Raw genomic sequence first — 55,866 nt, 5'->3', positions numbered from 1 at the left:
CACGCGGCCGCCCACGCTGGCCTCGATGCGCTTGAGCGCTGCCTGCCACGCGGTATCGGCCGGCGAGGCACTGTTTTTCTGCGGGCTGGTCTGGGCCCAGGTGGCCAGGGAAAGGAGGCCGAAGGCGGCCACGAAGTCTCGTCGTTGCATTTGATTACTTATGGAGTGGTTGTCAGGAATGGGTGCAACGATACCGATGGCAGGCCCAAAGCACCATCGACAATAATCGCCCGCAGACCCAAGAAAAACTTCTGGATACTTTTTTCCATGCACTTGCCGCTCAACGCCCTGCGCGCCTTCGAGGTATCGGCCCGCCACCTGAACCTCACGCGCGCCGCCGACGAGCTCAACGTGAGCCAGACGGCCGTGAGCCAGCACATCCGCAACCTGGAGGACCGGCTGGGCAAGCCGCTGTTCCGCCGCCTGCCCCGGGGCCTGGCGCTCACCGACGAGGGCCAGGCCCTGCTGCCGGTGCTCAGCGAGGCCTTCGAGCGCATTGCCGCAGCCCTGGAACACATGAGCGATGCGCGCCCGCGCGAGGTGCTCACCGTGGGCGTGGTGGGCACCTTTGCCGTGGGCTGGCTGCTGCCGCGGCTGCGCGATTTTCAGCACGCCTGCCCGTTTGTGGACCTGCGCCTGCTGACGCACAACAACCGGGTGGACATGGCTGGCGAAGGGCTGGACTATGCGATCCGCTTTGGCGACGGCGCCTGGCACGGCACCGAAGCGCAGTGCATCCTGCACGCCCCCATGACGGCCATGTGCGCCCCGGCCCTGGCCCACCACCTGCGCCACCCGGCCGACCTGGCGCGCCAGCCGCTGCTGCGCACCTACCGCGTGGACGAGTGGGCCGCCTGGTTCGAGGCCGCGGGCGCGCCCTGCCCCGTGGTGCGCGGCGCCGTGTTCGATTCGTCGCTGACCCTGGCCGAGGCGGCCGTGCAAGGTGCCGGCGTGGCGCTGCTGCCGGTGAGCATGTTCACGCGCGAGCTGCAGCAGGGCCGCCTGGTGCGCCCGTTTGCGCTGGAGCTGCAGCATGGCGCCTACTGGCTCACGCGCCTGAAGTCCCGCACGCCCAGCCAGGCGATGGAGGCGTTTCACCAGTGGCTGATGGCCCAGGTCGGCACCGCCGCGCAGGCGGCGTAAGAACCGGTTCTTGGGCTCAGCCCAGGGCCTTGGCGATCACCTCGGCGGGGATCTCGTCCACCTGGGCGGGCTCCAGAAATTCCTTGCCATAGCGCGCATACACGCCCTCGCGCACGAACACCTGGAACAGGTCGGGGTCGATGTGGCCGTTGTCGCGCATCTTGCACATGATGCCCAGCGCCTGCGACAGGGTCATGCCGCTCTTGTAGGGCCGGTCGGCGGCCGTGAGCGCCTCGAAGATGTCGGCAATGCCCATCATGCGCGCCTGCACCGACATCTGGTCGCGCGTGAGGCCGCGCGGGTAGCCCTTGCCATCCATGCGCTCGTGGTGGCCGCCGGCGTACTCGGGCACGTTCTTCAGGTGGCGCGGCCAGGGCAGCGTCTCCAGCATCTTGATGGTGGCGACGATGTGGTAGTTGACGGTGTCGCGCTCGGCCTGGGTGAGCGTGCCGGAGCGGATGGTCAGGTTCTCCACCTCCTCGGCCGTAAGAAAGCTGGTCTGCACGCCCTGCGGGTTGCGCCACTGGCGCGCGGCCGAGATGTCGCGCACGCGCTGCTGGTCTTCGGCGCGCATGGCCTCGGCGCCCTGGTTGCAGCGGCGCATGAACTCGCGCTCTTCCTCCAGCGTGTGGATGCTGCTCTGCAGGCCCTGCAGCTCCTGCGCCTCGGCCGCGGCGTCCACCACCGGGCGCAGCGCCAGCTGGCGGCGCAGGGCGGCCAGCTCGGCGTCGCGCTTGAGCACCTCGAAGCGCGTGTCCACCAGGCCGATGCGGTCGTACAGGGTCTGCAGCTTGGTGGCCTTGTCCACCACGTGCACGGGCGTGGTGATCTTGCCGCAGTCGTGCAGCAGGCCCGCCATCTTGAGCTCGTAGCGGTCGCGCTCGGTCATGGTGAAGCCGGCCAACGGCCCTTCCTGCGTGGCGTTCACCGCTTCGGCCAGCATCATGGTCAGGGCCGGCACGCGCTGGCAGTGGCCGCCGGTGTAGGGCGACTTTTCGTCGATGGCCAGGTTGATCAGGTTCACGAACGACTCGAACAGCCGTTCGAGCTGGGTGATGAGCAGCCGGTTGGTCAGCGCAATGGCCGCCTGCGAGGCCAGTGACTCGGCCAGGCTCTGGTCGGCCACGGAAAACTCGGTCACCTCGCCCGTCTCGGGGTCGCGCGCGTTGATGAGCTGCAGCACGCCGATGAGCTCGCGGTCGTGGTTGCGCATGGGCACCGTGAGGAACGACTTGGAGCGGTAGCCCGTGCGCTGGTCGAACAGGCGCGTGCCCGAGAAGTCGAAGCCCTCTTCGCTGTAGGCATCGCCCACGTTCACCGTGCGATCGTGGATGGCCGCGTACGCCGCCACCAGCGAATCGTTGGGCGAGCCATCGGCATTGCGCAGCGGCAGTTGCGGAAAATCGATGGGCCGGCCGGTGGTGCCGCCCAGGCGGATGTCAAGCGAATCAGTGCGCACGATCTCGAAGGCCAGGGCATCGCCCTCCTCCGTCACGCTGTACAGGGTGCCGCCATCGGCCCCGGTGATGGCCTTGGCGGCCTCAAGGATGTTCTCCAGCAGCCGGTCGATGTCGCGCTCGCGCGAAAGCGCCGCACCAATGCCGTTGAGCTGCTCAAGCCGGCGAAAAAGGTGGACGGTGGATTCCTTGCTCATGAAGCGACCCTGGCTGCAACGTTGGCGACCGCCCATCGTAACCAAAAGTGACCGCTATCATCAGCCTTTCCGTCCTGTTTTACACCTCGCCTCCGTGCAGTCCGTCACGCCCCGCATCCTTACCGCCGCCCTCTACCAGTTCGTTGATCTGCCGGACTTTGCAGACCTGCGCGACCCCTTGCAGGCGTTGTGCGACACCCACAGCGTGCGCGGCATGCTGCTGCTGGCGTCCGAAGGCATCAACGGCACCATTGCCGGCCCGCCCGAAGGCGTGCACACGGTGCTGGCCTGGCTGCGCAGCGATGCGCGCTTTGCCGCGCTGCAGCACAAGGAGGCCCTGGGCGAGCGCCAGCCCTTCTACCGCATGCGCGTGCGCCTCAAGCGCGAGATCGTCACCCTGGGCGTACCCGGCCTGAACCCTGCCCGCAACGCCGGCACCTACGTCAAGCCCGAGGACTGGAACGCCCTGATCGCCGACCCCGCCGTGGTCGTGGTGGACACGCGCAACGACTACGAGGTGGGCATCGGCAGCTTCGAGCGCGCCATCAACCCCCACACCAAAAGCTTTGCGGAGTTTCCGGCCTGGGTGGCCCAGCAGTCCGCCCCCGGCGGCGTGCTCGAAGGCAAGCCGCGCGTGGCCATGTTCTGCACCGGGGGCATCCGCTGCGAGAAATCGACTGCGCTGCTCAAGTCCCAAGGCTTTGGCGAGGTCTACCACCTGCAAGGCGGCATCCTCAAGTACCTGGAGACCGTGCCCGAGGAAGACAGCCTGTGGCACGGCGACTGCTTTGTCTTCGACGAGCGCGTATCGGTAGGCCACGGCCTGGCGCCCGGCCACCACCAGCTGTGCCGCTCGTGCCGCATGCCGCTGGGCGAAGCCGAGCTGGCATCACCCCACTACGTGGCCGGCGTGAGCTGCCCCTATTGCCACGGCACGCGCACCCCCGAGCAGGAACAGGCCCTGGCCGAGCGCGAGCGGCAGATGCAACTGGCCAAGGCGCGCGGCGAAGAACACATCGGCGCCCGCCAGCCGGGCGCACCGGCACGCGCCACCACGGCCAGTGGCGGGGACGAACCCGCATGAGCACGACCGCCCTGCCCGTCCTCTACTCCTTTCGCCGCTGCCCCTATGCCATGCGCGCCCGCCTGGCCCTGGCCGTGAGCGGCCAGGCGTGCGAGCTACGCGAGGTGGTGCTGCGCAACAAGCCCCAGGGCCTGCTGCAGGCATCGCCCAAGGCGACTGTGCCCGTGCTGGTGCTGCTCGATGGCACGGTGCTGGAGCAGAGCCTGGACATCATGCGCTGGGCGCTGGGACGCAGCGATCCTGAAGGCTGGCTCACGCCGAGCCAGGGCGACGAGGCCGGCATGCTGGCACTGATCGCCGAGTGCGACGGCCCCTTCAAGCAGGCGCTGGACCGGTGCAAGTACCCGAGCCGGTATCCGGAGGCGGATGGCGCGCTGGCACGAACCCAGGCCGTGGAGTGGTTGCAAGGGCTGGAGACGCGGCTGGCCAGGCAGCCCTTTCTGTTTGGCAGCCATGCGGCGCTGGCGGATATGGCAATCGCGCCTTTTGTGCGGCAGTTTGCGGGGATTGATGCCGACTGGTGGGTGGCACAGCCCTGGCCGACCCTTCAGGCTTGGCTGACACTCTGGCAGGCTGGTGCACTGTTCGATAGCGTGATGCACAAGCTTGATGCCTGGGTAGATGGGACGGAGGGCGTGCGGTTTCCCGCAGTCATCGTTTGCATCAAGTGACTGCGAGAAGGCCCCTATGGGCAGCGTTGATGTACGAGCATCACGGTAAAGGCTCATGACGTCTTTACGGGACCCATTCATACTAATTTCATCGCATGACCCTTGCTCGATAACGACAAAAGGCCACCCGATCGAGAATTGCAATTCCGCATTGGACATCTTAGACGCCAAAAGTTATAAGGCATGCTTAAACAAAGGAGGGAGAAATGGCGACTTTTAGCGTTCACTTTGATGGAGATATAACTTACGAGCACCAAGTGAGCATTAGAGTTCTTGGAAAAACTTATCTCAAGATGCAAAGTGCTATTGATAGAGCATATATCGTTCAAAAACATGGCTCTGTTCATAAGTATGAAAAATTAACACGCGAAGAATACCAAGAGACAGAATTTATTGCTTTATACCCCCAAGAGGGCGGAATAATTCTGGATGCCGTAAGGGAGGGCGGAAGCACAATATTGGATGTGATTCAAGCAGTTACCGCGCGCATCTATGGTCAAGCCGTAGATAGTGCTGTAGAACAAAATCAAAACTTCGGCCAGCAATTGGAGGCCAGAAGGGAGATTGCGCACAGAGTTGGATCACGCAATCAGTCATTTGATACGGTCCGCGCGGGCAATGATGCAGAGTGGGGTTATGCGTACTCCAATAGATCTGTAGTTAAAGAGATTGATGGCTTGATTTCCCAGATAAATCGTTCAGACCTGACAAGCAGTACAGTTGCACTTACTATTTTTGGCACTAGAGCCAATCTCCCCATAGAGTTTGATCAAAGGTTGGCCAAACGCTTCCATTCGATAGTTTCACAGAGAGCGCTCGGGCCGGCCATGATCGTCCATATTGCGATTCGATCTTTAGACAAAGGTAGCCGAAACATAAAACCTAGTGCGAAGGTAAAAAATCTCCATACAAATAAAGAAGTAGCATTGAATTTGTTTGATGCAAGAGATTTTGAAGCGCTTCATCCTTTTCACAATATTGAATCTGGTGTTCGTATATATGCCTGCCCTATCATGGAGGCCGGCGGTTTTGATTTCCAAGGGGGTGACCTCCAATTTTTAGGAGTGGCATAGAATGGCAGATTGGTCAGACATAAGTGCTCCTTATTCGGATGCAATTACGCAGATATTTCCCATACATCGAGCAGCCGTTTTTTTAGGTGGACTCTCTGCATCTCTGTCGATTGAAAAATCAAAGGAAAGCATTGTTTCGGCATTTCTTTCTTTTAAATTAATGGATATAGCAAATATATCTACGGGATTTTTTAAAGAATTGACAGGGCTTAATCTTCTGGCTGGGCTCTCGGCCGTTTTGGTGGCAATTTTGCTTTCAAAAACATTAACTCACTTAATTTTTAATTTAATAAACAAAGCCACAGCCATTAAGCAAAGAACTCAAGATATAGATACAAATTGGGCAAAAGAATTATCCATAGAAGATAGAAAAACAGCACTCGAATTGATTGAGACTGCCACTTCAGAGGCAAGAAACAGACTTCGCACGATAGCGGGATTTAACGAGCTTGCAGCAGGATTTTTTTCAATAGTTCTAGTAGCATCAGCGTGCACTGGATTAATTGACTTTTCGATATCACTCGTAATTTTGGCAGCATCGGTAATTTCCCACGCGATGAGCTTGTATGTCTTCATAAATGACTACTATGGTTTGGCGGCAACCAAAGCCCAGTTGCTTGGGAAAAGCGTTCCATCAATAGGCATCAATCAGGCATAAGCTATTGCTCCACCTTAAAGCAACTTGCGCAGAAAATACGAGGATCAGCATGTCAAAGCGCAACTTGATTGAAGAGATCAGAGAAAAGAACGAGCGGGCTGAGTCGCGCTTTCTACACGGCCACATTGAGCTCTACTCCATCGAGAGCAGTGCCAAACAACTCACAGAATCGGACCACACCCTGCGAGCTCTACATCTCATGGGCATCGCAGCTTGCATTGAGGTAAGCGTTAGAGAGGCCATGAAGCGGTTGATCGACTCTGGTGCTCCATATCTGGATAGGGTGGAAGGCTTTAAAGAGCATATGCGCTTCGACTTTGCCTTAACGAAAGCGTTAAACACCGGCCAGATTACGTTCGGAGATTTGGTAGCGCACTCTCTTCCCGTAAGCAACATCGGGCACATTGCCTCGCACATGGAGATGCTCTATGCAAATGGCGCGAAAAAGTTCCCTTCAATACTTGCGGGGATTCGAGAATTCGTCGAGCCAGACGTGATGAGTGAACACGACGAGGCCGCCAATCCATCGCCCCGTCAGCTTATTGAAGATCCACAACGTTTATGCGAAGACATTGCTTCCATCTTCACGCTACGCCATCTTGTGGCGCATGAAGCAAGCTTCCAGATTGTCACAATCGATGTGTTCGTCGGTCTGCTCGAAAGTGCGAGGGAGTTTGTCAACGCTATGTATGAGCTTGTGGAGCAGACCATCTTTCCTGGCAGGTCTAGAAACGGCCATGGCCTTTCATTCCAGCACATGAAGGCTGCCCAAGAGGTGGTCAACTCAGCGGCAGCACTATCCGCCCTCGTTCGCGAGCGACTTGAGCGGAATCAACCGGAAAACAAGGAAGTTTTGGAAGCTTTTGACAAAGTCACCGTAGCATTCGAGCAGTATCACCACGCAGAAGAGTCGTTTATTTTCGCATTTCAGCAGCCATTTTCCGGAAATGCCATGCGTAACATGGACGCTAGTTTGTCCCAGAGCCTCTATAGCCATCGCCTCCAAAGGCTCCGCGAACTCGATGAGGCTACGAAACCATTCTGAGAGCAATTTGTGCAATACCTTGCTGTTTGAATTCCTTATGGACCTCCGCCGCCTAACCTATTTCGTAGCCGTAGCGGAAGAACGCCACCTCGGCCGCGCCGCCGAGCGCCTGCACCTCTCCCAGCCTCCACTCACCCGCCAGATCAAGGCCCTGGAGGCCGAAGTCGGCGCCCAGCTCTTCGAGCGCACTCCGCGCGGTATGGTGCTCACCCACGCGGGCGAAACCCTGCTGCGCGATGCGCGGGCCATCTTCGGCATGGTGGACCAGGCGGCGGATCGGGCGCACCGGGCGGGGCGTGGCCGGCTGGGGCGGCTGGATGTGGGGGTGTATGGCTCGGCGATTTTCGGCATCGTGCCGAACATCCTGGCGCGGTTTTCGCGCGAGAACCCCGATGTGGAGATTGCGCTGTACCACGCGCAGACGCCGCAGCAGGTGTCTGCCCTGCGGCAGGGTCGGGTGCTGATTGTGTTCGAGCGGCTATTACCGGCCGACAGCGACCTGCAGGTGGAGCGGGTTGCCAGCGAGCCGCTGTGGGTGGCCATGTCAGACAATCATCCGCTGGCGCGGCGCAAGAAGATCCCCGTGGCCCTGCTGCGCAACCATGCGCTGGCGGTGGGCTCGTCCCCCTCAGCCACGGCCACGCTGCTGCGGCTGTGCGCCGAAGAGGGCTTTGAGCCGCAGATAGCCACGCAGACCAGCGATGTGGTCATGGCCACGATGCTCACGGCCTTCAGCAGCTGTCTGACGGTGGTGCCCTACTCCATGCTGAGCGTGCAGTTCCCTGGCGTGCGCTATGTGCCGCTGGTGGCGGCGCGCGGCGATGCGACGATGGAGCTGTATTGCTTTTACCGCAAGGACGAGGCCTCACCGCTGCTGCAGCGGATGCTGGAAACCGTTCGGACCTACAGCACGGATTTGCCTTTGCCCGTCTAGCGTCGTTGGGCAGCCTTGCCGTGCGACAGCATTGTCTGCGGCTTCCCGCCTAGCTATACGGGCAAATGAAATCCGCAGGGCTGCGTTCGGCCTGTAAAAGTCCTTACCGAAAAGGTATGGAGTTGAACGAAATTGGGAATGGACGTTTCTCGTGGACGGGTGAACACTGCGATGCAGGTCACACAAGAATACGGAGACAACATTGAGTTCACGTCCATTCAAGCGCCTGCTGTTGACAGGCGCGGCAGGCGCGCTCGGCCGGGTGCTGCGGCCGGCCATGCGGGGCCACGCATCCATTCTCAGGGTCTCGGATATCGCGCCGATGCCAGCCGAGGGCAGCGACGAGGTGGTCGATTGCGACCTGGCCGACAAGGCGGGCACCGATGCGCTGGTCGCGGGGTGTGACGCCATCGTGCACCTGGGCGGCATCTCGGTAGAGCGGCCGTTCGAGGAGATCATCGAGTCGAACATCCGGGGCACCTTCCACCTGTACGAAGGCGCGCGCCGGCATGGCGTGAAGCGCGTCGTGTTTGCCAGCTCGAACCATGTTGTGGGCTTTCACCGGCAGGATGCGCATCTGGAGACCGATTGCGAGCGTCGGCCCGATGGGTACTACGGCATCTCCAAGGCGTTTGGCGAGGACCTGTCGCGCTTTTACTTCGACCGCTATGGCATCGAGACGGTGTGCCTGCGCATCGGCAGCGCCTACGCCGCCCCCAAGGACCAGCGCATGCTGTCGACCTGGCTGAGCTTTGCCGACCTGGAGGCGCTGGTTGCCCGGTCGCTGCTGGCGCCCGACGTCGGGCACCTGATCGCCTACGGCGTGTCGGCCAACCCCTCGGTGTGGTGGAGCAATGCCAAAGCGGCTGCCCGCCTGGGCTTCGAGCCGCGCGATACCTCGGCGGCGTTCAAGGACTCGGGCGCGCTGCCGGCTGCCCTGCCCGGCTCGCCGGAGGCGCGCTTTCAGGGCGGGTCGTTCGTGACCCGGGGGCCCTACGAGACCTTGCCGGAGGTGGCGCCATGACGGTCCGCTTTGGCGTGGTGGGCATCGAGCACCGCCACATCTACCACCTCATTGGCGGCCTGCTGGATGCGGGCGCCATCTGCGTGGGCTACTGCACCGCGCATGCCGACCCGCTGGTGCTGCAGGGCGTGCAGTCGCGCTTTCCGCACCTGAAGGCCGTGGAGTCGGCAGAGGCGCTGCTCGACGACGATTCCATCGAGCTGATCGTGACGGCCGATGTGCCGTCGCGCCGCGCGCTGCTGGCTGTTGAGGCCATGCGGCGCGGCAAGGATGTGCTGACCGACAAGCCGGGCGTGACCAGCTTTGCGCAACTGGCGGCCGTGCAGGCGGCAGTGCGCGATACGGGGCGGATGTTTGCGATCTGCTTTTCCGAGCGGCACATCGTGCCCTCGGTGGCCATGGCGCAGAAGCTGGTGCAGGACGGCGCGCTGGGCCAGGTGTTCCATACCCTGAGCATGGGCCCGCACCGTCTCAACGCGGCCACGCGGCCGGCCTGGTTCTTCGACAAGGCATATTACGGCGGCATTCTGGTGGACATTGCCTCGCACCAGATCGACCAGTTCCTGGTGCTTACCGGCTCGACCGATGCCACGGTGGCCCATGCCGTGCACTCGCACATCGGGCAGGCCACGCCGGCCAGTTTTCAGGACTTTGGCGAGATTGCGCTGGCATCGCGCGACAACGCGGCGCGTGGCTATATCCGCGTGGACTGGTTCACGCCCGATGGGCTGCCGACCTGGGGCGATGGGCGCCTGTTCATCGGAGGCACCGAAGGGTCCATCGAGATCCGCAAGTACGTAGACATCGAAGGGCACGCTGGCGGCGAGCACCTGTTTCTGTGCGACCGCACCGGCACGCGGCACATCGACTGCAGCCAGGAGCCGATCACCTTCTTCCGCGACCTGGTGGCCGATGTGCAGAACCGCACGGACAAGGCCGTACCGCAGGACCATGTGTTTGCCGTGAGCCGGCTCGCGCTGGAGGCCGATGCCCTGGCTACCCGAAAGGGGGCCGCCGCATGACGACAAGCACCAAGAAACTGGGCATTGCCCTGCTGGGCGTGGGCCCGGGCTCCGAGCCGCACCTGCAGAGCCTGGCCACGCTGGCCGACAGCGTGGACCTGCGCTGGGCCCTGGCCCGCAGCAACCCGGACAAGGCCAAAGCGGCAGTGCCCTCTTCCACCCGGGTGACGGGCGACCTGGATGAGATTCTGCGCGACCCGCTGGTCGAGGCGGTCATCGTGGCGACGCCGGCCTATACGCACCTGGAGATCGCCTCGGCCACGCTCGCAGCCGGCAAGCACACCCTGGTGGAAAAACCGCTGGACGTGACCCTGGCCCGGGCCGAGGAACTGGTGGGCACCGCAAAGACCCGTGGCGTGCACCTGGGCGTGGTGCTGCAGCACCGCTTTCGACCCGGTGCGCAGCGCCTGAAGCAACTGCTGGAGTCGGGCGCGCTGGGTACCGTGCAGAGTGCCGTGCTGCAGGTGCCCTGGTGGCGCTCGCAAGAGGGCTACTACGCCAAGGCCGGGCGCGGCACGCTGGCGCGAGATGGGGGCGGCGTGCTGCTCACCCAGGCCATCCACGCGATCGACCTGTTCCGCAGCCTGGTGGGGGTGCGTGCCGTGGTGGCCTCGCAGATTGCGACCACGGCCATCCACCAGATGGAGACCGAAGACTTTGCCAGCGCCCTGCTCACCCTGGGCAATGGTGCGCCGGGCGTGCTGGTCGCTACCACGGCCATGTACCCCGGCCGGGCCGAGGTGCTGGAGCTGGTGTGCCGCCATGCCACGGCCACGCTGGAGGGCGGGACGCTGCGCGTGCAGTACCACGATGGCCGCACCGAGATGGTCGAGGGCGAAGCCAAGTCGGGCAGCGGCGATTCGATCATGGACTTCTCGCCCGATGCGCACATCGCCCTGCACCGGGACTTCTTCGGCGCCGTGGCCCAGGGCCGGGCACCGACCGTGACGGGCGAGGAAGCCCTGGCCACGCACCGGCTTATCGAACAGATCGTGCGGCAAGGACAAGAAAGAGCTGCCTGAAGCAAAGCAGCTAAACCAAGCAAATCAAAGAAATTACCACAAGGAGACAAAAGCCATGAAGAAAGTGTTCAACCAGATCGCGCTCGCCCTGGCGGCGGTGTGCGCAGCAGCCACCCTCCCCGCGCACGGCGCCGACTTCCCCACCAAGCCGGTCAAGATCGTCGTGCCCTATGCGCCGGGCGGCACCACGGACGTGCTGGCCCGCTTCATCGGGCAGCGCCTGGCCGACAACCTGGGCCAGTCCGTCGTGGTGGACAACCGGCCCGGCGCCGCCGAGGCCGTGGGCGCTGGCCTGGTGGCCAAGGCGCCGGCCGACGGCTACACCCTGCTGCTGGCGACGATGACCACGCAGGCCATCAACCCCACGCTGTTTCCCAAGCTGTCGTTCGATGCGACCAAGGAGCTGACGGCCATTGGCCGCGTGGCCGACGTGCCGGCGATGATCGTGGTGAACCCTGGCGTGCCCGCCAACACCCTGCCGGAGTTCCAGCGCTACCTGAAGGCCAACCCGGACAAGAGCTACGCTTCGCCCGGCAACGGCACGCCCAACCACCTGGCGACGGAGCTGTTCAAGCGCGCGGCGGGCGTCGAGGCGCTGCACGTGCCCTACAAGGGCGGCGCGCCTGCGGTGCAGGACCTGATGGCCGGGCAGGTGCAGTTCATGCTGATCCTGGCGCCCGAGGCCATGCCGCTGGTCAAGACCGGCAAGCTGCGCAACCTGGCCATCACCACCCAGCAGCGCTCGCCCATGTTCCCTGACCTCCCGACCGCCTCGGAACAAGGCGTCAAGGACTTCGAGCTGGTGGTCTGGTACACGCTGCTGGCGCCTGCCGGCACGCCCAAGGACGTGGTGGCCAAGCTCAATGCCTCGCTGAACGCGGTGCTCAAGGAAAAGCAGACGATGGACAAACTGGCCGAGCTGAGCATCAAGCCCGCCGGCGGCACGCCCGAGGAGGCCATGGCCTATGCCCGAAGCGAGGCGGCGCGCTGGAAGAAGGTGATCGAGGACGCGGGGATCAAGGCGGAATAAGCATCACACCTTTTTCTTCTCCAAACGCGCCAGCGCCGCCTCATACGCCTGCAGCACCTCCGGCCGGGTTTCGGCGGCGACGTCGAACCGGGTGGCCAGCACACCGGCGTCGGCTTTGCTGCCTAGCAGACCGATGGCCTTGAAGATCTTTTTCATGAAGGCGGCGTCGCCGCCGATGATCTGCCGCTCAAAACGCAGCAGGTCCATGATGGGCTCCACCAGTTGCGATGACTTGGTCTTGCCGACCGCATCGAGCAGGTTTTTATAGATGCCCAGGTGGATGGCCGAAAACCTGTCCCGGTCGTTGAAGAAGGTGAGGAAGAGGTCGGTGCAAGCCGGGCTGGCCATCTCGCACAGAACATGCGTGATCGTGACGTGCTCGATCTTGAGCTTGCCGGCCTCGCACTCCTGCTTGAAAGGGTACTGTTCCATTGCGGTATGAAAGCACTCGGTCATGGGTGCGATGGTGCGTTCGCCAAAACTGCTGAGCACGTCCTTCAGCAATGCCCACTCCTCGTGGTGGTACGGCCGCATGCCATTGGCAACCATGGCATGGAAGGCGCCCTCGGCCGGGTGGGCCAGCACGCCGCGCAGGGTTTCTTCGTCGAAGTTACGGACTGCCAGGCGGGAGAATGCCTTGCCCAGCAGCGCCAGGTCGGTGATGGCGTAGACCGCAGGCCAGTCCTTGGCCTGCATCAGGTCGGCCACGCGCGAGGCCTCCACGTCCCCTGCGTCGTTGGGCACCTGGGGCGGTTCGGGTGGCAGGTCCAGCTTCAGGGCGAGCCGCTCTTCGAGTTGTGGTGCGTCGACATGAAAGCGAACGAACTTGCGGCCCGCCAGCGGCGCCAGCGTGCTGATGGGGTTGTACGCCACGTCCAGCTTCACGACCTGAGGGCATGCGGCCAGCGGTGACAGGTCGCTGATCTCGTTGAAGCTGAGGTCCAGGTCCGTCACCTGGGTGCAGGCAACCAGAGGGGAAAGGTCGCTGAGCGGGTTGCCGGAGAGGTCCAGTGAGACCAGTCCGGGATAGCTTTGCGCGTAGCCTCGCAAGAAGCCCAAGTCCGAGATACCGTTGCGTGTCAGATGCAGGGATTGGAGCTGCGGCAGATTCAGCCCCGCAGGAAGCACCGCCTTCTTGTTGTATCGCAGAGTGAGGTGGGCCAGCGCCTGAAAGCCGTTGAGAGCTTGGACATCAGAGAACTTGCAGTTCTCGATGCGCAGCGTGCGCAGGCGCGGCAGCGCGCACAGTGCGGCGAGGTTGGTGAACTTCACTTTTTCCAGCCACAGCGTTCTCAGGCTGGTGATGTGGGCGATGCGCGCCAGATCCAGGGGCTCGGCCATCTTGCTGTTGCTCAGGCGCAGCATGTCCACATCATCGCAACCTGCAATGTGGTCCAGGTCCTCGCTTTGGAAACGGTCCAGCCTCAGCTTGCTCGAGTGGTTGAGCACACGGACAGGGTAGTCATCGTCATTGGTCCATTTGGATTTTTGGGTTGCCATGGTGTGGGACTTCGAGAATTGATGCAGGTGGGCGCGTTGGCCTGGCAACATCGCCACCAGCGCACAGCGTGTGCATCATAGAAGGCAACCTGGCAGGCCTGCTGGACAGCTTGTCCAGAGTTGGCGCCCCCAAGATGCAATGCCATGGAAAGGCTCTGGGGCGGCGTGGATGCTCGCAACCCGCACAAACAAAAAGGCGCTCCGAGGAGCGCCTTTGTCATGGTTGGCTGGAAACGGTTTCCTGCCTCAGGCCATCGAGTACCCTGCCCCACCCCGACGCCCGCCCTTGAGGTGGCGCGCCAGCAACACCAGCATCACGAGGCCGAAGCCCACGAAGCAGATGAAGGACCAGTTGGCGATGGAGCCGCCCAGGAAGGTCCAGTCGATGGCCGCGCAGTCGCCCGAGCCGCGGAAGATCATGGGGATGGCGCGGCTGATGGGGTAGTTCTCGATCATGCCGTAGAAGTCGCGGCCGCAGGTGGCGACTTCGGGTGGGTACCACTGCAGCCAGCTCTGACGGGCGGCCACGAAGGCGCCGAAGCCGGCAATGAGCACGGCGATGCCGGCCAGCGACATCCACCAGCCGCGCGAGTTGCGCGCGGCGGCCAGGCCCGTGAACACGGCCACGCCGATCAGCGCATAGCGCTGCACGATGCACATGGGGCACGGCTCCAGCCCCACCACATGCTGCAGGTACATGCCGAAGGCCAGCATGGCCACACAGGCCAGGCTGATCAGCCCGAGGATGCGGCGCGGCGCCGTATCGATCCAGTTCAACAACACCATCATTCTTATCCTTGTTGCATGCGGATTGGCCTTCGACCGCCTAACGTCGTTGGGTGGCCTTGCCGTGCTACAGCACTGTCTGCAGCCACCCGCCTAGTTATCCGGCCAAAGGCCAATCCGCTGAAGCCCCGACACCCGGTCTGCCCCGGGTGCCCAGAAGGGCTACAAGGCAAGCGTCAGATGTTGGCGGCGTGGTCCAGAAAAACCTTGGCGCGGCGCGGTGTCACCACCAGCGTCTCGCCTTCCTTGAAACCCATTTCCTTGAACTGCTGCGCGGGGATCTGTGCCTCGATCAGCGTCTCGGAAGTCGAATTGTCCGCTGGTTTGTGATCGTCGGACGGAATAAGTTCCAGCCGCGCGATGGGGCCGACCACGATGGCACGGCTCAGCTGCGCCACGATGCCGGTGGGCCGGCCCGAGGCGTCGACGCCCACGCCCGGTGAGTAGCGCTGCACATCGAGGTCATGCGGGCGCACGTAGGCGAACGCCTTGGTGTTCTGCGCATCGGCGTGTTCGGGCGAAGCGATCTGCATGCCGTCGAGGTGCACCAGGCCCTCGTGGGCGCGGCCCTGGAACAGGTTCACATCGCCCAAAAAGCCGTAGACAAACGGGCTGGCCGGGTGGTCCCAGACCTGCTGGGGCGAGCCGCTCTGCTCGATGCGGCCCTGGTTGATCACCACCACGCGGTCGGCCACTTCGAGCGCTTCTTCCTGGTCGTGGGTCACGAAGATGCTGGTCACGTGCAGTTCGTCGTGCAGGCGGCGCAGCCAGCGGCGCAGTTCCTTGCGCACCTTGGCGTCCAGGGCGCCGAAGGGCTCGTCGAGCAGCAGCACCTTTGGCTCCACCGCCAGGGCGCGGGCCAGCGCAATGCGCTGGCGCTGGCCGCCCGACAGCTGCGAGGGGTAGCGCTCGGCCAGCCAATCGAGCTGCACCAGCTTGAGCAGGTCGGTCACCTTCTTCTTGATCTGGGCCTCGCTCGGGCGTTCGCTGCGCGGCTTGACACGCAGGCCGAAGGCCACGTTCTCGAACACGGTCATGTGGCGGAACAGCGCATAGTGCTGGAACACGAAGCCCACGTTGCGCTCGCGCACGTGCACGTCGGTCGTGTCCTCGCCCGAGAAGTGGATGGTGCCCACGTCGGCCGTCTCCAGGCCGGCGATGATGCGCAAGAGCGTGGTCTTGCCGCAGCCCGAGGGGCCGAGCAACGCGATCAGCTCGCCCGAGGCGATGTCCAGGCTCACGTCGCGCAGCGCATGGAAGTCGCCGAACTGCTTGCTGACGTTGCGAATTTCGATACTCATGTTTTTTCTTCCTTCAGCCAGCTGTGCCAGGCGCAGGACGTTCGGGCGGCAGCTCGGCCGCGGCCTTCATCTCCTGCTCGTTGCGCCATTCGGCAATCGACTTGATGACCAGGGTGACCAGCGCCAGCAGCGCCAGCAGCGAGGCGGCTGCGAACGCGGCGACGGATTGGTATTCGTTGTAGAGAATCTCCACATGGAGCGGGATGGTGTTGGTCTGGCCGCGGATGTGGCCCGAGACCACCGACACAGCGCCGAACTCGCCCATGGCACGCGCATTGCACAGAATCACCCCGTACAGCAGGCCCCACTTGATGTTGGGCAGCGTGACGTACCAGAACGTCTGCCAGCCGGTGGCACCGAGCACGATGGCGGCCTGCTCCTCGTCGTTGCCCTGGGCCTGCATCAGCGGGATCAGCTCGCGCGCGATGAAGGGAAAGGTCACGAACACGGTGGCCAGCACGATGCCGGGCACGGCAAAGATGATCTTGATGTCGTGCGCCTGCAGCCAGGGGCCGAACCAGCCCTGCGCGCCGAACATCAGCACGTAGACCAGGCCGGCCACCACGGGCGAGACCGAGAACGGCAGGTCCACCAGCGTGGTGAGGAAGGCCTTGCCCTTGAACTCGTACTTGGCGATGCACCAGGCGGCAGCCACGCCGAACACCAGGTTCAGCGGCACGGCGATGAGCGCCGTGATCAGCGTGAGCTTGATGGCCGACCAGGCATCGGGCTCGCGCAGGCCTTCGAGGTAGGCGCCAAAGCCCTTGCGCAGCGCCTCGGCGAACACCGCGGCCAGCGGCAGCACCAGGAACAGCAGCATGAAGAGCAGCGCCACCGTGATCAGGGTGTAGCGCACCCAGGGCGCCTCGGTCGTACCGGCGCGCGCACGGCGTACCGTGCGGGAGTTGGTGGTGGCGCTCATGCCGGTGCCCCTGCGTGGCGGCGCTGCCAAGCCTGCAGCGCGTTGATGACCAGGAGCAGGATGAACGAGATCACCAGCATGACCACCGCCACGGCGGTGGCGCCGGCGTAGTCGTACTGCTCGAGCTTGCCGATGATGATGAGGGGCGTGATTTCAGACACCATGGGCATGTTGCCGGCGATGAAGATGACCGAGCCGTACTCACCCACCGCCCGCGCGAAGGCCATGGCAAAGCCGGTGAGCAGCGCAGGGGTGATGGAGGGCAGGATGACCTTGGTGAAGGTCTGCCAGCGCGTGGCGCCCAGGCAGGTGGCGGCTTCTTCGAGTTCCTTCTCGGCGTCTTCGAGCACCGGCTGCACCGTGCGCACCACGAAGGGCAGGCCGATGAAGATCAGCGCGATCACGATGCCCGCAGGCTTGAAGGCCAGCTGGATACCGAGCGGCTCCAGGTACTGCCCGACCCAGCCGTTGCTGGCCAGCAGCGCGGTCAGGGAGATGCCGGCCACGGCCGTGGGCAGCGCGAACGGCAGGTCCACCAGCGCATCGACGATCTTCTTGCCGGGAAACTTGTAGCGCACCAGCACCCAGGCGATCAGCAGGCCGAAGAACAGGTTGACGACGGCCGCGATGAAGGAGGCGCCGAAGGTGAGCCGGTACGAGGCCACCACGCGCGGTGCGCTGATGGCCGTCCAGAACTGCTCCCAGGTCAGGGTGAAGGTCTTGAACAACAGTGCCGACAACGGGATCAGCACGATGATGCTCAGGTAGAACAGCGTGTAGCCCAGCGTCAGGCCAAAGCCGGGCAGCACCCGTTTGGACGCACGCCGGCCGGCCTGCGCAGGGGCCGCGATGGCACCCCGCGCGGCCACAGAGGTCGCAGCGGTCATGGCTTACTTGGCGCCGGGCGTGTAGAGCTTGTCGAACTGGCCGCCGTCGTTGAAGTGCACCTTCTGTGCATCGCTGAGCGAGCCGAAGTACTTGGCCACGGTGAATTGCTTCAGGGGCTTGAAGGTGTCGGCGTACTTCTTGAGCACGGTTTCCGAGCGCGGACGGATGGCGTGCTTGGCCGCAATTTCCTGGGCTTCTTCGGAGTACAGGTAATCGAGGTAGGCCTTGGCCAGCGCGCCCGTACCCTTCTTGGCGACGGTGCGCTCGACCACGGCCACGGGGTTCTCGGCCACCACGCTCACGGAGGGGTAGACGGCATCGACCTTGCCGGTGCCGAACTCACGGTCGATGGAGACCACTTCGGATTCAAACGTGATCAGCACGTCGCCCTGGTTGCGCTGCAGGAAGGTGGCGGTGGCATCGCGGCCGCCCTTGGCCAGGATGGGCACGTTCTTGTAGAGCTTGCCCACGAACTCGGCGGCCTGCGCTTCGGTGCCGCCCTTTTCGCGCACGGCACCCCAGGCGGCCAGGTAGGCATAGCGGCCGTTGCCGCCGGTCTTGGGGTTGACCACGATGACCTGCACGCCGGGCTTGATCAGGTCGTCCCAGTCCTTGATGCCCTTGGGGTTGCCGTTGCGCACCAGGAACAGCATGGTCGAGGTGGTGGGCGATGCATCGTGCGGGAATTTCTTGGCCCAGTCCTTGGCCACCACGCCGTTGTCGGCGAGGAACTGCACGTCGGTGGTCGTGTTCATGGTGACCACGTCGGCGGCCAGGCCGTCGTTCACGGCGCGCGCCTGGGCGCTGGAGCCAGCGTGCGACTGGTCGATCTTCACGTCCTTGCCGGTGGTCTTCTTGTAGTGGGCGGAGAACGCGGCGTTGTAGTCCTTGTAGAACTCACGGGCCACGTCGTACGACACGTTGAGCAGCGAGTCCTGGGCCAGCGCCATGCCGCTTGCGGTCAATGCCAGAGTGGCCAGGAGAGTCTTGAGTTTCAAAGAAGTCATGTGGCGTAGCCCGTAAGGAAAAGCGGAAGATGCCACATTGTGCGCACAGCGCCTTAAAACTCAAAAGAATACATTCTTGTTAATTAATCGGATTTTGGAATATAGAAACAGGATGTAGCAGCACGCCTGCCCGCACAGGGGCAGGGGCTGCTCAGGCGGAGGCCTGCGCCGCCTGCGCTGGCGTGGGTGCCGCACCGGGTACGGCGCCCTGCTCACCCGTAAGCGATAGCAGCAGCGCCCAGCCCAGCGGCCATTCGCCGTGGCCCGACTCCACATTGATGTGGCCGGCCTGCTGCATGCGCACGAACTCGCTGCCCCACGCGCGGGCATAGGCGCCGGCCAGGCGGATGGGGCAGTACGGGTCGTTGCTGCTGGCCACCACCACGCTGCGGTAGGGCAGCGGCGCGTAGGGCACGGGCGCAAAGTCGCTCAGGATGGCGCGGCGCTCCGGGTCTGCCGGGGCCACCAGCAGGGCACCCTGGATGCGCGCCGCCGCCTCGGGGCCGATGTGGGTGGTGGCAATGCAGCCCAGGCTGTGCGCCACGATCACCACCGGGTGCGGCGCGGCCAGCACGGTCTTTTCGAGCGTGCCGACCCAGGCATTGCGGGTGGGGGTGATCCAGTCGTCCTGCACCACGCGGCGCGCGTTGGGCAAGCGCTCGGCCCACAGGCTTTGCCAATGGCCGGGGCCGGAGTCGCGCCAGCCGGGGACGATGATGATGGAAGTGGGGTTCACGTTGGTAGCGCCCGGCATGGCCCTGGCAGTGCCCTGCCCTTGCAGCAGGAACGCGCGCCAGGGTGCCTGGCTGGCTTACTTGTTGGGCTGGGGCGTGACGCGCAGGTAGGGACGCACGGCCTTGAAGCCCTTGGGGAAGCGCTGGGCGATCTCGGCCGGGTCCTGCAGGCTCGGCACGATGATCACGTCGTCGCCATCCTTCCAGTTGGCGGGCGTGGCCACCTTGTGGCTGTCGGTGAGCTGCAGCGAGTCGACCACGCGCAGGATCTCGTCGAAGTTGCGGCCCGTGCTGGCGGGGTAGGTGAAGGTGGTGCGGATCACCTTCTTGGGGTCGATGATGAACACGCTGCGCACCGTGACCGTGGTCGATGCGTTGGGGTGGATCATGTCGTACAGGTCAGCCACCTTCTTGTCCGCATCGGCAAGGATGGGGAAGTTGACGGTGGTGTTCTGCGTCTCGTTGATGTCGCCCACCCAGCGGTTGTGCGAATCCACGGGGTCTACGCTCACGGCGATGGGCTTGACCTTGCGCTTGGCGAATTCGGTAGCCAGGGCCGCCGTCTTGCCCAGCTCGGTGGTGCAGACGGGCGTGAAATCGGCGGGGTGGGAGAACAACACCACCCACGAATCGCCTGCCCATTCATGGAAATGGATGGGGCCGGCGGTGGATTCCTGGGTGAAGTCGGGGGCGGTGTCGCCAAGTCGCAAGGTGGCCATGGAGGTTGCTCCTTCAATATCTGATGGAGGCATTCTGCGAGCCGGGCTTTAAAACCCAAACGAATATATTGTTCTGACTTAATCGCAAAAACGTCTATCAGGCCCCGAAAAACTCAGTCCTGGTCCAACAGACGGTCCAGCCGTGCGCGGTAGTTGTTGAGGAAGTCGTGCGTCACCGCATAGTGCTCGGTGTCCTCATAGGCCACTTCCGACAGGCCTGTGCCATCGAACAGCACGATCTTCGCGTGCGGGTAGGACAGCAGGATGGGAGAGTGCGTGGCGATGATGAACTGGGATTTGTCTTCGACCAGTTGGTGGATGGCCGAGAGCGCGGCGAGCTGGCGGTTGGGCGAGAGCGCGGCCTCGGGCTCGTCCAGCAGGTACAGGCCTTTGCCGCGGAATTTGTGGGCGAGCAGGGACATGAAGGCCTCGCCGTGCGAGATGCCATGCAGCGAGTTCGTGCCGTAGGCGTCGGGAACACCGTTGTCGTCCACGAAGGTGGCGACGTTGAAAAAGCTCTCGGCCCTGAGGAAGTACCCATCCTTGGGTTGGCGAAAGCTGCGCGCCAGCCGCAGCACCTCGTGCAGGGGCGACACCGACTCGGGGCCACCCACCGCGAAGTCGCGGGTGCCGCCCTGGGGGCTGTAGCCCAGGGCCACGGCAATGGCTTCCAGCAGGGTGGATTTGCCCGAGCCGTTCTCGCCCACCAGAAAGGTCACGTCAGGGTGGAACTCCAGCCGCCCCATCTCCCGGACCGCAGGGATGTTGTACGGATAGGTGTCGTAGTCCACCTCGGCATCGGGGCGGATGCAGACGCTTTGCAGATAGGGTTTGGCGGGCAGCATGGGGTGCCATGCTAACGGCCGGCACGGGTCAGAAGCGCACCGCCTCGAAGGCAGGGTGCAACTCGTCCACCCAGTGGTCCAGCTCTTCTTCGGACACCGCCAGGTGCTCCATGCAGGCCTGACCGTGCTGCCGCCAGTCGCGCGTGGGCTGCAGGTTGTCGTGGTGGTTCACCAAGTACTCGGCCAGCAGGCCCAGGGCCACCAGGTGGCGCACCGTGGGGCTGAAGCGCTCGTCGCCCAGGCAGGTGAAGTCGTGGTGCAGCCAGATGGCCTGGGCCACATCGCCCGGCAGGTGCCAGGTGCGGGCTACCAGGGCCCCCATCACGGCATGGTCGGTCTGGTGGTTGGCGTTCTCGGTCTGGGTGAAGGTGCGGTCCTTGCGCGCCAGGGCCTCGGTCACGGTGGAGCCATAGCCGCGCACCGCCTTGACCAGCACCGGCATGCCCACGTGGCAGAACAGGCCGAAGCTGTAGCCCAGGCCGGGGTCCAGGCTGTAGAGCTGGCGGCCGATGTGCTCGCAGGCAATGGCGCGGCGCTGCGAGCTTTCCCAGAAATGCTCGAGCAGCGGCGAGCGCACCATGAGCGCATTGCGCGTGATGAAGGCCGAGAGCAGCTCCACCGCCGGGTTGAGCCCGAGCACCGTGAGCGCCATGCCGATGGTCTGCACCGGCTGGGCCAGCCCATACAGCGGGCTGTTGGCCTGGCGCATCAGGGCGGCGGCCATGGCCACGTCGGATGCGACCAGTTGCTCCAGCGCACCCGAATCGAGCTCGGGCGCGGCCACGATCTGCTGCAGCCGCACCAGGGATTCGGGGCACGGCGGGATCACGATGGCGCGCACGGAGGGGTGGACGCGGGCCTTCTGGAGGTGGGTATCGATGGGGTGGGCAGTTTTCACGGTGCGCCACGGGCACCTGCGCAAGGGTGGCGCGCAGGCAACCGTTCAGTTGCAACTGGTTGCATTGTGGCCTGAAAACGCGAAGGCCGAAGTGACCTCCAAGCACAGCGGTCTTCACCACACAGCGTATTGACACGGTGCTATATGTTGGCCCCGTCCAGCCCTGCCACACCGTCGCGCGTGGCCAGGCTGTTGCGCCCCGGCATGGCCTCTCCCAGGTAGTCGAGAAAGCTGCGCACCGCCGGCGACAGCCCGCGCCGCGAGGGGAACACCGCATGCACGATGGCCGGCGGCGGCACCCATTCGGGCAGCACGCGCACCAGGCGGCGCTCGCGCATTTCCTCATGGCACATGTAGTCGGGCATCCAGCCGATGCCGATGCCGGCCAGCACCGCGAACTTCAGGGTCAGCAGATCGTCGGCCACGTAGCGCGGCGTGTGGTGCACGACCTGGTGGGCGCCGCCCGGGCCCATCAGGTTCCAGGTGGCCCGGCCATCGGGGGCCGACATGGCCACGCTGTCCATGCGCGAGAGGTCTTCCAGGGTGGTGGGCGCGCCCTGGCGTATCAGCAGCTCGGGGCTGGCCACGAGGATCTGGCTGGTCATGTCCAGGCGCTTGACCACCATGGAGCCGCTGTCCTCCAGCGTGGGGCGCACGCGCAGGGCCACGTCGATGCCCTCCTCCACCACGTTCACCACCCGGTTGCTGACCACCATGTCCACGCGCACCTCCGGATAGCGGGCCAGGAAGGGCGGCATCATCTCGGCCAGCACGGTCTGCGCCAGCGTCACCGGGCAGCTCACGCGCACGGTGCCGCGCGGCACGGTCTGCACCTGGGCCACCGTGTCGGCCGCCGCCTGGGCGGACTCGCGCATGGCCTGGCAGTGGCGCAGGTAGGCCTCTCCCACCTCGGTCAGCGACAGCTTGCGCGTCGTGCGCTGCAAGAGGCGCACACCCAACTGCGCCTCCAGGTCCGACACGCGGCGCGACAACCTCGATTTGGGAATACCCAGGGCGCGGCCGGCGGCGGCAAAGCCACCGCGCTCGACCACCTCGGCGAAATACAGCATGTCGTTGAGGTCTTGCATAAAGTACATCGTTCTACTGATAGGACAATCTATCGCAAGTTCAATACCTTATCAACAAACGAGTGCGTCTCCACAATTCATCCCATGGCCACACGCTGTGGCTGCCATCCACAGGAGATCACTCATGCAACTGCTTCACATCGACTCGGCCATCACCGGCGAACAATCCGTTTCCCGCGAACTCACCAAGCGCATCGTCGCCGCCTGGAAGGTCGGCCACCCCAACGCCACGGTGCAGCACCTGGACCTGGCCGCGCAGGCCCCGGCCCACCTGAGCGCCGACGCCCTGGGCTTTCGCACCGGCCAGGCCGCTGCCACCGAAGTGCAGCGCCAGGAAAACGCACTGTCCGAAGCCCTGGTGAGCCAGTTCCTGGCGGCCGACGTGATCGTGATCGGCGCGCCGCTGTACAACTTCACCATTCCCAGCCAGCTCAAGGCCTGGATCGACCGCATCGCCCAGGCTGGCCGCACCTTCAAATACACCGACAAGGGCCCCGTGGGCCTGGCGGGCGGCAAGACGGTGATCGTAGCCTCCACCCGCGGCGGCATCTACTCCACCAGCGAAGGCGGCCAGGCCATGGAGCACCAGGAGAGCTACCTGAAGGTGGTGTTCGGCTTCTTCGGCATCACCGACGTGCGCTTCGTGCGTGCCGAAGGCGTGGGCATGGGCCCCGACGCCAAGGCCCTGGCGATTGCCAGCGCCGACAAGGACATCCAGGCGCACACCAGCGTACCGGCCAACCAGCCACAGATCGCACAAGTGGCCTGAACCGGTTTCAGCTCAGCCAAGCAAAACGCCGCCCTTCGGGGCGGCGTTTTTCATGGGACGGTCAGAACCTCAGATGTGCTGCTTGACCCAAGCAACGTAGGCATCGACCCAGCCCTGCAGGAACTTCTTGCTGCCCTCGCCCACATTGCCGTCGGCGTCGAACAAACCTTCCTTGGCGTGGATGAAGCCCTCGGGCTGGCCCAGTGTGGGCACATCGAGGTAGCCCAGCACGTTGCGCAGGTGCTGCTGCGCCAGCGCGGTGCCGATGGCGCCCACCGAGGCGCCGATCACGCCCGCGGGCTTGCCGCCCCAGGCGCTCTGGCCGTAGGGGCGCGAGCCATGGTCCAGCGCGTTCTTGAGCACGCCGGGGATGGAGCGGTTGTACTCGGGCGTCACGAACAGCAGGCCCTGGGCTGCCTTGACCTCGCTTTTCAGGCGCAGCACCGACGCAGCCTGGTTGCCATCGTCGTCCTGGTTGTACAGGGGCAGGTCGTCGATGCGCAGCTGCGTGAATTTGAAATCGGCCGGGGCCAGCCGCTCGATGGCGGTGGCCAGCTTGCGGTTGAACGAATCCTTGCGGAGGCTGCCGACGATGACGGCGATCTGGACATTGCTCATGGAAACTCCTTGTGAATGGGATGACATGGAGAAAAGCACTGCAGGGGTGGTCTCAGGACCCGGCAGCGCGAAGCACTCGCCATGATAGCCACAGACCGTGACGCCATGGCCTGCTCACCCAGCGCAATTGCTATATTTTGTATAGCGGATTGCGCCGGGAAGTTCACCAGGGATGGCGACCGGCGTCAGCCCGCCCGACGCTGCCCGGCGAGGCGCTGAACCACCGTGACCAGGCGGTCGATCTCGTCGAAGGTGTTGTAGAACGCCAGCGAGGGCCGCACCGTGGTCTCCACGCCGAAGCGGCGCAGGATGGGCTGGGCGCAGTGGTGGCCGGTGCGCACGGCAATGCCCTCCTCGTTGAGCGCCTTGCCCACCTCTTCGGTGGAGTAGCCCGCGAGCACGAAGGACATGACGCTGGCCTTGTCGTTGGCCGTGCCGATGAGGCGCACGCCGCGGATGGCGGAGAGGTGGCGCATGCCGTAGGCCAGCAGTTCATGCTCGTAGCGTGCGATGTTCTCGATGCCCACGCGGTTCACGTAGTCGATGGCGGCGCCCAGGCCCACGGCGTCGGCGATGTTGCCGGTGCCGGCCTCGAACTTGTTCGGGATGGGCTGGAACACCGTCTTCTCGAAGGTCACGTCGGCAATCATGTTGCCGCCGCCCTGCCAGGGCGGCATGTCTTCGAGCACCGCGCGCTTGCCCCAGACCACGCCGATGCCGGTGGGGCCAAAGACCTTGTGGCCCGAGAACACGAAGAAATCGGCCCCCAGGTCCTGCACGTCCACCCGCATGTGCGAGACCGACTGCGCGCCGTCGACCAGGGTGGTCGCGCCGGCACGCTTGGCCAGCGCCACGATCTCCTTGACCGGCACCACCGTGCCCAGGGCGTTGGAGACCTGGGTCACCGCCACGATCCTGGTGCGGTCGTTCAAGAGTTTCTGGTACTCATCGAGCAGCACCTGGCCCGAGTCATCCACCGGGATCACGCGCAGGCGCGCGCCCTTGGCGGCGGCCAGCTGCTGCCAGGGGACGATGTTGGCATGGTGCTCCAGGTTGCTGACGATGATCTCGTCGCCCTCGCCCACATGCTGCGCGCCCCAGCTCTTGGCCACCAGGTTGATAGCCTCGGTGGTGCCGCGTACGAAGATCACCTCGTTTACATCGGGCGCGTTGATGAAGCGCTGCACGCGCTGGCGTGCGCCCTCATAGGCGTCCGTGGCGCGGGCGGCCAGCTCGTGCGCCGCGCGGTGGATGTTGGAGTTCTCGTGCGCGTAGAAATGGCTGATGCGGTCGATGACCGACTGCGGCTTGTGCGTGGTGGCGGCGTTGTCGAACCAGACCAGCTGGCGGCCGTTGACGCGCTCCTGCAGCACCGGGAAGTCGCGGCGCACCGCATGCACGTCGAAGGCCGGGTGGGCGCTGCGGTCGGCCTGCGGGACGCTGCTGGCAGCCGGGGCACGGCCGGGCGTGGTGTAGCCGCCAGGCAGCACCACCGCATCGGCAAAGTAGAAGCGCGGTTCGGCCGATGGCACCGTGCTGGGCACACCGGTGCCGGCCGTGGGGGACGTCACGCGCGGCACCTCGGGGGCGGCAAAAGGCAGGCGCGCCAGGGCATCGAGCCCACCGGGAACGGCGCCATGCCCGTCGGGCGGGGTCACCTGGGGCAGGCGGTCGGCCGCCAGCGGGTGGCCGTGGCGTTCGCCGAGAAAGTAGTACGGCGATGTGCCCGGCGCCACCGCAGGAGCGGCCTGGGCGGGCGCGGCCTCGGGCACACCCAGCACGCCGCTGCCAAAGCGCGGCTCATAGGCCGGCAAGGTGCTGATCACCGAGTCGGGCACGCCATTGCCGGCCACCGCGTGCGGCAGCAGGGCCGGCGCGCGGTGTGCCAGCGAGGCCAATGGCGTGGGCGATGCCGGCACCAGGTTGGCACCGGGCACCAGTCCTTGCGGGATGGGGGTGCCAGGCACGCCGGGGCCAAAGCCGGCGGGGCTGACCAGGGGCGAGCCGGCCGGTGCGATGTTGACAGGCGCCTGCACGCCAGGCGGCCAGGGTGTGCCCTGCCCCGCCCCAGGCAGCGAGCCCGGTGGCGTGGAGGGCAGGCCTGCAGCCGGCCCGGCAAAGCGCGGCTCTTCGCCGGGCCGGGCCGCGAAAAAGGCCGTCGCCAGCCCGGCCAGCAGCGCCGGGTCGATCGGCGGCTGCAGCGTGGCGGGCACGCTGGCAGGAAGGGAGGATGGAGTGGTCACCACGCGGCCGCTTTACTTGTAGGTGTCGGGGTAGTCGTGGTACTTGTTGATCTCCACGTCGTCCAGCACGGCCAGGGCATCGGGCGTGAGCACGGCCAGCGAGCAGTACAGCGAGATCAGGTAGGACGCGATGGCATGGTTGTTGATGCCCATGAAGCGCACCGACAGGCCCGGGCTCTGCTCGCCCGGCAGGCCGGGCTGGAACAGGCCGACCACGCCCTGGCGCTTGTCGCCCACGCGCAGCAGCAGGATCTTGCTCTTGCCGTCGGCCACGGGCACCTTGTCCGAAGGGATCAGCGGAATGCCGCGCCAGGTGATGAACTGCGAGCCGAACAGGCTCACGGTGGGCGGCGGCGTACCACGGCGCGTGGCTTCGCGGCCGAAGGCGGCAATCGCCAGCGGGTGGGCCAGGAAGAAGGCGGGCTCCTTCCAGACCTTGGTCAGCAGTTCGTCCAGGTCGTCCGGCGTGGGCGCGCCGGTGAGCGGGAACACGCGCTGCTCTTCAGTCACCTGGGCCAGCAGGCCGTAGTCGGGGTTGTTGATGAGCTCGCTCTCCTGGTTCTCCTTGATCGTCTCGATCGTCAGGCGCAGCTGTTCCTTGATCTGGTCGTGCGGGCTGCTGTACAGGTCGGAGATGCGGGTGTGCACGTCGAGCACGGTGCTCACGGCGTTCAGGAAGTACTCGCGCGGGTTCTCTTCGTAGTCCACGAAGGTGCGCGGCAGCTGGTTCTCTTCCTCGCGGGCGGTGCAGGTGACCTTGATCAGCTCAGGGTTCTTGACCTGGTTCAAGCGGTAGATGCCAGCTTCGACCGGCACCCACTGCAGCAGGTGCGTCAGCCAGCGCGGCGAGATGGTCGAGAGTTGTGCGGTGGTCTTGGTCGCGTTGGCAAGTTGCCGTGCTGCGTTGTCGCCCAGGGCGGTCGTGCCGCCCACTGTTGCCGTCATGTGAGGCTCCGTGTCTGAAAAAGGTGGGATGAAAAGAAAGGTGTCCCAGCCAGTTTCCGACGGCTGCCTCAGCGCTTCAACATGCTATAGCCGCCAATCGCGTGCCTTTGAGCGCATTCGCATCGCTCAATGCGTCGCAGTGCCCGAGCAGCGTAGCGCCGCTCACGCCAAAGGCCTGCGAGAGCTTGTCGATGGTGACCAGCGAGGCGATGGCGCGGCCACGCTCGATCTCGCCCACATAGGACCGGTTGAGATCGGCGTGCTCGGCCAGTTGCTCCTGCGACCAGCCGCGCGCCTCGCGCAGGCGCCGCACGGCGGTGCCGAAACTGCGTACCAGCACCTCGCTCATGCCGTGGCCACCCCGGGCTTTTCGCCCTCGTGATGGCCGTTGTGGCGCGACAGGGCCTGGGTCACGTTGCCGCCGGCAGGCACGTCGTGCGTGATCCAGACATTGCCGCCGATGGTGGCGCCGCGCCCCAGCGTGACACGGCCGAGCACCGTGGCGCCGGCGTAGATGACCACATCGTCCTCCACCACCGGGTGGCGCGGCAGGCCCTTTTGCAGGTGGCCCTCCTCGTCGGTGGGAAAGCGCTTGGCGCCCAGGGTGACGGCCTGGTAGACGCGCACGCGCTCGCCGATCACCGCCGTCTCGCCGATCACCACGCCCGTGCCGTGGTCGATGAAGAAGCCCGCGCCGATCTGCGCGCCGGGGTGGATGTCGATGCCGGTCTGCGCATGCGCCTGCTCGGCCACGATGCGCGCCAGCAGCGGCAGCTCCAGCCCATACAGCGTGTGCGCCAGGCGGTGGTGGATCATGGCCAGGATGCCGGGGTAGCACAGCAGCACCTCGTCCACGCTGCGCGCGGCCGGGTCGCCGTGGTAGGCGGCCAGCACGTCGCTGTCGAGCAGGCTGCGTGTTTCGGGCAGCGCTGCGGCGAAGCTGCGCGCCGCCTGCACGGCGCGCTTTTCGATGTTCTGCTCTTCCACCGGCTGATGGCGCAGCACGTAGCGCAGCTCCAGCCTTATCTGTGCCAGCAGCGCATGCAGGGCCGCGTCCAGCGTGTGGCCCACATAGAAGTCTTCGCTCTCCTGGCGCAGGTCGGGCGGGCCCAGGCGCATGGGAAAGAGCACGCCCTTGAGCTTGTCGACGATGTCGGCCAGCGCATCGCGCGAGGGGAACTCGCGCCCGCCCGGCTCCTGCGAGCGCTTTTGCAGGCTGCGCCAGTCGCGGCGCACGGCGTGCAGCGACTGCACGATGGGTTCGATGTTGAAGACGGCCATGGGGAATGTGGGAAGCAGTGGTTCAGTCGTGGGATCGGCCGCAGGCAGTCAGTTCGTCAGTCCTGGACCCAGGGCAGGCCGTGGAAGCGCCAGCCATCGGCATGGCCGCGCTGTTGCTGGCCGTCGATCTCGCCCTCGAAGCCTTCGAGCACGTTGAAGACGCGGGTGAAGCCGGCCTTGGCCGCCGCCTCGGCCGCCAGGGCCGAGCGCTTGCCGCTGCGGCACAGCAGCAGCACGGTGGCTTCCTTGCCGCCATGGCTGGACAGGCGCGACTCCAGCTCGCGCACGAAGCGCGGGTTGCGCTGCAGCGCGGTACCCGTGGCCCATGGCACGTGCAGGCTGTCGGGCACCTGGCCGACGAACTTCAGCTCCTCGGCCGAGCGCACATCCACCAGCACGGCATCGCCGGCAGAGATGAGTTTCCACGCCACGGTGGGCGAAACGCCGCCTGCATAGGGCAGGCCAGAGGCCAGCGCTACCGAACGGGCGGATTCCAATTCCTGTGCAAGCACAGTGTCCTGGGTAGCGGATGAAGACATGGCAGGGGTCCTTGAGGTGAGGGGATTGCAGCCCTCGTAGGTGGGGCTGCTGTGCACATGGGTCCACTCTAGAACCCTTCCCATAAAACCCAAAAGAATAAAATTTGGTTTCTATAAAACCAAAACATCCTTGCAGTAGGTCAGGCTGTGTCTGCCGTCGCCAGGCCATGCAGGGCATGGCCAAAGGGCCGCAGGTCCAGGCGCTCCGGCAAGTCCAGCACCTGCTGGGCCAGGGCCTCGCCCACGGCGGCCGAGTGCTTGAAGCCATGGCCCGAGCAGGCCGATGCCACATGAACGCCTGGCCAGCCCGGCAATTGGTCGATGACGAAGCCGTGGTCGGGCGTGACGGTGTACAGGCAGGCCCGGGCATCGGTGCAGTGCGCGCCCGGGGCCTGAAAGCGCGGCAGCACATGGCGCTGCAGCATGGTGTCTTTTTCGGCATCGGCCACGGCCCGGTCCACGGTGTCGGGGGTGGTGGCCTTGAGGTACTGCGCGGTGGCGATCTTGAAGGCCGACGTGCCCGCTTCCGCGATGGGGAAACCATAGATCGAATCGTCCGGCCCCTCGCGGAAGGTCCAGATGAAGACCGGGAAGGCTCCGGGCTCGAACAATGGCGCGGCCGCCCCTGTGTCGAACCAGAACATCACCTGGCGGTACACCGCCAGCTTCGGCGCCCAGGCATGCTGCAGTTCCTGGCCCAGCAGGCCCGGCAGCCAGGGGCCGGCGGCCACCACCACCTGGCCCGCGCTGTAGCGGCCCTGGGTGGTCTCCACGCGCAGATGCTCGCCTTCGCGTGCCAGGCCGGTCACGCGCGTGCCGGTCTGCAGCGTGGCGCCATGCACCTGGGCCTGTTGCAGCTGGGCGCCGATGGCGGCCTCAGGCCGCACGAAGCCAGCATCGCGCTCCCAGTAGGCGAACTCGTGGTCGTTGAGCTGGAACTGCGGGTAGCGCCGGCGCAGGTCGGCATGGTCCAGCACCTCGTGGTCTATACCATGGCGGCGCGCGATGTCGATGGTGCTGTGCACGAAGTCGTGGCGGCGCCCCTGGTGCACGGGGGCGCCATCGCGCGGGCCGAGCACCAGGCCGTGGGTGCGGGTGTAGATCGATTGGCCCGTGGCAGCCTCCAGTTCGCGCCAGATCTCGTGCGAGCGTCGCACCAGGGGCACGTATTCGTCGCCCTCCCCCACCGCCAGGCGGGTGATACGGGTCTGCCCGTGCGAAGAGCCCAGGCTGTGCGGCGGCGCGTACTGGTCCAGCCCAAGCACCTTGGCACCGCGTCGGGCCAATTGGTAGAGGGTGGCGGAGCCTACGGCGCCAAGGCCGATGACGATGGTGTCGAAGAGGTCGTGGGGCATGAGCGAGAAGCCGGCTGGAAGACAGGGCGCCAGCTTAAAGGCCGGAATCCCTTCTTCCAAAGCCGCATTGCGCATGAACTCATGACGAATTCTCCGCCACCGCTCTCACTGCGGCCAGACCTTGCCCTTGTGCACGAAAGCGCCGGTGCTGGTCTTGTAGCCGAAGTGGACCTGCACGTTGAACGCGCGCAGCTCCGCTTCCGTGAAGTCCAGCAAAGGCGTGAACTTGAGGCTGGTGGCATTGTTCACCTGGCTGGCAAAGGCGATGCCCTCCAGGTCCGCGGGCACCTGGCTGGTCCATCCGCCCTTGGCCAGACGGAAGAACCAGCTGTCCACCGGGAACGAGGTCCCATTGGCCGGAATGAGCGCCGCCACCCAGGTGCTGAGTTTCGGGTTGGCAGCGACGTCGGAGGCGGCCTGCGCCAGCGTGATGTCGAGCCGCAGTGGCTGGCCGGCGGCGGACACCACTGAGGTAGACACGGTGGCCGGCACCGGCAGGGTCGTCGCATTGTCTGGCGGGGTGACCGTGCCCGTGCCGCCGCCAGCGCTCGGCGCATCCACCGGGTCGGGGTAGGCGCTGGTGGTCCAGACGATCTTGGCGTAGCCGGCCGCGTACCTGGGCATGTCCAGGTCGATGGCGCCCTGCACGTCGTACAGCGGGCTGCCGCTGAGCTGGCGCACATAGAGCCAGTTGCCGTCCTTGGTGCTGCCCCGGTTGGCATCGAGCTGGCCGCCCACGAAGCGCAGCGTGCCGCCGCCGTCGTGCACCACGAACTGCTCTGTGCGTTCGTTGACCAGCCGTGCAAACGAGGTGTCGATGCGCTCGCCGGTCTGGGCGTTCTGGTATTCGGCGCCGCTCAGGGCCGCCTCGCGCACGGGTGCCGAGCCATAGCGCAGCACGAAGGCCGATTGCGTGCGCTGCGGCGCATAGCCCGAGAACATGAACGAGCGCGTCCCTGCGGGGATGAAGATCTTGAATTCCTTGTACTGCAGTTGGTAGCCGGTGAACTCGGGCAGTGCCAGCGAGCCGCCGCCAGGAAAGGCACAGCCGCCCGTGGCATATCCGATGGCGCAGCCCGTGACACCTTGCGGCGCGTACTGCTGCTTGAAGCCGATGTGGGTATCGAACTTGTAGCTGTAGGAGCCCGCTGGCGGGGGCAAGGCGATCTTGAGGGCCGACTGGTGCAGCGAGACGAAATTGGCGGCCTGGGCCAGGGGCGCAGCCGCAGCCAGGAGAAGAACAGCGAGGTACCGCATGGAATGGATCCAGAAAAAAAGACAACGGACAAGGACAGGAAGAACAAAAAAGACACCGCAGAAGCGGCCTTGCGCAGGCCGCCGGGGCATGGCTCGGCCCCCATCCGTAGCGTATCTCGCGCCTGTCCAGGCGATGCCCCGATAAGCGGCACGGCATGGCCGCTCATCGCTAAACCGGAACGGCGCGCGCGTCCCGGTGCAGCAGGCCTGCCGCCATGTCGCCGATCTCCTCGCCCATGAACAGCATGGCGCGCCAGTGCGCGGGAATGCCCTCGATGCCGTAGAACGCGCCAGCCACCTGCCCGGTGATGGCGGCCGTGGTGTCGGCATCGTCGCCCAGGTTGGAGGCGGCCAGCACGGCGTGGGCAAACGAATCCGTGGTGGCAAAGCACCACAGCGCCGCCTCCAGCGAAGCAACGCAGTAGCCGCTGCCGCGGACCTGCTCGCGCGGCTTGCCGTGGTAGCTGCCTGCGGCGATGGCCTGCACCGCAGGACAGGCAAGACCTGCCTGCCGTACGGCCAACACCTCCAGTCGGGCGGCTTGGCCCCGCGCCGGATCGCCTTGCAGGGCATGGGCGATCACCTCGGCCAGCACACTGCAGCACTCCACCGCCTCCGCCGCGCCGTGCGTGGTCTGCGAGCTCAGGCGCGCCTGGCGCAGCATGGCCGCCATGTCGGGAAAGTAGCGCAGCACCACGGGCGCCAGCCGCATCAGCGAGCCGTTGCCGGCGGTCTGCGGATCGGTGGAACCAGCCATGGGCTCGCCATCGGCCAGAAAGCGCGAGAGCGCGCCGCGCACGGTGATGCCGATGTCGAAGCAGGTGCCCGTGGGGCTGGGGTAGCCCCAGCGCCACCAGTTGGCGTAGCGGCGCATCTGGTCCTCGGCATCGAAGCCACCGCGGTGCAGCAGGCTCTGCGCCAGGCATATGGCCATGGAGGTGTCGTCCGTCCACTGCCCGGGCGCCAGGCGGAACGGGCCGCCGCCCACCATATCGGCCAGCGGTGCAAAGCTGCCGCGCGGGCTGAACTCCACCGTGGTGCCCACGGCATCGCCGCAGGCCAGGCCCACCAGGCAGCCCCGATAGCGGCTTTCGAGAATTTCCACGGCATGGGGAGATAGTGCGGTCATGCGGCCTCCGATTACTTAGTTTAATTGATGAACTTATGATAGTTTCATTAAAATACTAAGTCAACAATCTTCAGCCACGGAAACACGCCATGCCCACGCCCTCCTCTGCCGAGCCCTCCTTCCCCACCGTGATCTGCACGGTGGACGTGGTGCTGATGACGCTCAAGGACGATGCCCTGCACGTGGTGCTGCTCACGCGCAGGAACGCCCCGTTCGCGGGTGCGCCGGCCCTGCCCGGCGGCTACATCCACGCGCAGGAGGACCGCACGGCGTGGGATGCGGCCGCGCGCGTGCTGCGCGACAAGACCGGCATCGTGAGCCCGTACCTGGAGCAGCTGGCCACCTACTCGGGCGCCGACCGCGACCCGCGGGGCTGGTCGGCCTCCATCGTCTACTACGCGCTGATCTCCGAGGAGTTGCTGCCCCGGGGGCGCGAGGGGCTGCAACTGGCACCGGTGGCCGCGCTGCCCGCCCTGCCCTTCGACCACGGCGAGATCGTGGCGCTGGCGGTGGAGCGCGTGCGCTCCAAGAGCCAGTACTCGTCGCTGCCGGTCTACCTGTGCGGCGAGCGCATGACCCTGCCGCGCCTGCAGGCGGTGTACGAGGCGGTGCTGGGCGAGCCCATCAACAAGGTGAGTTTTCGGCGCAAGATCGACGAGCTGGGCATGCTCGAACCCATCGAGGGCGAGCTCACGAGCGGGGCCGCGCACCGGCCTGCGCAGATGTACCGCTTGCGCGAGAGCTATCGGCGTGCGCTGTCGGTGGTGCAGCGCGGCATCAACTCCTGAATCAGGCGTGCAGCCACCGCGCGTGCAGCCAGCGCGCGCAGTGGTCGAGCAGGTAGCCGAGGGCACCGATCAGCACGATGGCGGCCATGAGCTCCGAGTACGCCAGGCGGTCGCGGGTGTCCAGGATGAAATAGCCCAGGCCGGCGGAGACGCCCAGCATCTCGGCGGGCACGAGCACGATCCACAGGATGCCGATGGCGGTGCGCACCCCGGTCAGGATGTGCGCGGTGATGCCCGGCAGAATGACGCGCAGCACCGTTTCGCGCCGGGTGGCGCAGACGCTGCGGGCCAACAGCAGCCAGTGCGCATCGAGCTGGGCCACGCCTGCCGAGGTGTTCAGCAAAATCGGCCACACGGCGGCAAAGGCGAGCAGGAAGTACACCGGCGCATCGCCCACGCCCAGCACCATGACGGCGATGGGCATCCACGACAGCGGCGAGATCATGCGCAGGAACTGGAACACCGGCGTGGTGGCCTGCGCGAACAGCCGCCATACCCCGGTGAGGATGCCCAGGGGCACGCCCACCGCCACGGCCAGCAGCAGGCCCACGGCCACGCGCTTGAGGCTCAGCCATGCGTGGTGCCAGATGTCGGCGCCGGCCACCAGGTGCCACAGCGCCTCCAGCGAGGGCAGCGGCGCGAAGGCGGCGGCGATGGGGGTGCGCCGGGTCAGCAGCAGGCTGCCCGCCCACCACAGCACCGCGACCAGCGCGACGCCGGCCAGGGGCAGCACGAACCTGCGCAGGCGGGTCTCCACGGCGCTCAGGCGATGAGGGTTTCGCGCCGCGTGTAGTCGGACGGCACGCCGAACACGCCGGGCCCGCCCACGCTGTCGATGGCCTTGCGCACGAAGCGCGTGTCCACCAGGTCCTGTGCGACGAACGTCGGGTCGAGCCTGTCAAGGAAGCCGGTGTCGCCCTCTACCTTGGTGGCCTTGATGGAGCGCACCAGCTGCTCGGTGTACGAGGCGTAGGGGTACGGCTGGAAGTCGATGCGCCGCTGATGCCAGCCCTTGTTGCGCACGATGCCCTTGGCCTCATAGTCGGCATAGTCGGTGGCGGCCAGCACCTTGGCCAGCGTGCGCGCCGGGTGCGGCGTGTAGCGGCGCTCGCCCGTGCTGGACAGCAGCGATGCGGTCTCCAGCCGGTTGTCGCGCGTCCACAGCTGCCCTTGCACGATGGCGTTGGTGACGCGCTGCGACCACTCGGGCCGCTCGGCCAGGTCACGCTCGGCCAGGAAGGTGACGCAGCAGGCGTGGTCCTTCCACACATCACCCGAAAAGCGCAGGATCTTGCCCACGCCGGCCAGTTCGGCTGCGGCGTTGAAGGGCTCGGCCACGATGAAGCCGGCAATGGCCCTGGAGGCCAGGGCCGAGACCATTTCCGCCGGCGCCAGCACGACCAGGTTCACCTCCCTGGGGCCGATGGCGGCTTCGCGCGGACGCGTCACGGCCGAAAGCCCTTCCTTGCGCAGCACGTCCTGCAGCAGGATGTTGTGCACCGAGTACCAGAACGGCACCGCCACCGTCTTGCCGCCCAGCTCGGCGATGCTGTTCACCTCTGGCAGCACCGTGAGGGCAGAGCCATTGATGTGGTTCCAGGCCACGATCTTGGCCGGGAACCTGGAGCCGTAGCGCACCCACAGCGTGGCGGGCGTAAGCAGGTGGATGACATTGACCTGGCCCGCGACGAAGGCCTCGACGATCTGCGCCCAGGAGCGGAACAGCCGGGGCGCCTCGGTCTTGAGCCCTTGTTTCTCGAACAGGCCACGGCCGTGGGCCACCAGCAGCGGCGTGGCGTCGGTGATGGGCAGGTAGCCGATCTTCACGGGCTGGTCGTCGCCCTTGAAAGCCTGGGCGCGCGCCTCGTTGGCGAACAGCAGCGGCGCGGCGATGCCGCCGGTGGCCAGGGCGCCCAGGCGCAGCATGTCGCGGCGCGTCAGGCCACAGTCGCAGTGGCTCGATGCGCAGATGTGCGGGGCTACGGGCGGGCGCGCGGTGGTGCTCTCGGTCATGGTGATCGGCTCTTTCAAGGGTGGTTCATTCGGTCAGGGTGATGGGGTGGCGCCGGCATGCCGGGCAGCGTGCAGAGCACCCAGGATCTGCAGCCGCAGGGCGCCGGCCTCGGGCGAATCGGCCCTGCGCGGCCGGGCGGTGTCGACCCGCCATTCGCGCACGATGCGGCCGGGCCGCCCGCCCATGAGCACGATGCGGTCGCCCACGAGCAGGGCTTCATCGATGTCGTGTGTGACCAGCAGCGCGGCGGTCTGCCAGCGGTGCACCAGGTCCACCAGCAGTTGCTGCATCTCGGCCCGGGTGATCGCGTCCAGCGCGGAGAAAGGCTCGTCGGCCAGCAGCAGCACAGGCTCGCGCACCAGGGCGCGGGCCAGCGCCACGCGCTGCGCCATGCCGCCCGACAGCTGCGCCGGGAACAGCCGGCCCTGGCCCTGCAGTCCGACGGCGGCCAGCGCCTCGTCCACCCGCTGGCGCAGGGCGCCGCGCGTGAGGGTGGGCTGGTGCGTGAAGTCCAGGCCAAAGCCCACGTTGCGCTCGGCGTTGAGCCAGGGCAGCAGGGCCGGCTGCTGGAAGACCAGCGCCGCACGCGGGTGCGGGCGCAGATGCGGCGCGCCCATGAAGTGCAGCTGGCCGGTGGTGTGGGCCGCGTCCGCAGGCGCCTCGAGCCGGGCCAGCACGCGCAGCAGGGTCGACTTGCCGCAGCCGCTGCCGCCCAGCAGGCAGACGATTTCGCGCTGCCCGACAGACAGAGACACATCGGAAAACACCGCTTCGCCCGGGTCCTGCGCATAGCGAAAGCCCAGGCCCCGGGCCTGCACCACGGGCGTGTCCACGGCGGTGGCAGTGGTACCGGTCACGCCGCGTTGGCCGCAAGGGCCTGGGGTAGCGCAGCCGGGGTGGCTGCGGCATCGGCCTGTTGCTGCGCCCGCCGCGCCAGCTCGCCGCGCAACTGCATGACGCTGGGCGTGACGATGGGGATGAAGGCCGCCTCGCGCCAGTGGCGCGCGAAGCTCAGCGCCTGGTCGCGGTGGTAGGCCCGCCCGCCGCTGGCCTGCAGCTCGAGCTGAACGGCCTGCTGCACGGTGTCGGCCAGGTCCAGCCGCAGCTGGAACAGCAGCGCCGGCTGCTCCAGAAAGCGCCCGCTGGCCAGGCCCTCGCGCAGCGCGGCCACGCTGGCATCCAGGCGAGCGCGCTGGGTCTGCAGGGGTTCGTCGAGCACGCTGCGCCCTCCACGGCCACCGCCGGCCGCCTTGGCGGCCGTGGCCAGCGCGGCGCGCGCCAGGCCGATGGACAGCCCGCACTGCAAGCCCAGGAAGGCCGGGCGCACGCGCGGCAGGAAGGCGTTGGCATTGTCGTGCAGCAGATCGTCGGGCGAGACCTCCACCGCCGTGATGGTCAGCGACGCCGTGTTGCTGCCGCGCAGGGCGATCAGGTCCAGGTCGGCGCTGCGCACCAGGCCTGCCCGGCCCGAGGGCAGCGCCATGACCAAGGGCGGCGCATCGCTGCGGGCCACCACTGCCGCGGCCACGAAGCCTTCGGGCCGCAGGTTGGTGCACCAGGGCACACTGCCATCGAGCCACCAGCCTCCGGCCCGGGCCGTCGCCTGGATGCCCAGCGACTCGATGCCACCCAGGTACTTCATGGCGTTGGACAGGCCGGTGGCGCCTGCGTGCTCGCCCGCGATGAGCACCGGCAGCCAGCGCTGGCGCAGCGCCGCATTGGGCGACTGCAGCAGGTACTCGATGAACGCGCGGTGGCCCCAGAAGGCGAAGGCGGCCGTCAGCGAGTGGCCGGCCACCTGTGCGATCGACTCGACCGCATCCCACAGCGACCCGCCCTGGCCATCGACCGCGAACGCCCCGGCCCTGGCCAGGCGTGGCACGACCTCGGCCGCCAGGGTGCTGTCCTCGTCCAGGGCCTGCGCGCTCTCGGCAAACCAGGCGCTGTGCGACTCATGCAGCATGGGGGGCCGCCTGTGCGCTGGGGGTCTTCAGATTGCCGGGCAGGTAAGGCTGCAGCTCGGGGTTGACGGGGCTTTGCGCCAGGCTGTTGGCGAAGTTGCACAGGGTGGCCAGGCTGATGCCCAGCACCACCTCCAGCGCCTGCTGCTGGGTGAAGCCGCCCGCGCCCAGGAAGGCGGCGAGCGCGGCGTCCGGCACCGCCCCGCGCTGGGCGATCACGGCTTCGGCGAACACGCGCACGGCATCAAGCCGGGCGTCGCCGGTGGCCTGGCCGGCCTGGAGGGCCTGCGCCTGCTCCAGCGCAAGCCCCGCCTGCTTGAGCGCCACCGCCGTGTGCCCGGCCACGCAGAAGTCGCAGCCGTGAATGCGCGCCGCGGTGATCTGCACCACCTCGCGCTCGGCCAGCGTGAGCGTGCCGCGCGCATTGAGCTTGGCGACGCTGAGGTAGGTCTCCAGCGCCTCGGGCGAGTTGGCCAGGATGCCGATGAGGTTGGGCAGGAAGCCATTGTTGGCCAGGGCCCGTGCCACGAAGGGACGGCTGCCTTCGGGGGCGGAGGCTTCGGTGTGCAATGTGAGGCGGGTGGGCATGGCGGCGGGGTGTTTGCAGGGGTGGCGTGAAGGGGAGCGGAACGCGATGGAAGTCGAGGCTGGATTGTTGGCGTGCGGCGCCGCGCACTCAATGACCGAAGATCGCGGCTTTATGCCTGTTCGTGCGCGCCGGTGGCGGCCGTTGCGGCGGCTGCGCGCCGTGGGTCGCGCGAACGCGCGCGCTGCCAGGCACCCGGCTGTTCGCCGATCACCCGCTTGAAGGCGCGCGAGAACGCGGCATACGACTCGTAGCCCACCGCCTCGGCCGCGCGGCCGATGGATTCGCCCTGCTCGAGCTGGCGCGCAGCCACCTGCATCCGGAGCAGCAACAGGAATTGCAGCGGCGAGCGCCCGCAGGCCTCGCCGAACTGGCGAAAGAACGCGGCCCGCGAAAGGTGCACACGGCGCGCCATGTCATCCACCGACCAGGGGTGCGCGGGGGCCTGCAGCATGTCGGCCACCAGCGCGGCAAAGCCCGGCCGGCGCAGCAGCAGCCACAGGCCGCGTGCGCCGGGATCGCTCTGCGCCACGTGCCGAAACGCGTAGAAGAACAGCAGGCCGGTGAGCCGGTCCATCACGGCCGAGGGCTCGGTGCCGGTACGGCGCGCTTCCAGCAGCATCAGGTCGAACAGCGAAGCGGCGGCGGCCATGGAGGCGTCCGAGCCGCGCAGCACCAGCGACTCGGGCACCACATCGGCCACCAGTGCGCGCAGCGGCCCCTCGAACGAGAAGAAGCCGCAGGCGAGCGCCGTGGACCCCAGGGTCGGGCGTGCGGCCAGCGCCTGCATGGCCATCGGCCTGCACTCGATGCCGGGGTCGGAATACGGCGAGAGGAAATGCGGCACGTCGCGCATCAGGAACACGCCGTCGCGCGGCACCAGCGCCACCGATGCGCGCCCGGGCATGTGCAGCCAGCAGCGGCCCTCAAGGATCAGGTGGAAGCTGGCCTGCGCATGCCCCGCGGTGGAGGCCTTCCAGCGCCCGCAGTACTGCCCCACATGGAACAGCTGTGCGCCCCAGTCCAGGCCGTCGAGCAACCAGCCCACCACGCGGTCCAACTGCTGGGAGTCGGCGTCGCCCGTGCCCTCGCCCTCTGGGGCGTGCGCGCCGATGGATGCTTGTTGTCGTCGTTGAACCGTGGCCATGGGCCGAGTCTGCTGCCCGGCGGCCTGCGCAGCAACGAACGAATCCTTCTGAACTTATGAGAAAGCTGGCCTTGGCGCAGGGGGTGCCCTACTCCAGCGGCGTGCCGGTGGCGCGCACGGCCTTTTCCACCGCCTCGCGCTGCAGCGTGGGCGCAAAGGTCTCGATGAAGCTGTAGGCATAGCCGCGCAGCCAGGTGCCCTTGCGCACGGCCAGGCGGGTGGTGTTGACCTCGAACAGGTGGCGTGCGTCGAGCGCACGCAGCTGGCGGTCGCGCTCGGGGTCGACGGCGATGGAGGCGACGATGCCCACGCCCATGCCCAGCTCCACATAGGTCTTGATCACGTCGGCGTCCATGGCCGAGAGCACGACGTCGGGGCGCAGGCCCTCGCGCGCGAAGGCCTCGTCGATGTGGGCACGGCCGGTGTAGCCCAGCTCGTAGGTGATGATGGGGTACTCGGTGAGCTGCTGCAGCGTGACCGGCTCGGTCAGCGCCAGCAAGGGGTGCTCGGGCGGCACGACGATGCTGTGCGTCCAGCGGTAGCACGGCAGGGTGACCAGGGCCTCGTAGTGGGCCAGCGCCTCGGTGGCCACGCCGATGTCGGCCTCGCCGCTGAGCAGCATCTCGGCCACCTGCTTGGGCGAGCCCTGGTGCAGGTGCAGCGAGACCTGCGGGAACATGGCGCGGAAGTCGCGCACCACTTGGGGCAGCGCATAGCGTGCCTGGGAGTGCGTGGCGGCAATGGCCAGCCGGCCTTCGTGGCTGGCGCTGTAGTCCTGCCCGGCGCGGCGCAGGTTGTCGGCGTCGTGCAGCAGGCGCTCCACGATGGGCAGCACGGCCGCGCCCGGCGGTGTGAGGCCGGTGAGGCGCTTGCCGGCGCGCACGAAGATCTCGATGCCCAGCTCCTCCTCCAGCTCGCGGATCTGGCGGCTCACGCCCGGCTGCGAGGTGTAGAGGATGTTGGCCACCTCGGTCAGGTTGAAGCCGCTGCGCACGGTCTCGCGCACGGAGCGCAGTTGCTGGAAGTTCATGGTGTGTCTCGCAAGCTCGTCAATGAAAAAGGGCGGCCTGCCGCCGCCCTTTCGTGTGCCGGGCTCAGAAGCCTGGCAGCACCGAGCCCTTGAACTCGGTCTGGATGAACTTGCGCACTTCTTCCGAGTGGTAGATCTTGACCAGCTGGTTCACCCAGGGCTTGCCCTTGTCGGCTTCGCGCACCACCAGCACGTTGACGTACGGGCTCTTGGCGTTTTCCTGCGTGATGGCGTCTTTGCCGGGGTTCAGGCCCGCCGACAGCGCGAAGTTGGTGTTGATGGCCGAGGCATCGAGATCGTCGAGCGAACGGGGCAGTTGGGCGGCGTCGAGCTCCACGAACTTGAGCTTCTTGGGGTTGCTCACCACGTCCAGCGGCGTGGCCTTGAGGCCGGCGCCGTCGCGCAGCTTGATCAGGCCCTTGTCCTGCAGCACCAGCAGCACACGGCCGCCGTTGGTGGGGTCGTTGGGAATGCCGAACTTGGCGCCTTCCTTCAGGTCTTCGAGCTTCTTGACCTTCTTGGAATACAGGCCGATGGGGAAGTTGACTGTCTGGGCCACCGACACCAGCTTGTAGCCGCGGTCCTTGACCTGGTTGTCCAGGTAGGGCTGGTGCTGGTAGCTGTTGGCGTCCAGGTCGCCTGCGGCCAGGGCGGCGTTGGGCTGCACATAGTCGCTGAACTCGACGACCTGGATCTTGAGGCCTTCCTTGTCGGCAATCTTCTTGACCACTTCGAAGATCTGCGCGTGCGGGCCGCCCGTCACGCCGATCTTCAGGGGCTTGTCCTGCGCCATGGCGCCCGTGGCGAAACCGGCGGCCAGGGCCAGGGCGAGAGCGGATTGCAGGAGGGAGCGCTTGTTCACGGAAACACCTTTCGTTATGAGATGTTTCAACTATAGGGTTTGCCCTTTAAAACGCAAAAGAATAACTTTTAATTACCTTAGATCCATTAGATATAAAGCCGTCAATCTGGCGTCAACCCCGCAGCGCCACGTTGTTGAGCTTGTCCAGGCGCTCGGGCCAGGTGCCCTCAGTGGCCGATTGCTGCAGGATGCGCGTCCACGCCACCCAGGCATCCCACTGCACGCGCTTGTCCCACGAGTTGCCCCAGGCGCTGAACTGCTGCAGCGCGCTGGCCGCGGCGGCAGCGGAATCCGCATTGCGCCCGGCCGACAGGTAGAGCTGGGCCAGCACCATCTGCGGCTCGCCTACCCAGGGGTTGTGGCGCACCGCGCTTTCCAGCACGGCGGTGGCCACGTCCAGGTCGGCCAAGGGCTGGTCCTGCTGGATCACCGACCAGTACAGGGAGGTGGCCGCGGCCTCGTCGGTGGCCGACAACTCGGCCGTGCAGCCGTTGAAGACGGGCGGCATGGGCAGCAGGCCCTTCAGGCCCGGGTGCTGCAGCGCCCGGCCCAGCGCATTGATCTGGCTGACCATGCGGCCGCTGGGACGCATGGGGCCGGGCCAGAGCGAGGCCGCCCAGTGCACGGCCTGCGGGCGCTGCTGCACGGTGGGGAAACGCGAATAGATGTCGTCCTGCCAGCTGAACCACTGTTCGATGGTGTCGGCCATGCTGACGATGGTGAAGGCCGCCACCTCGTAGGGCGTGAGCGTGTGGGGCTTGCCGTCCTTCTCCAGAACCAGGCTGCCATCGGATTCGAGTGCGCCGGCCAGCACGCGATGCACGAACTGCGTGCGCGACTGGGTGCAGAACAGGTAGACCAGGTGCTCGGCCGATTCGCCCGCGATCTCGCGCACGCGGGCGCGTTCCCTGGCGGGGTCGAACTTCACCAGGTCCACGAAGGCATTGCCGTAGACGCTGTGCAGCAGGCCCAAGAGGCGCACGTCGCGCGGCTGCTGCCACATGGCCAGCGAGCGTGCCACGCCCGCCAAGTGGTGGCGGAAGGTGCCGGCCTTGTGCCAGTCCTGCCCCACATTGCGCGCCAGCACCACAGGCAGCACGGGGGCCAGGTCGGCGTCGCGCGCAAGCCATTCCTCGTCGAGCAGGGGCAAGGCGCGGGCCAGCAGGCCGGCATCGAGCGGTTGCAGTGGCAGCAGCGTCGTCGTCACGGTGTCTCCTTATGGGTATGTCTTGTCCCAAGTATCGCCGCGAAGGCATGTTCGCACATCAATCCAACATACTGGATTAAAAATCCATTAAACTGGAACCATGGACATCCACACCCGCATTGCCCAAAGATTGCGCGAACTGCGCGACGCTCGCGGCTACTCCCTGGAGGCTTTGGCCGAGCGCAGCGGCGTGAGCCGCTCCAACATCTCGCTGATCGAGCGCGGCCAGAGCAGCCCCACAGCTGCGGTGCTCGACAAGCTGGCCGTCGGCCTGGGCGTGGCGCTGGCCTCGTTCTTCGATGATGGCACCCCGGCCACCGAGCCGCCCTCGCCCTTCATCCGCGCGGGCGACCAGCCCCTGTGGCGGGACCCGGCCTCGGGCTATGTGCGGCGCCGGCTGTCGCCGCCCTCCCCCTCGCCGCTGCAGCTGGTGGAGGTGGTCTTCCCCGCAGGCCAGCGCGTGGCACTGGATTCGGCCGTACACGACGCCGACATCCACCAGCAGGTCTGGCTGATCGAGGGTGCCATGGACCTCACGGTGGGCGAGGCTACCTGGCACTTGCAGGCCGGCGACTGCCTGGCCATGCGGCTGTCGCAGCCCATCGTGTTCCACAACCCCACCCAGCAGGACGCGCGCTACCTGGTGGCGCTGGCCACCCTGCCCTTCCAACCCACCCGGAGAACGCCATGAACGCCGTCACCACCGACACAACCATCACCGTGCGCCGCCTGGGCGCCAACGAGGCCGCCGCCAGTGCCGAGGCCCTGGCCGAGGTGCTGATCGACTGCGTGCATGGCGGTGCATCGGTGAGCTTCATGGCGCCCTTGCCGCACGACAAGGCCCTGGCCTTCTGGCGCGGCGTGGCCGAGGGCGTGGCGCGCAACGAGCGCGTGCTGCTGGTGGCCGAGAGCGCTGGCGATGGCATCGTGGGCACGGTGCAGCTCATCACCGCCATGCCCGACAACCAGCCCCACCGCGCCGACGTGGCCAAGATGCTGGTGCACCGCAAGGCACGCCGCCAGGGCGTGGCGCAGCGCCTGATGGCCGCGCTGGACGATGCGGCGCGCAGCGAAGGCAAGAGCGTGCTGGTGCTGGACACGGTGACCGGCGGCGACGCCGAGCGCCTGTACGAGCGCGCGGGCTGGCAGCGCGTGGGGACCGTGCCGCGCTATGCGCTGATGCCCGACGGGGCGTTCTGCGGCACTACTTTTTTCTACAAGCACCTCTGAGGTCAACGGGCTGACAAGGCCTGCAGCGCATCGAGCACCGCACGCGTGGCCGCGCCGCGCGCCTGGTCCGTGCGGCAGGCCAGGCCCAGCTCGCGCAGCAGCGGCGGATGCAGCGGGTGCACCTGCAGGCCGGCGTTGTCGGGGTCGTCACGGCGTACCTCGGGCTGCTCCAGCGGCAGCAGGGCCGCGCCCTGCCCGGCCGCAACCAGGCTGCGCAGTGCCAGGGGGTGGTTGAGCTCCATGCGCGGGCGCCCGTGCAGCCCGGCCTGGGCGAACCAGGCGGCGATCAGGCGGTGCATCTGCGTGGCGGGGCCGAACGACATCCAGGGGTGTTCTGCCAGCCACTCGGCCGTGATACGCCGGGGCGCCTTCCAGCCCGGCGGCAGCAGCGCCACCATGGGGTCGCTGCGCCAGTGCTGCACCTGCACCTGCCCGGTGGCGGCCTGCGGCAGGGCGACGATGGCCAGGTCCAGCGTGCCCGCCGCGAGGCGCGCCATGGCCTCGGCAGAGCCGAGCACATCGAGCCGCACGTCCACACCCGGGCTCTGGTGCGCCAGCATGTCCACCAGGCGCGGCAGCAGGTGCGGGCTGACGCCGGCCGTGGTGCCCAGGCGCACCAGGCCTTCCAGGCCCCGGGCGCGGCGGCGCACCTGCTCCACCACCTCGTCGGCGCCAGCGAGCAGGCGGCGGCCACCTGCCACCAGGGCCTCGCCCGCGGGCGTCAGGCTGGCCTGCCTGCGGCCGCGCACCACCAGCTGGGCGCCGAGGCGCGATTCGAGCTCGCTGATGTGCAGGCTTACCGTGGGCGGCGCCAGGTGCAGCGCCTGTGCGGCGGCGGCCAGGGTGCCCAGGTCGGCAATGGCCACCAGGGTCTGCACTTGGTCGAGGTTAAGGTTACGCATCAGAAATCCTGAATCTAGCAGTCATTGAATTCAACTTTACAGATGTCTGAGCCGGCAAGACCATCCCCGGATGCTGAGCAATGACGTTTTTTTCATCGTGCTGCTGTCCGCCGTGCTCAACGCAGGCTGGAACAGCGCCATCAAAATCGGCGGCGACTGCACCACCGCCATGGCCCTCACCACCCTGGTCGGCAGCGCGCTGTCGCTGCTGGCCCTGCCCTGGGTGGAACTGCCGCCCATGGCCCCGGCCTGGGGGCTGCTGGCGCTGTCCATCGCCATCCACACGGCTTACCACTTTGCGCTGCCGCTGGCCTACAACCATGGCGATCTGGGGCAGGTCTACCCCATCGCGCGCGGCTCGGCGCCCGTGATGGTGATGGCGGGTGGTGCACTGCTCGCCGGTGAATGGCCAGGTGCCGGCAGCCTGCTGGGGGTGTTGTGCCTGTGTGCCGGTGTGCTGTCGCTGGCGCTGCTCAAGAAGGCCGGCCCGAAAGCCCACCACCGCAAGGCCGTGGGCTATGCGCTGCTGACCGGCACATTGATCGCTGCCTACACCGTGGTGGACGCACTCGGCGCCCGGCAGTCCGGTGCCGCCATCGGCTTCGCGGTGCTCGTCACGCTGGGCGATGGCATGGCCACGGCGCTCATCGTGCTGTGGTGGAAGGGGCCGCGCGCCTTTGCCGTGGACCGCCGCGCGCTGCAGCTGTGTGCAGCCGCGGGCGCCATGCAGATGGGCGCCTACTGGACCGCCGTGTGGGCCCTGGCGCGTGCGCCCATGGGGCAGGTGTCGGCCCTGCGCGAAACCAGTGTGCTGCTGGTGGCGCTGGTCTCGGCCTGGGTGCTCAAGGAGCGCGTCGGGCCGGGGCGCATCGTGGCGGCCGTGCTCGTGTTCGCGGGCATTGCGGGCATCCGGCTGGGGGCGTGATGTCGCATGCAGTTGGTATAAGGAGGAATGCCTTTCGATACGCCTTCCAGCCTGCACACCCCCGCCCATCCCGATACCGTTCGCGCCCTTGAAGAACGCGCCTTCAATGCCTGGCCCGCGCGCCAGAGTGTGCTGCAGGGCGGCTGGGTGTTCCGCCTGTCGGGCGGCTTCACCAAGCGCGCCAATTCGGTGAATGCCATCGAGGCAGGTGCGTCGTTCAGTGGCGTGCGCGCCGCAGCCGAGGTACTGTATGCGCGGCACGGGCTGCCGCCGGTGTTCCGCATGTCACCCCTGGCGCCTGCGCAAGCCGACCAGGAACTGGCTGACGCCGGCTACACGCACTTCGACCCTTCCCTGGTGATGGCCAGCGCCGGACTGGACGCGGCGCGGGCCCATGCCGGCGTGCAGATCGATGCGACGCCTTCGGCCACCTGGCTCGATGGCTTTGCCGCGGCCAATGGGGTGCGTGCGCAGTACCACGCCATGCACCACGGCATGGTGCATGCCATCGCCCTGCCCTGTGCGTTTGCCAGCCTGCGCGATGGCGCGGGCCAGACCATCGGATTCGGGCTGGCGGTGCTGGAGCGTGGTTCCATCGGGCTGTATGACATCGTGGTCGAGCCTGCCTTCCGTGGACAGGGGCATGGGCGAGCGTTGGTGGGTGCGCTGCTGCAGTGGGGGCGGGATGCGGGGGCTGTGTCGGCTTATCTGCAGGTGCGGGCGGTCAATGAGGTGGCTCGGCGTTTGTATGCGGGGTTGGGGTTTACCGAGGTGTATGGGTACCACTATCGCATTCCGCCGTTGAAAAGCTGATGGTGATGGTCGCTGTGTGCTTTGGTTGAAGGCCGGGTCAGGTCTCGGTCCCGCGGCCTTGGTTGCTGCGTGCCTTTGCCAAGTGCGGGAGCCGGGTCTCGGCCCGGCGGCCGAGGTACCTTTCTTTGCGTCGCCAAAGAAACGTACCCCAAAGAAAGGCGACCCCGCTGCCCGTGTCCCCCTCGCCGCAGGCGAGGGGGCAGCCTGCGATGCTCGGTCCTGGGGTGTGCCGCAGAACTCGCTACGTTCTTCGAACTCCGCTCAGACAGCTGCGGCAAGCTTGACAACGATGCGCGTGTCCTTCGGCACGCGCTCACCCCAGGCCCTGCGCTTCTCGGCACGGTCAGAAGGGGTGGATACCAACACGGGCCATTGCTTCGCTCGGCCGTGTGGTCCTTCGCTGCGCTCGGCTCGCCAGGGTGGCTGTGCCGCCCGTCGGCAGCGCGCAGCGCGTAACCGACACCCGGCGCCGCTGCGCAAGCAGCAGCCGTGTGGTACCCGCTCCCCACCCCTTCTGGCTGCGCCGAGAAGCGCAGGGCCTGGGGTGGGCGTGTGTGCCGAAGGACACACACGCTTCGTGATCTGGCTCGTCGCGGATGTTTGAGCGGAGTTCGAAGAACGTAGCGAGTTCCGCGACGCCACCCCAGGACCGAGCATCGCAGGTTGCCCGTAGCGAAGCGAAGGGACGCAGACAGCGGGGCGCTGTTTCTTTGCCTACTTTCTTTTTGCGCAAAAAGAAAGTAGGTGCGCCGCCGGGCGCACATCCCGGCTCCCGCCCTCAATCAAGGCATGCGGCAACCACCACAGAGACTAGCGATGGCTCAGCCTACGCACAGCCCAATCCCCCAAACTCTGCACCGCCTGCACAAAAAAGATCAACACCAGAACCACCGCCAGCATGATCTCCGGCAAGAACCGCTGGTACCCATACCGGATCCCCAGATCCCCCAACCCACCACCACCAATGGCCCCCGCCATGGCAGAGTAGCCGGTCAGGCTGACAAAGGTAATGGTCAGCCCAGCAACGATACCAGGCAAGGCCTCAGGCAACAGCACCTTCCAGACAATCTGGCTGGTGGTCGCGCCCATGGCCTGGGCGGCTTCGACCAGCCCATGGTCCACCTCGCGCAACGCAGCCTCCACCAGCCGCGCAACAAAAGGAGCAGCAGCAATGGTCAGCGGCACCACGGCCGCAGCCGTTCCGATGGAAGAGCCCGTGATGAAGCGCGTGAACGGAATGATCGCCACCAGCAGGATGATGAAGGGCGTGGAGCGCACCGCATTCACCAGCCAGCCAACGAGCTTGTTGACCGGCCCGTTCTGCAGCACGCCGCCGTGGTCGGTGAGGCGCAGGAACACGCCCAGCGGCACGCCGATGAGGCCGCCGACGATGCCCGAGATGCCCACCATGATGAGCGTCTCCCACAGGGACGAGGCAAAGAGTTCCAGCATGGCCGGAGTGAAATGGTCGAACATGGTCTTTGCTCCCTCAGGTCTCGATCGTGACTTCTTCGACGGCCACGCCGCCGGCGCGCAGGTGTTCCACTGCACCGCGCAGGCGCGCGGGCTCGCCGCTGGCATACACGGCGAGCGAACCGAAGGTCTCGTCCTGGATCTCGTCGACCTGGCCGTGCAGGATGCTCATGTCCACGCCGAACTCGCGGATCAGCTGAGACAAGATGGGCTGGTAGGCGCTGTCGCCCGAGTACGACAGGCGAAGCAGGCGGCCTGCGTTGCCGGGCGCCGTGGTGGCCAGTTGGCTGGTGAGCTTGCGCACGTGGTCGAGCACGCTGGCGGGCAGCTCCTGCGGCAATATCTCATCGATCAGGCTCTTGGTGATGGCCTGCTGGGGCCGGGTGAACACCTCCAGCACGCGGCCCTGCTCCACGATGCGGCCGGCCTCGATCACGGCCACCCGGTCGGCGATCTGCTTGATGACCTGCATCTGGTGGGTGATGAGCACCACCGTGAGGCCCAGCTCGCGGTTCACCTGGCGAAGCAGGTCGAGGATGGAGCGCGTGGTCTCGGGGTCCAGCGCCGAGGTGGCTTCGTCCGACAACAGCACCTTGGGGCGGCTGGCCAGCGCGCGCGCAATGCCTACGCGCTGCTTTTGCCCGCCGCTGATCTGCGCCGGGTAGCGCTTGGCCAGGGCCGACAGGCCCACCAGTTCCAAGAGCGGGTTCACGCGCTCGCGGATGGCGGCCTTGTCCATGCCCGCCAGCTCCAGCGGCAACGCGGCGTTGTCGAACACCGTGCGCGAGGACAGCAGATTGAAGTGCTGGAACACCATGCCGATGTCGCGCCGCGCCTCGCGCAGTTGCGCGTCGTCGAGCTTGGCCAAGTCACGGCCATTGACGATGACCTCGCCCTTCGTGGGCCGGTTGAGCAGGTTGATGACACGCACCAGCGAGCTCTTGCCCGCACCGCTCTTGCCGATGATGCCGAAGACCTCGCCAGCCTCGATGTGCAGGTCGATGCCCTTGAGGGCTTCCACCGGGCCTTGGGGGCCCGGGTAAATCTGGGTGATACCCCGTAAGTCGATCATGAAACGCAAAGGGCCGCCGTGCCCTGTCTAAGAACCTGTTCAAGATCTTTTTGCAGCCGCGCAAGTCCCTTTTCGGGATGGGATGCAAGGCGCGGTGTGCAGTTGATAGCTCGGCTATCAACAAGCGCCGCAACGCCGCAGACCGCCCGAAAACCGAAGGTTTCGCCGAAGGCAAAAGGCACTTGCCCTTCGGTTTGGAGTGAAATCGGGCGATTGGACGCCCCGGCTGCTTGCATGGGCACGAGCCCATGCGGCGCACCCGAAGCATCCACTCATCCCGATTGCACTCCAACGCGGCTGTAAAAAGATCTTGAACAGGTTCTAAGGGTCCGGCCCTGGATGAAAAGGATAAGGGAATGTACTATTGCAACATAAAGAAACCAACTATCAAAAAATTGGGTAATAAGACAGTTTGGTTATTTAGACGCTGAAATCAGGCGGTCGTGCCCTGCACAACCCGCCCATTGACCCTGCGCGAGACCAGCACACCCAGCACCACCACGCACACGGCGGCTATGGAGAAAACCTGAGCGATCCAGCCCCGGTCCACACTGGCCGCAACGGCCAGAACCCCCAGCGACTGGCCCAGGAACAGCAGGCAGGCGAACAGCGTGACCGCCGTGCCGCGCGCCTCGGGCGCCATCTGTGTGGCCTGCACCTGCAAGGTGTTGTGCAGCATGTAGAAGCCCAGGCCGGCAGAGAAGCAGCCCAGCACCGCCAGGGGTACCAGCGGTGCCCAGGCCAGCAACAGCAGCCCCCCGCCGATCATCGTTGCGCCCAGCAATGCCAGGCCTTTCTCACCCAGCATGGCCAGCCAGCGGCGCGCCATGAGGCTGTAGACCAGCCCGCCCACGCCATACAGCACCATCACCCCGCCCGCCGCCGATGGGGACAGGCCAAAGCCATCGACCATGCGTGCCGGCACGAAGGCCATGGTGCCAAAGCCCAGGGCCCCCTCCACCGCAACGATGGCCAGCACCCAGCGCACGCGCGGCATGCGCAGCAGGCGCCTGGTGGTGGCCAGATAGGCCGGCAGCGAGAATGGCGCTGGCTCTGCCGCCGCTTCACCGGATGCGACCGCACGTGCCGCTGTAAGGCGCACCTGGCGCAACAGCATGGTGGCGGCGCTAAGGAACAACAATGACAACACGGCAAACGCCAGGCGCCAGCCCAGGACCTCCACGGCGAAGCCGCCGAACCACTGGCCGGCCATCATCCCCGAGACGGTGGCCACCATGAGCCGGGCCAGCGTTTCCTGGCGCTGCTCATAGGCCACGCTGTCCCCGATCCAGGCCATGGACAACGGGATGATGCCGGCCGCCGCTGCACCCATGAATGCGCGTGAAGCCACCAGCATCGGCAGTGTGGGCGCCAGCGCCGTGATGGCGCTGAACACCGCGCAGGCAAACGTGGCACTGATGATCACGCGCACCTTGCCAAAGCGGTCGCCCAGCGGGCCGTAGAACAGCTGCAGCACGCCATAGGCCACAGCGAAGGCGGCGATCACGGCCGAGGCATCGCCCGTGGTGACCTGGAATTCGCGGGACAAGGCAACCAGCATGGGGTCGCAGATGCGCATGGACGCCATGCTGGCAAAAGCAGCCACACTGATCAGGCGCAGCATCGTCGAGGAAGAATTCATAGGCGCCGATTGTGCGGCGCGGCGCGCAAGGCTGCTGGCGCAGGACGAAATGCCCCGGCATGTGGGGCCACAGGGCCAGGTGTCAGGCTTTTCCGGTGTTGAAGCGGGTATCGAAGGTGGCGCGCACGTCCAGCCGCTGCTTGATGAGGCCGGCCGCCAGGTAGAAATCGGCCGTGCGCTGCTGGTCGGCGATCACCTGGGCGTCGATGTCCTGCCAGCGCGTGGCGCGGCGCTCGAACTGCAGCTGCGCGGCATCGGCGGGGATGCCGATGATGCGCGCCAGCGACTGGCCAAAGGGCTTGGCGTTCTTGTACGACCAGACCTGCGCACGCTCCACGCGCTCCTTGAAGTCCTGCAGCACGGCTGCCTTCTCGGCCAGGGCCGCATCGGTCGCGGCCAGGTAACTCAGCCCGGTCCACAGGCCACGCCCGTTGACCAGCACGCGCGCATGGCCGCTGGTCTCGGCCAGCGCGGTGTAGGGTTCCCAGGTGGCCCAGGCGTCCACCGAGCCCTGGGTCAGGGCCAGTTTCGCATCGGCCGGGGGGATGAAGCGCAGTTGCACGTCATCGGCCTTGAGGCCAGCGGATTCCAGCGCCTTGAGCGTGACGAAGTGCCCGATGGAGCCGCGGTTGGTGGCAATGCTTTTGCCCTTGAGGTCGGCCGCGGTCTTGAGCTGCGAATTGGGCGCCACCAGCACCGCCGTGCCATAGGCATCGGAGCGGCTCACGGCAAAGGCCTTGACGCGGCTGCCGGCCGCCAGGGTGAACAGCAGCGGCGCATCGCCGATGGGGCCGAAGTCCACGGCATTGGCATTGAGCGCCTCGGCCAGCGGGGCCGCGGCAGGGAACTCGCTCCACTTGATGTTGTAGGGAAGGTTCTTGAGTTCGCCAGCGGCATCGAGCAGGGCCTGCAGCCCGCCCTTCTGGTCACCCGCGCGCAGCAACACACGCGACTGGGCATGCGTGAGCACCGGCGAGAGGAAGGAACTGGCGGCGACGGACGCGGTGAGCAAATGGTGGAATTGGCGGCGCAGCATGATGGCGTTGGACAAGAAGTGATCGGATTGGACAGGCTTCATTGCAGCACCCGCGGCGCGCCAGGCCAAAGAAGCCTTGCATCCATGGATATGCGGTTTTCGCATGCAGCGGACATCCGTCCGGGGTCGGCACCCCGGGACCGCATTGCCCTGTCACACCAGAGCCGCTCTGCCGGCGGCCACGAGCACGCTGTCGTCCTGCGGCGTGTGCACGCGCCCGCACAGCACATCGCGCAGGTGGCGCTCCAGCGGATTCCTGCGCGCCAGGCCATGGTTGCTGGTGAGCGACAGCGCCGCTTCCACTGCGCGCACGGCATTGTGGGTGGTGGTGGACTTGATCAGTCCGCTGTCCACCGAGGGCACCACAATGCCGGCATCCAGGTCGGCCGCCAGGCCAGCCAGCAGGCGGTCGTTGGTGAGCAGCCGGCCCTCGATGGCACCCACGGCCTCCTGCACGCGCGGCAGGCTGGCCAGCGGCGCGCCCAGGCTGGCGGGGGTGCGCGTGCGCAGGAAATCGAGCAGCCACGCACGCGCGGCCCGCGCCACGCCGGTGTAGAGCGAACCGAGCAGCAGCACCATTTCGGCCTGTGTGGCGTGGTCGCCGCGTGACCAGTCCTGGGGCAGGCGCAGCTCCAGCGCATGCTGGGCCGGAACAGGCACGCCATCGAAATGCACGTCATGGCTGCCGCTGGCGCGCAGGCCCAGGTGGTCCCAGGTGGGCTCGATGCGGACCCCGGGCGCGCCCGCCCGCACCAGAAAGGCGCCAGTGCGCGGGACGTCTTCATCGGTCCTTGCCCACACCACGTACCAGCGCAGGATGGGCGCGCCGGTGGAATAGATCTTGTGCCCGCTGATGCGCCAGCCATCGCCGGCGCGCCGCGCCACCGTGGCCGGCAGCCCGCCGCGTGCGGGCGAGCCCAGCTCGGGCTCCACGCGCAGGGCGTTGGCCAGCGAGACTTCACGCACCGACTCCTGCACCAGTTGGCGCGCCAGCGTCTCGGGCCAGGGCGAGCCCGCCCGGCCCATGGCGCGCTGCTGCATGTACTGCATGGTCAGCACCAGCGCAGTGGCCGCGCAGCCCTGGGCAACGGCGCCCACCACCTCGGCCAACTGGGCCAGAGAGGCGCCCTGCCCGCCCAGGTGGCGTGCGCCCGCCAGCGACAACAGGCCGGCCTGCTGCAGCTCGGCGAAGTTGCGGTGCGGAAAGCTGCCCTCGCGGTCATGCGCCGCGGCGCGCGCGCCGAACTCCACGGCCAGTGTGCGGGCCAGTTGGCCTGCCGTGAGCGGCGCGTTCACTGCAGCACCTCGGGCTGCTCGCGCACCACAATGTCGAACAGGCTTTTGAAGGTGAAATGCGCCCCGCCCGGCCCGCCGATCTGCGAATGCGTGTGGCGCGCCACCTCGGGGCGGATGGGCCGGGGCACGCCCGCGGCCTCGGCCAGCAGCTGGGTGTGGCAGGCGTTCTCGAGCGCGATGTACCACCAGGCAGCCGCCTCCACCGAGGGGCCCGCCGTGAGGATGCCGTGGTTCTGCAGGATCACGGCCTTCTTGTGACCCAGGGCTTCACCGATGCGAAAACCCTCGTCGGTCTCCAGCACCACGCCGGTGAAGTCGTCGAACAGGGCGTGGTCCTCGTAGAAGATGCACGAGTCCTGCGTCAGCGGATCGAGCCGGCGGCCCAGTGCCGACCAGGCCTTGCCGTAGGTCGAATGCGTGTGCGCAGCGGCCACGATGTCAGGCCGCACCTCGTGCAGCGCGGCATGGATGGCAAAGGCCGCACGGTTCAGCGGGCCGTTGCCGACCACGATTTCGCCCAGGGAATTGACCAGCAGCAGGTCGGACACCTTGATCTGCGAGAAATGCAGGCCCAAGGGGTTGACCCAGAAATGGTCCGCCCACTCCGGATCGCGCGCCGTGATGTGGCCCGCCAGGCCATGGTCGAAGCCATGCTGTGCGAACAGGCGAAAGGCCACGGCCAGGTTCTCCTGCCGGTGGCGGCGCTCGGCCTGCACCGTGGGGCGCGCGGCGGGCGGGTCGAACCAGTCCTTGCGCTGGGGCACGGGGTTGCGGGCAGGCAGGTGGGGCGAATTCAGCAGCGTGGCAGAGGACATGGGGCGGCCTAGGGTGGGGGTATTGCCTGCCACCTTAAGGCCCGCCAGCCATCACGCCAACGAAGAAAACCGCGCGTGCACATTCGGTTTCAGCATGAGGCAGGCGCCAGCGCCGATCCGCCGGTTTCCGCATATCGTTGCTACGCAATGGTCGTTGGGGCCGGCAGGCGATTGCCGGAACCTTGGGGTTCCCGCAGAACGACGAAAGGACTTTCTCCATGCCATTTCCAACGACCTCCGGCACCCGCCGCCGCACCCTTTTGCGCGCCGGCCTGGGCGCCACCACGCTGGCGACCCTCGGCGCACCCGTGCTGGCGGCAGATGCCAACGATCTGTCCAAGGTCACGCTGCGCATCGGCACCTACAAGGGCCTGTGGCGCGCCCTGATCGCAGCCAGCGGCCAGGGCCAGACGCCCTACCGCATCGAATGGCGCGAGCTCAACAACGGCGTACTGCACATCGAGGCCATCAACGGCGATGCGCTGGACCTGGGCTCGGGCAGCGAGATCCCCGCCCTGTTCGCGGCACGCCAGAAGGCGCAGGTGCGCTTCATCGCCGTGGTGCGCGAAGACCTGAACAACCAGGTCACACTGGCGCGCAAGGACGCGCCGATCCAGCGCATTGCGGATCTCAAGGGAAAACGCGTGGGCTATGTGCGCGCCACCACCTCGCACTATTACCTGAGTCGGCAACTGGCCGAAGCCGGGTTGTCGTTTGCCGACATCAACGCGGTGAACCTCTCACCGGCCGATGGCCTCTCGGCCTTCGACCGGGGCGACCTGGATGCATGGGCCATTTATGGCTACAACGGCCAGCTGGCGCGGCTGCGCTATGGGGCGCGCGTGCTCAAGACGGGCGATGGCTACCTGTCGGGCAACTTCCCGGTCTATGCCAACCCCAGGTCCATTCAGGATCCGCTCAGGCACACCGCCATCAGCGATTACCTGCAGCGCCTGCGCCGCGCCTACCTGTGGGCCAACGGCAACTATCTGGCCTATGCCCGCGCGCAGTCCGAAGAGACGCGCGTGCCCGTGGGCGACCTGATCGAGCTGTGGAACAACCGCAGCACCGACTACGACCTGCGCGCCGTGGACGATGGCGTGGTCAGGGGCCACCAGGCCGTGGCCGACAGCTTTCTGCAATTGGGCGTGCTCGACGGTCCGGCCCAGGTGGCGCCGCTGTGGGACCGCAGCTTTGGCAGTGCGTTCACGGCCAAGGGCAACGCACAGTCACCCGCCTGAGTCTCCCGTGGTGGCCGTGCTGTGCAGGCCACCAGCGGGAAATCAGGCGAACTCCAAGCCCTTGGCCGTAAGCCCCACCAGATCGATGCGCACCGCATTGGCATCCAGGTGCGCGGCCATCACCACCAGGTCTGCGGCCGAGACCCCGCCGGCCATGATGTCGGTCAGGATCTTGAGCTCGGGCGCCGTGCCCGCACGGCCCACCACATTGGTCCACAAGGTCTGCGCGATCTGCGTGGGCGTGTTCGCACCCAGCAACTGCAGCCCCAGGCCCGCAATGGTCTGGCTGCTGGCCCCCGCATCGAGCAGGCGGATGACTTCGCCCACCACGCCCTTGTTGGACAAGGCGCTCGGGCCGGCCAGGGCTCCGAGCAGCTTGGCGGCTTCGCCCGCATGGCCATTCAGGTCCAGCGCCAGCTTGGTGTCGGTAAGGGTCACGCGCTCCACGTTGGTCACATCCAGCATCGCCCCGTCGGTCAGGCGCTGCAGGGTGGTGCTGCCGCTTGCGTTGTGCTGCACGAAGGTCTGGCCCAGGTTGGCCGGGATCACCACGGTATCGATGCCCGCACCGCCATCCACATACCGGGCCAGGCCCAGCGTGGGGGTGATGGTGTTGTTGCCCGCATCGCCGGTCACGGTGAC

56 protein-coding genes and 1 pseudogene (1 of these 57 only partly in view) are annotated in these 55,866 nt (G+C 66.5%); 18 read left to right on the top strand and 39 right to left on the bottom strand.

Annotated elements, in window-relative coordinates; translation table 11 throughout:
* Positions 1-150, bottom strand: the 5' portion of a protein-coding gene (bla, locus tag AC07X5_RS17695) for a class A beta-lactamase (protein ID WP_494771213.1). 744 nt of this gene lie to the left of the window's left edge; the window shows 150 of its 894 coding nt (coding positions 1-150); it begins with the start codon at positions 148-150; the stop codon falls past the left edge of the window.
* 117 nt (positions 151-267) lie between these two features.
* Here bla and AC07X5_RS17690 point away from each other — a divergent pair, with 117 nt between their 5' ends.
* A complete protein-coding gene (locus tag AC07X5_RS17690; protein WP_494771212.1) occupies positions 268-1,143 on the top strand; it encodes a LysR family transcriptional regulator in 876 nt (291 codons plus the stop codon).
* Positions 1,144-1,159: 16 nt separating this feature from the next.
* Here the strand turns inward: AC07X5_RS17690 and AC07X5_RS17685 are convergent, their stop codons facing one another.
* Entirely contained in the window at positions 1,160-2,797 is a 1,638-nt protein-coding gene (locus AC07X5_RS17685) for an HD domain-containing phosphohydrolase (protein WP_494771211.1), read from the bottom strand.
* Between the two features lie 94 nt (positions 2,798-2,891).
* On the opposite strand from AC07X5_RS17685, the gene trhO reads away from it, so the two are divergent.
* From trhO to AC07X5_RS17635, 10 genes are all read left to right on the top strand, one after another.
* On the top strand, positions 2,892-3,881 hold the full coding sequence (gene trhO / locus AC07X5_RS17680) for an oxygen-dependent tRNA uridine(34) hydroxylase TrhO (RefSeq protein ID WP_494771210.1): 990 nt from the start codon (positions 2,892-2,894) through the stop codon (positions 3,879-3,881).
* On the top strand, positions 3,878-4,552 hold the full coding sequence (locus AC07X5_RS17675) for a glutathione S-transferase (RefSeq protein WP_494771209.1): 675 nt from the start codon (positions 3,878-3,880) through the stop codon (positions 4,550-4,552). The genes trhO and AC07X5_RS17675 overlap by 4 nt, the downstream gene beginning before the upstream one ends.
* Before the next feature lie 206 nt (positions 4,553-4,758).
* Positions 4,759-5,625, top strand: coding sequence for a hypothetical protein (locus AC07X5_RS17670; RefSeq protein WP_494771208.1), 867 nt, complete (start codon positions 4,759-4,761; stop codon positions 5,623-5,625).
* Position 5,626: 1 nt separating this feature from the next.
* Positions 5,627-6,283: a hypothetical protein gene (locus AC07X5_RS17665; RefSeq protein WP_494771207.1), complete on the top strand. Its 657-nt coding sequence runs from the start codon at positions 5,627-5,629 to the stop codon at positions 6,281-6,283.
* A gap of 49 nt (positions 6,284-6,332) precedes the next feature.
* Positions 6,333-7,328 carry a hypothetical protein gene (locus AC07X5_RS17660; RefSeq protein ID WP_494771206.1) on the top strand — a complete coding sequence of 332 codons (996 nt, stop codon included), beginning with the start codon at positions 6,333-6,335 and terminating at the stop codon, positions 7,326-7,328.
* Positions 7,329-7,347: 19 nt separating this feature from the next.
* A complete protein-coding gene (locus AC07X5_RS17655; protein WP_494771205.1) occupies positions 7,348-8,262 on the top strand; it encodes a LysR substrate-binding domain-containing protein in 915 nt (304 codons plus the stop codon).
* 202 nt (positions 8,263-8,464) lie between these two features.
* Positions 8,465-9,286 (top strand): NAD-dependent epimerase/dehydratase family protein, encoded by an 822-nt coding sequence (locus tag AC07X5_RS17650; protein ID WP_494771204.1) that lies wholly within the window; start codon positions 8,465-8,467, stop codon positions 9,284-9,286.
* The gene (locus AC07X5_RS17645) at positions 9,283-10,308 is read left to right on the top strand and encodes a Gfo/Idh/MocA family protein (protein ID WP_494771203.1); all 1,026 of its coding nucleotides are present in this window, start codon (positions 9,283-9,285) and stop codon (positions 10,306-10,308) included. Before AC07X5_RS17650 ends, AC07X5_RS17645 begins: the two co-directional genes overlap by 4 nt.
* Positions 10,305-11,330: a Gfo/Idh/MocA family protein gene (locus tag AC07X5_RS17640; RefSeq protein WP_494771202.1), complete on the top strand. Its 1,026-nt coding sequence runs from the start codon at positions 10,305-10,307 to the stop codon at positions 11,328-11,330. The genes AC07X5_RS17645 and AC07X5_RS17640 overlap by 4 nt, the downstream gene beginning before the upstream one ends.
* A gap of 55 nt (positions 11,331-11,385) precedes the next feature.
* The gene (locus AC07X5_RS17635; protein WP_494771201.1) at positions 11,386-12,360 is read left to right on the top strand and encodes a Bug family tripartite tricarboxylate transporter substrate binding protein; all 975 of its coding nucleotides are present in this window, start codon (positions 11,386-11,388) and stop codon (positions 12,358-12,360) included.
* Between the two features lie 3 nt (positions 12,361-12,363).
* Here the strand turns inward: AC07X5_RS17635 and AC07X5_RS17630 are convergent, their stop codons facing one another.
* The 11 genes from AC07X5_RS17630 to AC07X5_RS17580 form a co-directional block, all read right to left on the bottom strand.
* Complete coding sequence (locus AC07X5_RS17630) at positions 12,364-13,911, bottom strand: leucine-rich repeat domain-containing protein (protein ID WP_494771335.1); 1,548 nt, start codon at positions 13,909-13,911, stop codon at positions 12,364-12,366.
* A 195-nt stretch (positions 13,912-14,106) separates the two neighbouring features.
* Positions 14,107-14,643: a disulfide bond formation protein B gene (locus tag AC07X5_RS17625; protein WP_494771334.1), complete on the bottom strand. Its 537-nt coding sequence runs from the start codon at positions 14,641-14,643 to the stop codon at positions 14,107-14,109.
* Between the two features lie 179 nt (positions 14,644-14,822).
* Positions 14,823-15,947, bottom strand: a complete 1,125-nt coding sequence (locus AC07X5_RS17620) for a sulfate/molybdate ABC transporter ATP-binding protein (RefSeq protein ID WP_409954585.1) — start codon at positions 15,945-15,947, stop codon at positions 14,823-14,825.
* A 13-nt stretch (positions 15,948-15,960) separates the two neighbouring features.
* On the bottom strand, positions 15,961-16,869 hold the full coding sequence (cysW, locus tag AC07X5_RS17615) for a sulfate ABC transporter permease subunit CysW (protein ID WP_494771200.1): 909 nt from the start codon (positions 16,867-16,869) through the stop codon (positions 15,961-15,963).
* On the bottom strand, positions 16,866-17,756 hold the full coding sequence (gene cysT, locus AC07X5_RS17610; RefSeq protein ID WP_494771199.1) for a sulfate ABC transporter permease subunit CysT: 891 nt from the start codon (positions 17,754-17,756) through the stop codon (positions 16,866-16,868). Before cysT ends, cysW begins: the two co-directional genes overlap by 4 nt.
* A gap of 3 nt (positions 17,757-17,759) precedes the next feature.
* Complete coding sequence (locus AC07X5_RS17605) at positions 17,760-18,764, bottom strand: sulfate ABC transporter substrate-binding protein (protein ID WP_494771198.1); 1,005 nt, start codon at positions 18,762-18,764, stop codon at positions 17,760-17,762.
* Between the two features lie 151 nt (positions 18,765-18,915).
* Positions 18,916-19,518 carry an RBBP9/YdeN family alpha/beta hydrolase gene (locus AC07X5_RS17600; RefSeq protein WP_494771197.1) on the bottom strand — a complete coding sequence of 201 codons (603 nt, stop codon included), beginning with the start codon at positions 19,516-19,518 and terminating at the stop codon, positions 18,916-18,918.
* A gap of 57 nt (positions 19,519-19,575) precedes the next feature.
* Complete coding sequence (locus tag AC07X5_RS17595) at positions 19,576-20,217, bottom strand: peroxiredoxin (RefSeq protein WP_494771196.1); 642 nt, start codon at positions 20,215-20,217, stop codon at positions 19,576-19,578.
* A gap of 113 nt (positions 20,218-20,330) precedes the next feature.
* On the bottom strand, positions 20,331-21,062 hold the full coding sequence (locus AC07X5_RS17590) for an AAA family ATPase (protein ID WP_494771195.1): 732 nt from the start codon (positions 21,060-21,062) through the stop codon (positions 20,331-20,333).
* 28 nt (positions 21,063-21,090) lie between these two features.
* Positions 21,091-21,960, bottom strand: coding sequence for an HDOD domain-containing protein (locus tag AC07X5_RS17585; RefSeq protein ID WP_494771194.1), 870 nt, complete (start codon positions 21,958-21,960; stop codon positions 21,091-21,093).
* A 140-nt stretch (positions 21,961-22,100) separates the two neighbouring features.
* Positions 22,101-23,048, bottom strand: a complete 948-nt coding sequence (locus tag AC07X5_RS17580; protein WP_409961750.1) for a LysR substrate-binding domain-containing protein — start codon at positions 23,046-23,048, stop codon at positions 22,101-22,103.
* Between the two features lie 124 nt (positions 23,049-23,172).
* Between AC07X5_RS17580 and AC07X5_RS17575 the strand changes: the two genes are divergently transcribed.
* Positions 23,173-23,817, top strand: coding sequence for an FMN-dependent NADH-azoreductase (locus tag AC07X5_RS17575; protein WP_494771193.1), 645 nt, complete (start codon positions 23,173-23,175; stop codon positions 23,815-23,817).
* A gap of 69 nt (positions 23,818-23,886) precedes the next feature.
* Here AC07X5_RS17575 and AC07X5_RS17570 read toward each other — a convergent pair whose 3' ends face one another.
* The 9 genes from AC07X5_RS17570 to AC07X5_RS17530 all read right to left on the bottom strand — a co-directional run bounded on the left by AC07X5_RS17570 (position 23,887) and on the right by AC07X5_RS17530 (position 33,184).
* A complete protein-coding gene (locus AC07X5_RS17570) occupies positions 23,887-24,435 on the bottom strand; it encodes an NADPH-dependent FMN reductase (RefSeq protein ID WP_494771192.1) in 549 nt (182 codons plus the stop codon).
* Positions 24,436-24,620: 185 nt separating this feature from the next.
* Complete coding sequence (locus tag AC07X5_RS17565; protein ID WP_494771191.1) at positions 24,621-26,681, bottom strand: family 2A encapsulin nanocompartment cargo protein cysteine desulfurase; 2,061 nt, start codon at positions 26,679-26,681, stop codon at positions 24,621-24,623.
* 9 nt (positions 26,682-26,690) lie between these two features.
* Positions 26,691-27,623, bottom strand: coding sequence for a family 2A encapsulin nanocompartment shell protein (locus tag AC07X5_RS17560; RefSeq protein ID WP_184856217.1), 933 nt, complete (start codon positions 27,621-27,623; stop codon positions 26,691-26,693).
* 76 nt (positions 27,624-27,699) lie between these two features.
* The gene (locus tag AC07X5_RS17555) at positions 27,700-27,972 is read right to left on the bottom strand and encodes a helix-turn-helix domain-containing protein (RefSeq protein ID WP_494771190.1); all 273 of its coding nucleotides are present in this window, start codon (positions 27,970-27,972) and stop codon (positions 27,700-27,702) included.
* Positions 27,969-28,904 (bottom strand): serine O-acetyltransferase EpsC, encoded by a 936-nt coding sequence (gene epsC, locus AC07X5_RS17550; protein WP_494771189.1) that lies wholly within the window; start codon positions 28,902-28,904, stop codon positions 27,969-27,971. Before epsC ends, AC07X5_RS17555 begins: the two co-directional genes overlap by 4 nt.
* Before the next feature lie 56 nt (positions 28,905-28,960).
* Positions 28,961-29,443: a rhodanese-like domain-containing protein gene (locus AC07X5_RS17545; protein WP_494771188.1), complete on the bottom strand. Its 483-nt coding sequence runs from the start codon at positions 29,441-29,443 to the stop codon at positions 28,961-28,963.
* Positions 29,444-29,583: 140 nt separating this feature from the next.
* Entirely contained in the window at positions 29,584-30,798 is a 1,215-nt protein-coding gene (gene solA / locus AC07X5_RS17540) for an N-methyl-L-tryptophan oxidase (protein WP_494771187.1), read from the bottom strand.
* A 105-nt stretch (positions 30,799-30,903) separates the two neighbouring features.
* Complete coding sequence (locus AC07X5_RS17535; protein ID WP_494771186.1) at positions 30,904-32,055, bottom strand: hypothetical protein; 1,152 nt, start codon at positions 32,053-32,055, stop codon at positions 30,904-30,906.
* Positions 32,056-32,224: 169 nt separating this feature from the next.
* Complete coding sequence (locus AC07X5_RS17530) at positions 32,225-33,184, bottom strand: ADP-ribosylglycohydrolase family protein (protein ID WP_494771185.1); 960 nt, start codon at positions 33,182-33,184, stop codon at positions 32,225-32,227.
* Between the two features lie 89 nt (positions 33,185-33,273).
* Here AC07X5_RS17530 and AC07X5_RS17525 point away from each other — a divergent pair, with 89 nt between their 5' ends.
* Entirely contained in the window at positions 33,274-33,972 is a 699-nt protein-coding gene (locus AC07X5_RS17525) for an NUDIX hydrolase (RefSeq protein WP_494771184.1), read from the top strand.
* Position 33,973: 1 nt separating this feature from the next.
* Here the strand turns inward: AC07X5_RS17525 and AC07X5_RS17520 are convergent, their stop codons facing one another.
* The 9 genes from AC07X5_RS17520 to AC07X5_RS17480 all read right to left on the bottom strand — a co-directional run bounded on the left by AC07X5_RS17520 (position 33,974) and on the right by AC07X5_RS17480 (position 42,779).
* Complete coding sequence (locus tag AC07X5_RS17520) at positions 33,974-34,729, bottom strand: ABC transporter permease (protein ID WP_494771183.1); 756 nt, start codon at positions 34,727-34,729, stop codon at positions 33,974-33,976.
* A 5-nt stretch (positions 34,730-34,734) separates the two neighbouring features.
* On the bottom strand, positions 34,735-35,985 hold the full coding sequence (locus AC07X5_RS17515) for an ABC transporter substrate-binding protein (RefSeq protein ID WP_494771182.1): 1,251 nt from the start codon (positions 35,983-35,985) through the stop codon (positions 34,735-34,737).
* A 33-nt stretch (positions 35,986-36,018) separates the two neighbouring features.
* On the bottom strand, positions 36,019-36,843 hold the full coding sequence (locus tag AC07X5_RS17510; protein WP_494771181.1) for an ABC transporter ATP-binding protein: 825 nt from the start codon (positions 36,841-36,843) through the stop codon (positions 36,019-36,021).
* On the bottom strand, positions 36,840-37,949 hold the full coding sequence (locus AC07X5_RS17505; protein WP_494771180.1) for an acyl-CoA dehydrogenase family protein: 1,110 nt from the start codon (positions 37,947-37,949) through the stop codon (positions 36,840-36,842). Before AC07X5_RS17505 ends, AC07X5_RS17510 begins: the two co-directional genes overlap by 4 nt.
* Complete coding sequence (locus tag AC07X5_RS17500; RefSeq protein ID WP_494771179.1) at positions 37,939-38,535, bottom strand: carboxymuconolactone decarboxylase family protein; 597 nt, start codon at positions 38,533-38,535, stop codon at positions 37,939-37,941. Before AC07X5_RS17500 ends, AC07X5_RS17505 begins: the two co-directional genes overlap by 11 nt.
* A gap of 110 nt (positions 38,536-38,645) precedes the next feature.
* Positions 38,646-39,680 carry a cupin domain-containing protein gene (locus AC07X5_RS17495; protein ID WP_494771178.1) on the bottom strand — a complete coding sequence of 345 codons (1,035 nt, stop codon included), beginning with the start codon at positions 39,678-39,680 and terminating at the stop codon, positions 38,646-38,648.
* Positions 39,681-39,768: 88 nt separating this feature from the next.
* Positions 39,769-40,710, bottom strand: coding sequence for a CysB family HTH-type transcriptional regulator (locus AC07X5_RS17490; protein ID WP_409964103.1), 942 nt, complete (start codon positions 40,708-40,710; stop codon positions 39,769-39,771).
* Positions 40,711-40,774: 64 nt separating this feature from the next.
* Positions 40,775-41,572 carry a MetQ/NlpA family ABC transporter substrate-binding protein gene (locus AC07X5_RS17485; protein ID WP_494771177.1) on the bottom strand — a complete coding sequence of 266 codons (798 nt, stop codon included), beginning with the start codon at positions 41,570-41,572 and terminating at the stop codon, positions 40,775-40,777.
* A gap of 112 nt (positions 41,573-41,684) precedes the next feature.
* Positions 41,685-42,779, bottom strand: coding sequence for a DUF6817 domain-containing protein (locus AC07X5_RS17480; RefSeq protein WP_494771176.1), 1,095 nt, complete (start codon positions 42,777-42,779; stop codon positions 41,685-41,687).
* Positions 42,780-42,879: 100 nt separating this feature from the next.
* Between AC07X5_RS17480 and AC07X5_RS17475 the strand changes: the two genes are divergently transcribed.
* Complete coding sequence (locus AC07X5_RS17475; protein ID WP_494771175.1) at positions 42,880-43,470, top strand: helix-turn-helix domain-containing protein; 591 nt, start codon at positions 42,880-42,882, stop codon at positions 43,468-43,470.
* Positions 43,467-44,009, top strand: coding sequence for a GNAT family N-acetyltransferase (locus AC07X5_RS17470; RefSeq protein WP_494771174.1), 543 nt, complete (start codon positions 43,467-43,469; stop codon positions 44,007-44,009). Before AC07X5_RS17475 ends, AC07X5_RS17470 begins: the two co-directional genes overlap by 4 nt.
* Before the next feature lie 2 nt (positions 44,010-44,011).
* Here the strand turns inward: AC07X5_RS17470 and AC07X5_RS17465 are convergent, their stop codons facing one another.
* Positions 44,012-44,911 carry a LysR family transcriptional regulator gene (locus AC07X5_RS17465; RefSeq protein WP_494771173.1) on the bottom strand — a complete coding sequence of 300 codons (900 nt, stop codon included), beginning with the start codon at positions 44,909-44,911 and terminating at the stop codon, positions 44,012-44,014.
* A 70-nt stretch (positions 44,912-44,981) separates the two neighbouring features.
* On the opposite strand from AC07X5_RS17465, the gene AC07X5_RS17460 reads away from it, so the two are divergent.
* Positions 44,982-45,836 carry an EamA family transporter gene (locus tag AC07X5_RS17460; RefSeq protein ID WP_494771172.1) on the top strand — a complete coding sequence of 285 codons (855 nt, stop codon included), beginning with the start codon at positions 44,982-44,984 and terminating at the stop codon, positions 45,834-45,836.
* A 27-nt stretch (positions 45,837-45,863) separates the two neighbouring features.
* The gene (locus AC07X5_RS17455) at positions 45,864-46,649 is read left to right on the top strand and encodes a GNAT family N-acetyltransferase (protein ID WP_409964091.1); all 786 of its coding nucleotides are present in this window, start codon (positions 45,864-45,866) and stop codon (positions 46,647-46,649) included.
* Between the two features lie 810 nt (positions 46,650-47,459).
* Here AC07X5_RS17455 and AC07X5_RS17450 read toward each other — a convergent pair.
* From AC07X5_RS17450 to AC07X5_RS17425, 6 genes are all read right to left on the bottom strand, one after another.
* Complete coding sequence (locus tag AC07X5_RS17450) at positions 47,460-48,125, bottom strand: methionine ABC transporter permease (protein ID WP_184860667.1); 666 nt, start codon at positions 48,123-48,125, stop codon at positions 47,460-47,462.
* 13 nt (positions 48,126-48,138) lie between these two features.
* Positions 48,139-49,194, bottom strand: coding sequence for a methionine ABC transporter ATP-binding protein (locus tag AC07X5_RS17445; RefSeq protein WP_494771171.1), 1,056 nt, complete (start codon positions 49,192-49,194; stop codon positions 48,139-48,141).
* A gap of 433 nt (positions 49,195-49,627) precedes the next feature.
* Positions 49,628-50,836, bottom strand: a complete 1,209-nt coding sequence (locus AC07X5_RS17440; protein ID WP_494771170.1) for an MFS transporter — start codon at positions 50,834-50,836, stop codon at positions 49,628-49,630.
* An 82-nt stretch (positions 50,837-50,918) separates the two neighbouring features.
* Complete coding sequence (locus AC07X5_RS17435; RefSeq protein WP_494771333.1) at positions 50,919-51,872, bottom strand: ABC transporter substrate-binding protein; 954 nt, start codon at positions 51,870-51,872, stop codon at positions 50,919-50,921.
* 153 nt (positions 51,873-52,025) lie between these two features.
* A complete protein-coding gene (locus tag AC07X5_RS17430) occupies positions 52,026-53,168 on the bottom strand; it encodes an acyl-CoA dehydrogenase family protein (protein ID WP_494771169.1) in 1,143 nt (380 codons plus the stop codon).
* Entirely contained in the window at positions 53,165-53,983 is an 819-nt protein-coding gene (locus AC07X5_RS17425; RefSeq protein ID WP_494771168.1) for a class II aldolase/adducin family protein, read from the bottom strand. Before AC07X5_RS17425 ends, AC07X5_RS17430 begins: the two co-directional genes overlap by 4 nt.
* A gap of 218 nt (positions 53,984-54,201) precedes the next feature.
* Between AC07X5_RS17425 and AC07X5_RS17420 the strand changes: the two genes are divergently transcribed.
* Complete coding sequence (locus AC07X5_RS17420) at positions 54,202-55,224, top strand: ABC transporter substrate-binding protein (RefSeq protein ID WP_494771167.1); 1,023 nt, start codon at positions 54,202-54,204, stop codon at positions 55,222-55,224.
* 42 nt (positions 55,225-55,266) lie between these two features.
* On the opposite strand, the pseudogene AC07X5_RS17415 reads toward AC07X5_RS17420, so the two are convergent.
* A pseudogene (locus AC07X5_RS17415) lies at positions 55,267-55,866 on the bottom strand (matrixin); the annotation flags it as partial.

The sequence above is a fragment of the Acidovorax sp. GW458-11-26-14-TSB4 genome (genome assembly GCF_059423865.1).
Note: the sequence above shows the minus strand (reverse complement) of the source record. Positions and strands in the feature narration are given on the sequence as shown.

Bases quoted from the DNA above. Each gene is read 5' to 3' on its own strand.
- AC07X5_RS17690 (WP_494771212.1), top strand. From the start codon at position 268: ATGCACTTGCCGCTCAACGCCCTGCGCGCCTTCGAGGTATCGGCCCGC.
- AC07X5_RS17685 (WP_494771211.1), bottom strand. From the start codon at position 2,797: ATGAGCAAGGAATCCACCGTCCACCTTTTTCGCCGGCTTGAGCAGCTC.
- AC07X5_RS17675 (WP_494771209.1), top strand. From the start codon at position 3,878: ATGAGCACGACCGCCCTGCCCGTCCTCTACTCCTTTCGCCGCTGCCCC.
- AC07X5_RS17670 (WP_494771208.1), top strand. From the start codon at position 4,759: ATGGCGACTTTTAGCGTTCACTTTGATGGAGATATAACTTACGAGCAC.
- AC07X5_RS17665 (WP_494771207.1), top strand. From the start codon at position 5,627: ATGGCAGATTGGTCAGACATAAGTGCTCCTTATTCGGATGCAATTACG.
- AC07X5_RS17660 (WP_494771206.1), top strand. From the start codon at position 6,333: ATGTCAAAGCGCAACTTGATTGAAGAGATCAGAGAAAAGAACGAGCGG.
- AC07X5_RS17645 (WP_494771203.1), top strand. From the start codon at position 9,283: ATGACGGTCCGCTTTGGCGTGGTGGGCATCGAGCACCGCCACATCTAC.
- AC07X5_RS17640 (WP_494771202.1), top strand. From the start codon at position 10,305: ATGACGACAAGCACCAAGAAACTGGGCATTGCCCTGCTGGGCGTGGGC.
- AC07X5_RS17635 (WP_494771201.1), top strand. From the start codon at position 11,386: ATGAAGAAAGTGTTCAACCAGATCGCGCTCGCCCTGGCGGCGGTGTGC.
- AC07X5_RS17630 (WP_494771335.1), bottom strand. From the start codon at position 13,911: ATGTTGCCAGGCCAACGCGCCCACCTGCATCAATTCTCGAAGTCCCAC.
- AC07X5_RS17620 (WP_409954585.1), bottom strand. From the start codon at position 15,947: ATGAGTATCGAAATTCGCAACGTCAGCAAGCAGTTCGGCGACTTCCAT.
- cysW (WP_494771200.1), bottom strand. From the start codon at position 16,869: ATGAGCGCCACCACCAACTCCCGCACGGTACGCCGTGCGCGCGCCGGT.
- cysT (WP_494771199.1), bottom strand. From the start codon at position 17,756: ATGACCGCTGCGACCTCTGTGGCCGCGCGGGGTGCCATCGCGGCCCCT.
- AC07X5_RS17605 (WP_494771198.1), bottom strand. From the start codon at position 18,764: ATGACTTCTTTGAAACTCAAGACTCTCCTGGCCACTCTGGCATTGACC.
- AC07X5_RS17600 (WP_494771197.1), bottom strand. From the start codon at position 19,518: ATGCCGGGCGCTACCAACGTGAACCCCACTTCCATCATCATCGTCCCC.
- AC07X5_RS17595 (WP_494771196.1), bottom strand. From the start codon at position 20,217: ATGGCCACCTTGCGACTTGGCGACACCGCCCCCGACTTCACCCAGGAA.
- AC07X5_RS17590 (WP_494771195.1), bottom strand. From the start codon at position 21,062: ATGCTGCCCGCCAAACCCTATCTGCAAAGCGTCTGCATCCGCCCCGAT.
- AC07X5_RS17580 (WP_409961750.1), bottom strand. From the start codon at position 23,048: ATGCAAGACCTCAACGACATGCTGTATTTCGCCGAGGTGGTCGAGCGC.
- AC07X5_RS17575 (WP_494771193.1), top strand. From the start codon at position 23,173: ATGCAACTGCTTCACATCGACTCGGCCATCACCGGCGAACAATCCGTT.
- AC07X5_RS17570 (WP_494771192.1), bottom strand. From the start codon at position 24,435: ATGAGCAATGTCCAGATCGCCGTCATCGTCGGCAGCCTCCGCAAGGAT.
- AC07X5_RS17560 (WP_184856217.1), bottom strand. From the start codon at position 27,623: ATGACGGCAACAGTGGGCGGCACGACCGCCCTGGGCGACAACGCAGCA.
- AC07X5_RS17555 (WP_494771190.1), bottom strand. From the start codon at position 27,972: ATGAGCGAGGTGCTGGTACGCAGTTTCGGCACCGCCGTGCGGCGCCTG.
- epsC (WP_494771189.1), bottom strand. From the start codon at position 28,904: ATGGCCGTCTTCAACATCGAACCCATCGTGCAGTCGCTGCACGCCGTG.
- AC07X5_RS17545 (WP_494771188.1), bottom strand. From the start codon at position 29,443: ATGTCTTCATCCGCTACCCAGGACACTGTGCTTGCACAGGAATTGGAA.
- solA (WP_494771187.1), bottom strand. From the start codon at position 30,798: ATGCCCCACGACCTCTTCGACACCATCGTCATCGGCCTTGGCGCCGTA.
- AC07X5_RS17535 (WP_494771186.1), bottom strand. From the start codon at position 32,055: ATGCGGTACCTCGCTGTTCTTCTCCTGGCTGCGGCTGCGCCCCTGGCC.
- AC07X5_RS17530 (WP_494771185.1), bottom strand. From the start codon at position 33,184: ATGACCGCACTATCTCCCCATGCCGTGGAAATTCTCGAAAGCCGCTAT.
- AC07X5_RS17525 (WP_494771184.1), top strand. From the start codon at position 33,274: ATGCCCACGCCCTCCTCTGCCGAGCCCTCCTTCCCCACCGTGATCTGC.
- AC07X5_RS17515 (WP_494771182.1), bottom strand. From the start codon at position 35,985: ATGACCGAGAGCACCACCGCGCGCCCGCCCGTAGCCCCGCACATCTGC.
- AC07X5_RS17505 (WP_494771180.1), bottom strand. From the start codon at position 37,949: ATGCTGCATGAGTCGCACAGCGCCTGGTTTGCCGAGAGCGCGCAGGCC.
- AC07X5_RS17500 (WP_494771179.1), bottom strand. From the start codon at position 38,535: ATGCCCACCCGCCTCACATTGCACACCGAAGCCTCCGCCCCCGAAGGC.
- AC07X5_RS17495 (WP_494771178.1), bottom strand. From the start codon at position 39,680: ATGGCCACGGTTCAACGACGACAACAAGCATCCATCGGCGCGCACGCC.
- AC07X5_RS17490 (WP_409964103.1), bottom strand. From the start codon at position 40,710: ATGAACTTCCAGCAACTGCGCTCCGTGCGCGAGACCGTGCGCAGCGGC.
- AC07X5_RS17475 (WP_494771175.1), top strand. From the start codon at position 42,880: ATGGACATCCACACCCGCATTGCCCAAAGATTGCGCGAACTGCGCGAC.
- AC07X5_RS17470 (WP_494771174.1), top strand. From the start codon at position 43,467: ATGAACGCCGTCACCACCGACACAACCATCACCGTGCGCCGCCTGGGC.
- AC07X5_RS17465 (WP_494771173.1), bottom strand. From the start codon at position 44,911: ATGCGTAACCTTAACCTCGACCAAGTGCAGACCCTGGTGGCCATTGCC.
- AC07X5_RS17460 (WP_494771172.1), top strand. From the start codon at position 44,982: ATGCTGAGCAATGACGTTTTTTTCATCGTGCTGCTGTCCGCCGTGCTC.
- AC07X5_RS17455 (WP_409964091.1), top strand. From the start codon at position 45,864: ATGCCTTTCGATACGCCTTCCAGCCTGCACACCCCCGCCCATCCCGAT.
- AC07X5_RS17450 (WP_184860667.1), bottom strand. From the start codon at position 48,125: ATGTTCGACCATTTCACTCCGGCCATGCTGGAACTCTTTGCCTCGTCC.
- AC07X5_RS17445 (WP_494771171.1), bottom strand. From the start codon at position 49,194: ATGATCGACTTACGGGGTATCACCCAGATTTACCCGGGCCCCCAAGGC.
- AC07X5_RS17440 (WP_494771170.1), bottom strand. From the start codon at position 50,836: ATGAATTCTTCCTCGACGATGCTGCGCCTGATCAGTGTGGCTGCTTTT.
- AC07X5_RS17435 (WP_494771333.1), bottom strand. From the start codon at position 51,872: ATGCTGCGCCGCCAATTCCACCATTTGCTCACCGCGTCCGTCGCCGCC.
- AC07X5_RS17425 (WP_494771168.1), bottom strand. From the start codon at position 53,983: ATGTCCTCTGCCACGCTGCTGAATTCGCCCCACCTGCCTGCCCGCAAC.
- AC07X5_RS17420 (WP_494771167.1), top strand. From the start codon at position 54,202: ATGCCATTTCCAACGACCTCCGGCACCCGCCGCCGCACCCTTTTGCGC.